The sequence below is a fragment of the Candidatus Zixiibacteriota bacterium genome (assembly GCA_035574315.1).
Lineage (GTDB): Bacteria > Desulfobacterota > Binatia > UBA9968 > UBA9968 > DATLYW01.
The window spans coordinates 57,672-115,011 of sequence record DATLYW010000033.1 but is presented as its reverse complement, the minus strand read 5'-3'; the positions used below and the strand labels follow the sequence as shown (position 1 = coordinate 115,011).

The following is a 57,340-nucleotide window of genomic DNA, read 5'->3' as shown; positions in this document are numbered from 1 at the left end:
GCCACGGCGAAAATTCTCTGCATCGGTTACGCGGTCGAGCCGCCTGCCGACTCGCCCGCCCGGATCCTGGACGGCGACGAGCGGGAAATCCTGCGCGAGTTCTGGCGCCTGGCGTTCGAAACCAACCTGTTCGTCGGCCACAACATCCTCGACTTCGACCTGCGCTTCATCTACCAGCGCTCCGTCATCCATCAGATCAAGCCCTCGCGCGACATCCCGTTCGCCCGCTACCGCAGCGCACCGGTGTTCGACACCATGCACGAGTGGAGCCGCTGGGGCCGCGAGCACGTGAGCCTCGACGTGCTCGCGCGCGCGCTCGACATCCCTTCGCCCAAGGAGGGGCTCGACGGCTCCAAGGTCTATCCTTATTTCCGTGCGGGCCGGCTTGCCGAGATTTGCGAGTACTGCAAGCGGGACGTCGAGTCGGTGCGGCAGGTCTATCGCCGCCTGACGTTCGCTTCCTAGGTCCCCTGAGGGCCGTGCGCGGCCGCTCGCACGCGGCCACGTTTGACTCCCGCCCGGCGAGCCTATACATTAACCCACGCTGAACTTAGGCAATCCCTTCTCTTGCCGAGTCGCAGAATCCGACAACCCTTGCAGGAGGCGTTATGGATCATCCAGCTACCGAATGGCAGGAGCCGAAGGACAACATGACCAAGGCCGGCTACGGCAAATTCCTCCGACCGAAGAGCCCGTACGACGTTTTCATGGAGGCCCAGGGAATCCCGATCTACCGCGACATCGGCGTGCGCCGCGTCCAGGACCTGCCGCGCAAGCCCTGGAAGCGGATGGGGGGGAGCGGCACCTTCATCCAGCTCTACGGGACGGAAGGGCTCTGGGGCTGCTACGTCGTGGAGGTCCCCGGGGCCGGCGCGCTGAACGTGGAGAAGCACCTCTACGAGGAGCAGTTCCTGGTCGTCGAGGGCCGGGGCACGACCGAAGTGTGGGTGGACGGCAACCCGAAAAAGCTCACCTTCGAGTGGCAGAAGGGCTCGATTTTCGCGATCCCGCTCAACGCCTATCACCGGATCGTCAACGCGACGTCGAGCCCCGCGCTCCTGCTCGCGGGAACCACCGCGCCGAACGTCATGAATCAGTTCGGCAACGAGGATTTCATCTTCAACTGTCCCTATCACTTCCAGGACCGCTTCAACCCGACGGACGACTACTTCAAGTACCGCGAAGAGATCAAGCCCGATCCCGTCCGCGGCCTGGCGATGCGCGAGACCAACATCATCCCGGACGTGATCAATTGCGAGCTGCCGCTCGACAACCGTCGCTCGCCGGGATACCGGCGCATCGAGCCGCACATGGCCGGGAACCATTTCTATTTCTGGATCGGCCAGCACGAAACCGGCCGCTACTCCAAGGCGCACGCGCACGGCTCCGCCGCGGTGCTGATCTGCCTGAAAGGCAAGGGCTACACCTACACCTGGCCGGCCTCGCTCGGTACGCGCCCGTGGGAAAGCGGCAAGGCCGATCAGGTCAGGCGCCAGGATTACGAGCCCGTAGGGATGGTGAGCGCCGCACCGATGAGCGGCAACTGGTTTCACGCCCATTTCGGCGCGAGCAAGGAGCCGCTGCGGCTGACCGCATGGTTCGGTCCGAACGCTCCCGGGCGCGAGCGGGGGGTGCCGGGGGAGAAGGCGATCGACTACGGCGCCATCGACATCAAGGACGGCGGCACGGCGATCCCCTACAACGAGGAGGATCCGTTCCTGCGCAAGGAGTTCGAGGAAACGCTCGCCCGCGAGGGAGCGAAGTCCCGGATGGAGCCCGAGCTCTACCAGAAATGAGGGAGTCGGCGCAGCGGATTTGAGACCCGTCGGTTTTTCCTGACGCGAGCGTACCCCATGGATCCTGCCGCATCGAAAGCCGCGTTCACCAACGCCAATCGCCACATCAGCGACGAGGAAGAGCTGAAGCTGACCAGCGTCGGGGTCGACATCGGGTCGTCGACCTCCCACCTGGTCTTCTCCCGCCTCGAGCTCAAGCTCGAGGGCACGCGCTATCGCATCACGCGGCGCGAGGTCCTCGCCGAATCGGAGATTCTGCTCACGCCTTACACGGACGACACCCGGATCGACGTGGCGGCGCTCGAGGCGTTCATCGAGGGGCAGTATGCCCGGGCGCGGGTCGCTCGCGACGAGGTCGATACCGGCGCGCTGATCCTCACCGGCGTCGCCGTGCGGCGGCGCAACGCGCGCGCCATCGCCGAGCTGTTCGCGGGCGAGGCGGGCAAGTTCGTGGCGGTGAGCGCCGGCGACGGGCTGGAGGCGACGATGGCGGCCCACGGCTCCGGCGCCGCCGCCTATTCGGCCAAGACCGGGGGCGTGGTGCTGAACATCGACATCGGCGGCGGGACGAGCAAGTTCGCCGTCTGCAACAACGGCCGGGTGCAGGAGGTTTCCGCCGCCGACATCGGGGCGCGCCTGCTCGCGTTCGACGCCGACGGCCGCCTTGCCCGGATCGAGGAGGCCGGGCGCAGGCACGCCGCCTGGGCCGGCATCGACGTGGCGCTCGGGCGCAAGCTCTCCGAGGCCGAGCTACGCAGGATCGTGGCCGGGATGGTCGACAAGCTGCTGGCCCTGATCCGGCCGGATGGGCTTTCGGCCGAGATCGAGTCGCTCCTCCGGCTGCCGCCCCTGAAATACCGCGGCGAGATCGACGCCGTGATGTTTTCCGGCGGCGTTTCGGAGTTCATCTACAACCGGACGCAGGCGAGCTTCGGCGATCTCGGACCGCTGCTGGCGGACGAGGTGCGCCGGCGCCTTCCCGACCTCGGGCTGCTGGTCATCGAGCCGGCAGCGCGGATCCGCGCTACGGTCATCGGCGCCTCCCAGTACACGATCCAGGTGAGCGGCAACACGATCTTCATCACCCCGGAGGACGCGGTGCCGGTGCGCAATATCCCGGTGGTGGCGCCCGAATTTTCCATCGACGAGGAGGAGATCGATCAGGCCGGGGTCGCGGGCGCCGTTCAGAATGCGCTGCGCCGCCTGGATCTGCTCGGCGGCCGCCAGCCCGTGGCGGTGGCGTTTCACTGGCAGGGCTCGGCGACCTACTGGCGCTTGCAGTCTTTCTCGAGGGGAATCGCCGAGGGCGTGCGCGCCATTCTCGACAAGGGGCACCCGCTGGTGCTGGTCAACGACGGCGACATCGGCGGGATCATCGGGCTTCACTTCCTCGAGGAGCTGCGCCTTCCGAACCCGATCATCTCGATCGACGGCGTCGCCCTGAACGACTTCGACTACATCGACATCGGCGCGCTGATCCCCTCCTCCGGCTCCGTGCCGGTCGTGATCAAGTCGCTCGTCTTCCCCGCCTCGCCGGATTAGGTCGCGGCGCGGTTCGAAGCGCTCCGCCGCCCGCCTACAGCCGGAAGAACTTTCTCGCGTTCTCGCCGAGGATCGCGGCCTTGTCGGCGCCTGTCATGTCCGGGCGCTCGACGGTCTCGTGGATCATCTGCTTCGCCGCGACGAGATCGACCTCGTGCGGATAGTCGGACGCATAGGCGAAGCACCCGGACCCGACCTGCTGGATCACGTAGGGGAGAATCCACTCGTTGCCCTCGCAGCCGATCAGGACCTGCCCGCTCGCCAGGTAGTCGTTCAGGCTTCGTTGCTTGCCGGTGCTCGTCGTGTAGACGTTCTCGTCGCGATCCATACGGTCCTTGAGCAGGAGAACCCAGGCGCATCCCCCCTCGAAGAAGCCCACCCGCAGATCGCGGTAGCGGTCGAACACGCCGTGGTAGACGAGCGAGACGAACTCCAGGGCCAGCGGAATCGGGTGACGCAGCGTGCGCGCCGCCCAGGCGTCGGTGAACGTGTCGGCGCCGAAGCCCAGGCTCGAGCCGCCGTGAATGCCGAGAACGCAGCCCAGCTCCGCGGCCTCGCGGTAGACGGGCCAGTAGTAGTCGTGGCCGAGGTGCAGCGGCAGCCCGCGCGAGGGCAACATCGCGCCGGGAAGCTTCAGCTCGAGCACCAGGCGGCGCAGCTCCTTCACCGCCGCCTGCACGTCCTGCATCGCGATCAACCCCATCGGGTGCAGCCGCGGGTCGACCCTGCGGTAACGCTCGGAAACGTAATCGTTGAAGGCCCGGCAGACGCGAACCGCGTAATCCGCCTGCTGGAAGAAGCCGACGGAAAGTCCTTCGGACGGAAACAGCACGGCCTGGGCGACGCCCGCCTTGTTGAGAAACTCCAGCCAGTCCTCGCCCGAGCCCCTGCGGTGCTCGCTGGCGTCCACCCGGGGCCGGCGGGGCTCTTCCACCTCCCCCGATCTCTGCACATTGCGCGGATAGTGGATGGCGTCAAGACCGGCGAACACGCCCTGGCGGTTGCGCGACGGGCGCAGCGCGATCTCGCGATCGATGGGATCCAGGAACGGCACCATCTCCGGAATCGACTCGATGATGTGGCCGTCGCAGTCGACCACCGTGAAGTTGCTCTTTTCCATGGCGGACCTCCGAACCTCGAACTCTCGCTTCTCTTAGCACGGATCTCGCGGCGCGCAAAAGGCCCGGGCGGCCGGGATGCTGCGCGGGCGCCGCCCGACCCGCCCGACAGGATCTGCTTGACATTCCCGAAGGTACCGAATAAAACCGCGGCAAGCCGGGCGGAATCGCCAATGAGCAAGTACCGGGCACGCCCCTGCCCCAACTGCAAGTACTATGTAGGCTTCACGGTCGCCAGATCGTTCTTCAGAGCGCAGCAGGCCGCGGTCACCGGCTTCTGCCTGAACTGCGGCTACAGGCTCCCCGTGCACACCGTAATTCGCGGAACGCGCCGGGTCGTATCGTCCTTTCGGAAGCGCTGGGTCAAGCTCGTCGAGTCCGAGCAAGGAGGCGCGCCGGGAGCGCCCGAGAGTCCGCCGCCGAGCCAGCCGGCCCGGCCGCCGTTCGATCCGGGCGCTTTCAGCCGCCATCTGCGAACCGTGGGTCAGCAGCTCGAGGAGCTCCGGCTCCGGGAGTTCAACCTGGAGTGCACCGAGAAGGCCTACCGTATCTGGGCGCCGGCACAAGCCGCGCTGCCGGAGCCTCTGTCCGGATGGCGCCGGCCCGGCGAGCGGCTGAGAAAATGGTGGGCCGCCCGGCTGCGGCGGCGGGAACCGCCTGCTCCCGACCACCCCGCGCCGCGCCTCCACTATTCACGGGCGGAGATCGAGCGGCTGGACGCCCTGGGCCGCAGCCGCCGGACCGCCGCGGGCAAGGCCGCCGACGGCCACAGCCTGTCGCAGCTCCTGCGCACGGTGGGCGCGCTCGTCAGCGAACGAAACCAGCGGTTGCTTGCCGTCTCGTGGCGCGACCTGGGGGTTTGCGTGGTGGTCGAAACCGCTCAGGGAAAGCGCGAGATCGACGTCTTCCGGCCCGACAATCTCTACGATCTCTGGGTGCGGATGTATCTCAGGCGCAATCAGCGGGCGCTCTCCGACGTCCCGCGCTGACGCGCCGAACGCTGAAGCAGAAAATCAGGGCAGGGCGGCCTTTGCCGCCGGCTCGGGTTCCGGCCGCGCGCCCGACAGCAGCAACTGCTCCGCGCCCGCCCGGCGATGGCAGGGAATCCGCACGGTGAAGGTCGAGCCCTCTCCCGGCTTGCTCGCCACATGAACCGTGCCGCCGAGCAGATCCACGAACTTCTTGACGATGTAGAGCCCGAGACCGACGCCGCCGTAGGACCGCGTATCCGAGCTGTCGCCCTGACGGAAACGCTCGAAGATCTTCGGACAGAGTTCCCTGGGAATGCCGATCCCCGTGTCAGCGACCTTGAACTCCATCGTTTTCTTGTTCGCGAGGTATCGCGCCGAGACGGTCACGGATCCCTGGTCGGTGAACTTGATGGCGTTGTTGATCAGGTTCTGCAGAACGTGCTTGAGCTTGCCGCGGTCGGTCGGGAGCGTCGGCAGGTCCGAACGGAAATCCCAAACCAGCTGGACGTCCTTGGCCAGGGGGTAGTCGTAGTACGTCTTGAGCTCGTAGAGGAATTCCCAGAGGTTGGTGTCGTGGATTTCCGCGCGCACCATCTCGGCTTCGATGCAGCTCACCTGCAAGACGCTGTTGATGGTCGCGTTGAGGTCCTTGGTCTGGCGCAGCATGGTTTGCAGCGCTTTTTCCTGGATCGGCGTGACCTCGCCCAGGATTCCTTCCAGCAGCATGTTGGTGTATCCGGAGATCACGTTCAACGGCGTCTTCAACTCGTGCGAGACGACGCCCAGGAACTCGTCCTTGACCCGATTGGCGTCGCGCAGCTCGTCCGCCTGCCGCCGGATCTGCTGCAGCCACCGCGCCCGTTGAACCGTCACGGCCGCCTGGCCGGCGAGCGTGAGGAGAAACCGGACCTCCTCGTCGGAAATCTCGACCGGTTGGCGCGCGAACAGACCGAAGCTGCCGAGCACTTCGCCGTCGGCGATCAACGGCAGCGCGATCATCGCCGCCAGTCCCTGCCGCCGCAGAAATTCGCCGTGCTCGGCGGAGAGATCTCGAATCACCTCGACCTTCCGGCTCGCCGCGGCCGCATCGAGCAACGACCATTCGCAGTCGGCCCCTTCCGGCCCGGGAGCGGCCAGCCCTCGGGCGGCTGCCGTCCACATCGCTTCGGTATCGTTATCCCGCAGCCGGACCGCTCCGGCGGCGTACGGCAAATAGGCCAGCGTCTTCTCCAGCAGCGCTTCGAGCGCCGTCCGCAGATCCAGGGTCGAAGTCATCGCGAGGTTGATTTCGTGCAATACCTCCAGCCGGTCCCGCTGGCGCCGGATCTCGCTCGCGGCGCGCCGTTCCCGTTCGGCCTGCTCTTCTTTTTCCCGCACGACGCGACGCAACCGTTCCACCTGGGCGAAGTAGCCGTAGAAAAGCGCGATCACGAGGGGAAAGGAAAGCCGGAGGTAAAAGCTCGGCTGGTCGGCGGCCTCCGTGCGAAAAGCGACGTAGGCGTAGAGCAGTGGCGCCAGGAGCGTGACCACGAGCAGGCCGCGGGTGTCGCTGCAAATGCAACTCAGGACCAGAGTGAAGAAACAGGCAACGTAGAAATCGGTCGTCGCCCCGCCGCTGAGCGCCACCGTGGCGGCCATGGCCGCCGTGTCGAACAGCAGCAGCGGGCCGTAGAAGTACGAGCACTCGAAGCGATCGTCCTCGACGAAGTAGAGCGCCGCGTTGGTCGCGAGGTAGAAGAACACGAGCGCGTAAGTCTGACTTTCCGTCAACCACGGCTGCGAGGGATAGAGCAGCAGATACGAGCACAGGATGACCAGCGGCCAGCGCAGCCGAATTACCGTGGTTTTATCGGCCGCTGCGAAGACGCGGTCCGGAGCCCCCGGGCCGAACAATAAAGAATCTCGAGGCTGGATCGCGGCGGCGGAATCCATGGGCGCTCATGGCGAATTGCATATTGCATGCCAGGGCCGCGGCGCCACGATTGTTCAAGGAATGCAAGCCTTTGAACGACAAAAATCCCCGCGACGGCGATGCCGGTACGGAAAGGGCGGCCAAAACGATCCGTTTCGGGACAAATTTGTCGCCGCCGCTGAAAGGGACCGGCCAGCGGGCCAGGAGCGGGCGCCTCCGTCAACGGCCGGCGGAGCGCTTCTTCGCCTGGGCGGTGCGCACGGCGCGCAGGATGTCGGCGTAGCCCGCGCAGCGGCAGAGATGGCCGGCGAGATACTCGCGGATCTCCTCGTCGGTCGGATCGGCGTATTCGTCGAGCAGCGCTTTGACCGCGAGCACGAAGCCCGGAGTGCAATACGCGCACTGCAACGCCCGCTCTTCGACGAACGCTTCCTGAACGGGATGGAGGCCGGATTCGCCGTCCAGCCCCTCGACGGTAAGGATCTCTTTTCCGTCCGCGCGCGCCGCCAGCAGGAAACAAGAGCTCACCGGTTTTCCGTCCATCAGCACCGTGCAGGTTCCGCAGGCTCCCACGCCGCACCCTTCGCGCACGCTCCAGAGCTTCAGGCGATCGCGCAGTACCTCGAGCAGCGTGTCGGCGTCGTCGACGGGCAGCGTTTCGAGCCGGCCGTTCACCCGCAACGCGATCTCACGCTTCACGGCGCGAGCCCTCCGGCGGCACCCTGCTTCGCGGCGAGCGCTCGCAGCACCTTCTCGGGGGTGATCGGCAGGTCGCGGATCCGCACGCCGATGGCGTCCTCGATCGCGTTCGCGATCGCGGCCGACACCGTGAGGGTTCCGGTTTCGCCCACCCCCTTGGCGCCGAACGGCCCGGTTTCGTGCGGCACCTCGACGATCACGGGCCGGAAGACCTCCGGCAGATCCCGGATCGACGCCACCTGATAATCGAGCAGCGATCCGTTGACGAGCTGGCCGTCCTGGAAAACCATTTCCTCGAACAGCGTGAGGCCGAGGTGGGTGATGGCCGAGCCGAGCAGCTGCTGCTCGCAGTGTCGCGGGTGGATCGCCGTTCCGGTGTCGCCGACGCTGTAGAATTGCAGCAGCCGCACCCGGCCCGTTTCGATGTCGACCTCCACTTCGGCCGACGTCGCCGACGGAAACCAGTACTCCGTGCACTTTTCCGACTGGCCGGTTTCCGGATCGGTCGGGATCGCTTCGGGCTGGCAGATCGCTTCCCCCGTGAGCGTGGTGCCGAGGCTGCCGAACTTAGCGAGGAACGCCTCGGGGATCGTCATTCCCCGAGCTTCGCTGCCGCGCACGAAGATCCGCCCGCCGGAAGCGACGAGATCCTCGGGATGGACCTCGAGCTTTCGCGCCACGACCTCGAACAGCTGGGCCTTGACCTTCGCCGCGGCCATACGCACCGCGTTGCCCATGTGGTAGGTCGAGCGGCTTCCAGCGGTGATGGTGTCGTAAGGCGTCACGTCGGTGTCGGGCTGAACGACGTGAACCTGATCGAACGACACGCCGAGCTCTTCCGCCACGATCTGGCCCATCATCGTCTCCGCCCCCTGCCCCATCTCGACCGTGCTGCTCAGCACGCTGACGCTGCCGTCCGCGTTCAGGATCACGATCGCGCCCGAGATCGAAGGCGTGAGCACCGCCTTCACGCCGGCGGCGACGCCCTTGCCGCGCCGTTTGGTTCCCGCCGGCGCGGGCCGCGGCGCCGACCAGTCGACCGCCCTGGCCGCCTCGCGGATCGCCTGCTTGATCCCGAAGGAGCGCACCGGCGTTCCCGTCGCGAACTCCTCGCCCTCCTCCAGCGCGTGCTGCAAGCGGAACTCCACCGGGTCCGCCCCGATCGCGCGCGCGATCGAGTCCATCTGAGAGTCGTAGGCCCAGATGACCTGCGGCACACCGAAGCCGCGAAACGCCCCTGCCGGCACGTGATTGGTGTAGACGCAGTAGGAATCGATCCAGACGTTGGGGATGCGGTACGGGCCGGCCGAGGTATACCCGGATTTGTGCACCACCCGCGGGCCGATCTCGGCGTAGGCGCCCGTGTCCCAGAAGACCTCGCACTTGCGCGCAGTGATCCTGCCGTTCTTGACCGCGGTCTTGACCCTTGCGATCACCCTGTGCTTGGTGATCGTGAGGAACTCCTCCTCGCGCGTGAGCGCGTAGCGCACCGGCCTCCGGGTCACCAGCGCGAACGCCGTCACCAGCGGCTCGAGCTTGGCGTAGAGCTTGGAACCGTAGCCGCCCCCCAGATAGGGGACGCGCACGCGGACGCGGTTCATGGGGATGCCGAAGGTTTGCGACAGCTCCGTGCGCACGTAGGACGGGGTCTGCGTGGCGCTCCACACATTGAGCCGCCTGGCCTCGTCGAGGTAAGCGAGCGTGACGTGCGGCTCCATCGGGACGTGCTGCGCCGGCGGCGAGGAATAGGTGTCCTCGAAGACGCGGTCGGCTTCGGCGAAGGCGCGCTCCACGTCGCCGCGCCGCAGCTTGAAGTGGTAGCAGATGTTGGATCGCTGCCCCTCCTTGACGTGGGCGAGATCGGCGAAGGCTTTGGCGGGCCGGTGGCGCTCGTGAACCAGCGGAGACTCGGGCTTGACCGCTTCGAGCACGTCCAGAACGGCGGGAAGGGGCTCGTACTCGACCTCGACGGCGCTCAGCGCGTCCTCCGCCGTGCGCCGATCGCACGCCGCCACCGCGACCACCGGATCGCCCGCGTAGCAGGCCTTGTCCACGGCCAGGATCGGCTGGTCGCGAAACGCCGGACCGAAATAGGGATCGACTCCCGGCATGCGCGCGATGTCGGCGCCGGTCAGCACCGCCGCCACGCCGCTGAGTCTCTCGGCCCGGGACCTGTCGATCGCGACGATGCGCGCGTGCGGGTAAGGGCTGCGCAGGACGGCGACGTGCAACATGCCGGGCATCTCGATGTTGCCGACGTGGAGCGCCTCCCCCCGGACCTTCTGACGCGCGTCCTTGCGATACACCGATTTGCCGACGACCGCGAATTCCGCCATCGGATCCTCTCTACAAATCGGCCGCCAGCTGTTCGAGCGCGCGTTTGACGAACAGCCGGGCCATTTGCCGTTTGTACCATTCGGAGCCGCGAAGATCGCCGAACGGCTCGATCTGGCCGTCGACCAGCTCGAGGACGCGCTCGACCACGGGCGGTTCGAGCGCCTCGCCGCGCGCGAACTCCAGCCCCCGCACCAGCAGCGGCGCCGGCGCCAGCCCGCCGAGCGCCAGGCGCAAGTCGCGGCAGCGCGCGCCGTCCGCGACCCGAAGCGCCGCGACGCCGAGGCACGGCCAGTCGTTGGCGGAAAGCGTGGTGTAGCGCAGATAGACGCTCCTGCTCCCCGCGGGCGGCCGGGGAACCTTGACCGAGGTCAGGATCTCCCCCGGCTCGAGCGCGGTCTCGTACGGACCTCTGAAAAAACCGTCCAGCGGAATGACGCGCTCGCCTTTCGGCCCGAACGCGGTCACCTCCGCTCCGAGCACCAGGAGCGCCGGAGGAGGGTCGAGGCGGCAGTCGGCGTGCGCCAGATTCCCCCCGACCGTCGCGGTCTGCCGCACCCGCACGTTGCCGATCGCGTGAAAGGCCTCGGCGAGCGCCCGGTACTCGCGGCGCACCGCCGGCGAAAGCTCCACCGCGCGATGTGTCGCCAGCGCGCCGATTCGCAGCCCGTCCGCTTCCGGCGCGATCCCGTCGAGCCCGGGTATCGACTGCAGATCGATCAGGTACGGGAAATGGGCGACCCGTTGTTTCATCAGGATGACCAGCGTGGTGCCTCCCGCGATCGGCCGCGCCCGATCGCCGTGCCGCGCCAGCAGCTCGGCGGCCTCCGCGAGCGACCGCGGCCTCAAGAGATCGAAGGAACGAATCGTCATGGCGGGACCGCTGACCTTTGTAGCCCCGACCTCTCCGTCAAGTCAAGCCGCCCGCGCCGCGAGGCCGCGCCTGTTGACAACCGTGCTCGACCTGGAGAAGAATCCGCCCGAGAGGAGGGCGCCCATGGTCACCAAGATCCGGCACGTGGCGATCCATACCGAAAACTACCCGCGCATGGCGACGTTCTACAGGACGGTTTTCGGGATGAAGAAGATCACCGAGGGCATGACCGACGAGCACGGCAATTACAACAAGGAGCGCGGCCACCTGAGCGACGGCGTGATCGGCCTCGCCCTGCTGCAACGCCAGCCCGGCTTCGGTGCGGGGCTGGATCACTTCGGCCTGGAAGTGGACGACGTGCAGGAGGTGCGCGAGCGGTTGAAGCGTCACTATCCCGAGATCGGCATCGCCCAGAGCCAGAGCCACGTTCCCTTCGCCGGACTGCGATCCCACGATCCCGACGGCAACCAGTTCGATCTGTCGCAGAAAGGAATGGCCAACGTTCGCGAAGGCTACCTGCAGGAAGGCTGGGAGCAGCCGCGCTGGATCAACCACATCGCCATCCGCAGCGCGCGCCCCGGCTATCTCGCCGAGTTCTACCAGAACGTTTTCGATCTGCGGCCCGTGGAGGCCCTGTCGGGCAACGGACACTACTACCTGACCGACGGCAAGGTCACGCTCGCCTTGCGGCCCTGGGACATGATTTCGTACCGCGGCCTCATGGCGGGACTGGACCACTTCGGATTCAAGGTGGAAAGCCTCGAAAGCGCGAAGAGGGACCTCGAAGCGCTCGCCGCGTCGGCGCCCGCCTCCGCGCCGCGCAAGATCGCCATCGGGCGCGACGGCGCCACGCGGCAGAAGAATCTGGAGGCCTGCAGCCTCTGCCGCCACGCGCTGGCCGATCCGGACGGCGTCCTGCTGGATCTCACCGATTGACGGCGCGCGCCCTCTCGGCGCGCCGCGCGTTGGGAGCGACGCGCAGCGCCGCCGGGAGGAGCGGCAGGAAAACCCTCACGGCGGTCACTGCCGCCCGGAACCTTTTCTCGCGCCCGGCGCTCCAGCGAATTCCGTAGCCCTCGCGCAGCGGCGCCGGCAGCAGTCCCGCGGTGATCAGCGAAAACAGAGGCCCCGCCGGCCGCAGCAGCAGCGGCCGGGGCGCCAGGATCTCGATTGCGAGCTCCCGGGCGGTGGGTCCGACGACGACGGGGCCGCCGAAAAGCATGCGGGCCATGTAATCCTCGAATGCGCCGAGCGACGGCGGCACGAGAGCGCGGGGAATCTCGAACAGCTCGGCGAGCCGGATCGTGCTGCGGTAGTAGCTGGCGCGTTCCGCCGCGGCGAGCGGGCGGATGAAGAGATCGTAGCCGGCGATCGCCGAGTCGACCAGGGTCGCGTGTACCCAGAGAAGCAGCTCCGGGTCGAGGGCGCGGTAGGGTCGCCCGCCGAAGGCCGGCTCGCCCTCGGGGACGACCCCTTCCACTCTCAAATGCGCTTTGCGCACCTGTTCCAGGGCCGCCCGGGCCTGTTCCGCCGGATCGAATACGATCGACCACATGAGCGCAAGGGTCCGCTGGAGCCGGGAAAGAGGGGCGTCGCGGAAATGGCTGTGCTGGGCCACGCCCGCGGCGACCATCGGGTGCGCGAGCTGCATCAGCAGCGCCCGCCCTCCGGCAAGGATCAGCCCGGCCTCGCGGTGCACGCGCCAGATCCAGGTGCCCGGGGAAAAAAAGCCCTCCGGCTGGCGGACTGAGCCCCCGTTCAGGCCGTTCGATCGCTTCGCTCCGTTCAAGCGGTCCCGCGCCTGCAGGCGCCGGGTGAGTTCGTGCCGGTCTCCGGTCCTCACTCTACCAATACTACGGCGTTCATTGCGGTTCCAAAAGTCCTCCGGACAAGCACCCGTCCGCGGCGAAAACCAGGGGGAAAGGCTGCAGGCCCGGGTTTCCGGCGCTCGCGCCTGCCCGATCGGCCAATGTCAGCTGCTCGGCCGAAACTGGCCGATGTTGCCGAAGCCCTACCATCGCGCCGACGGATGTCCGGATAAGCGGCAAGGTCGCGCTGTGGATTTACCGGCGCGATCGCCGTAAGCTTCGAAACATGGACGCCGTTGCCGATTGCGCGCGCCTGAATAACGTCATCCACACCGTCGGACACTCGACGCGCGCAGCGCAGCCGTTGATCGAGCTGCTCGCGCTCCACCGCGTTGCGCTCCTCGTCGACGTGCGCCGCTGGCCCGTTTCGCGCCGCCTGCCGCATTTCTGCCGCGAGACGCTCGCGGAGCTGCTCGGCCGGGCGGGAATCGATTACCGCTGGCGCGGGGACCTCGGCGGCTTCCGCAAGCCAGCGCCCGGCTCGCCGAACACGGGCTGGAAGACGGCGGCTTTTCGCGGTTACGCCGACTTCGCGCTGACGGAAGAATTCGCCGCCGGGGTCGAGGAGATCGCCGGGCTCGCCAAGGAGCGACCGACGGCGCTGATGTGCGCCGAAGCGCTGCCGTGGCGGTGCCACCGGCAGCTGCTCGCGGACGCGTTCGTGGTGCGGGGCTGGCGCGTGCGCCATATCCTCGACGACGGCTGCCGGGAGCATCGCCTGCCGCCGTTCGCGCGGCCCGAAGGAACCAGGATCTTCTATCCGGCCGCGGCCGCAACTCCGGGCGGCGAGCCTTTGACTTTGTGGCGCGAGGAAAAGTAGAATCGGCGATTCCCGATCAGGAGGAAATCATGGCGCCGCCCGTGGTGCTGGAAGTCTTCTCGGATTTTGTCTGACCGTGGTGCTATCTCGTCACCGGGCGTGTCGAGAAGCTCAGGGCCAGTTACGGACTGGCGGTCAAAACGACTCAGTTTCCGCTCCATCCGGAAACGCCCGAGGACGGCGCGCCGCGCGGCCCCGAGGCGGTCGCCAGAAACCTCCGGATGAAGGAGAGCATGGACCGAGAAGGGCTCCCGTACAACGCCGAACGAGACATGTCCTACAACAGCCGGCTGGCGCAGGAGCTCGCCAAATGGGCCGAGAGCCGGGGCAAAGGCCGGGAGGTCCACGACGCGATCTTTCGCGCTTACTTCGTGGACGCCAAGAACATCGGCAAGGCCGCCGTGCTCGGCGCCATCGCCGCCGAGGCCGGGCTGCCCGCCGACGAAGCCCTCGAAATTCTCGCCGCGCGCACCTTCAAGGGGGCTGTCGACCAGGATTGGCGCCGCTGCGCCGCCTTGGGCATCGACGCGGTTCCGACTTTCGTGGCCGGCCGCTACATGCTGGTCGGCGCGCACCCCTACGAGACGCTCGAACGGCTGGTTCGCCGGGCGATCGACGAAGCGGACACGGCCTCCCGGTAAACGAGCCGCCGGCGCTCAGCGGCCTCCAGCGCCTAACGTCGGGCGTCTTGCGTTCGCCGCTACTCCCCGCTTTGCCGCCCGGCACGGCTTGAACGGAGCGGAGCGGTTGAACGGCTTGAACGTTTTGAACGGGAGCGAAGCGTCTCTTACTAAAAGGAAATGCCCGCGAGGCGTTCCCTGAGATCGCGGTGCGCGCGGCGCGCTTCTTCGAGAACGCGCTCCTCGTCCAGCCCGAGCAGCACCCGATCCCTCATCAAGATCTCGCCGTTGACCACCGTCGTGACGACGTCGCTCGACCTGGCGCAGTGGACGAGCTGGCTGAAGACGTCGTTGACGGGCTCGATGTGGCAGGCGTCGATCCGGACCAGAATCAGGTCGGCGCGCTTGCCCGTTTCGATCGTCCCGCAAAGCCCGGCCAGCCCCAACGCCTTCGCTCCGCCGGCAGTCGCCATTTCCAGCACGGTATACGGATCGATGATCGCCGCGTCCCGGTGATGGACTTTCTGCAGCAGCGAGGCGACCTTCATGGTCTCGAACAGGTCCTGCGAGTGATTGCTTGCCGCGCCGTCCGTGCCCAGCGCGACGTTGACGCCCTGCTGCAGCATCTCCACGACCGGTGCGACACCGTCGCCCAGCATCATATTGCTCACCGGGTTGTGCGAGACCGACGTGCCGCTCTCTTTGAGCAGCGCGATCTCGCGGGCCTCGAGATGGACGCAGTGCGCGAATACCGAGCGGCGTCCCGGGATGCCGAACTCGCTCAGGAGCTCGACCACTCCCGATTTTCCGTGCTCCCGGCGGGCCAGCTCCACCACCGCGCGCGCCTCCGCGACGTGGGCGCTGATACCGATTCCTTTCTCGTCGGCAAAGCGCCGGATCTCCTTCAGCAGCGCCGCGGTGGCGTTCAGCGGCGGCGTGTTGGGACCGGTCATCCACGAAAACGTCGCCGACCGGGGACCGCGCGCCATCAGGGATTCGATGCGCGCGAAGGCTTCATCGGGCTTTTCCCGGACGCATTCGGGCACGATCTCGCCGGTATCCATGATCGTTCGCGCCAGGACGGCGCGCAGCTTCGCGGCCTCCATGGCTCGCGCGGTCTCCAAGGCGCAGTCGGGATGCGGATTGAGGAAGTTGTGCTCGCAAACCGTCGTGACTCCGCCGCGAATCGCCTCCACGCACCCGAGCAGCGTCCCGGCGTAGAAATGCTCCGGGCGCAGAACGCGCGCGGCCCCGTAAATCCGCTTGAGCCACGGCACAAGGGGCAGATCCTCCCACAACGCCCGCATGAGAACCTGGTAGAGGTGCGTGTGCGCGTTGATGAGCCCCGGAAGGAGCACGCAGCCGGCGCCGTCGATCACCATTTCGTCCGCTCGAGCCCGGCCGGGGGAGCCGGCGGCCACTTCGACGATCGTATCGCCCGTGACGCGGACGAAACCGCGCAGGGCGTGCCGCCGTTCGGTCATGGGAATGACTAGCGCGTTCGTGATCGTGAGGTCGGCCATGGCGAAGCTGTCGGGCTGCCGGAAGCAGGTCTGCGGCCCCGTCGTCCCCGAGCCTACGCCAGCGGATCGCCTGGCGTCAACAATACTCGCCGCGCGGGCGTTTTTCCCCGTGGATTCGAATCCAGATCGGAGCTGGCGCAGCCGCTCCGGCGGTCTCTCGTATCCCGTCGGCCGCACCTCGGAGCTCGAAAAAACCGTTCGCAGCTCGAGGTTCGAAGGAGCCGGGACCGCGGACCGCAGACGGGACCGGCACGAGCGCACACCCAGCGCCCTTTGGCGCCAGACGTTTGAACGGAGCGAAAGGGTCGAACGGTTTGATCTGGAGCGAAGCGACTATAAGCAGAAGGCCTTTTGAGGGGAGGGGGTGTCCCCGAGGAGGAGGGGACACCCTCGGCAACGGCGCAAAACCAGTCGAGGAGGTTTACCCGGCTTTGCGCCCACGGAACACGGTCGTGGAACGATCCTTGACTACCTCATTCGCGCCATCGCGAACTGCAGTTTCTTCAGCTCGCCCTCCAGATAGAGATCCTTTATCTGGTGGCGGTCCATGTGGGCCTCGAGAAGGTCGCTTGGAAAAATCTTGGTGTTGCAGCGAGGACACACGGCCGCGCGGTACGTTTCGTCCGCGAAACGGATATCCGAGTACTCTGGTGTTCCCTGGTTTTCCATGTTGTCCCTCTCTGTCCTGGCTTTGCAGCCGGTTTCACCCCGTCGCAATTGCCGTGCCAGCATTCCAGGGGAGGTAAGCCCGTGATTCTGCGCTTGATTTCGAGAAGGCCGCGCTCAGCCTCGAGATTTTTCGGTGCTTGACTTTGTCCGTAATTGACAAAAATGTCCTTTTCGGCGGGGCCCGTTTCGTCTTCGTGTCGAAGGTGACGGCGGATGCGCTTGACGAGGCGGGAAGCCCTGCACTAGTAAGATGGTTTCCGGTTCTCGTATTGAACCCGAACGAACGTGGAACCTTTGAAGTTCGCACCGGGTCCGAAGTTGGGTCGAGGCCCCAAGGAGGCGACTATGGCCGGACTTTCGATCGCAATCGTCGGAGTTCTGTTGCTTGCGCCCCTCTCGTCGTTCGCCCAGACGGTCCAGCAGGTCGCCGCCGCGAAGAAAGAGGGCGGCAAGGTGGTCCTGTACACGTCCATGGAGACTTTCACCGCAGACGCGATCAAGAAGGCCTTCGAGGCGAAGACCGGGCTGCAGATGGAATACTGGCGCGGCGGCTCGACCGAGGTCATGGACCGCGTCCTCGCCGAGCACCGCGTGGGGAAGCCCGTTTTCGACGTCGTGGCGACCACCGGAGACCACATGCACCTGATGGCGAAGGAGGGAGCCTTCGCCAGTTACGAGTCGCCTTCGCTGAAGGGGTTCGCCAGAGACGCCGTCGATCCCGTGCTCGGCGCGCGATACCGCAACGTGCTCTACGGGGTCATCTACAACAAGAACGGCATCAGGGCCTCCGAGGCTCCCAGAACCCTGACCGATGTGGTCAGGCCGGCATACCGCGGCAAGCTGGTGATGCCGCATCCCGTGAACCACACCCTCACGATTCAATGGCTCGCAAGCCTGGACAGGATCATGCCCAAGCCGCGCGCCGAGAAGTTCATCCGCGACCTCGCCGCGGCCAGGCCCGTGTTCGTCGAGTCGATCGTCCCCGCCGCCGATCGCGTCGGGACCGGGGAGACGCCGGTCGGGATCACCTTCGTGCGCTTCGTCCTGACTTACAACAGGCAGGGAGCAAACCTGGACTGGGTGCGCGACTACCGGCTTCTGGGAGACGGTCAGTACATTTGCCTGGGCGCCCGCGCGCCGCGGCCGAACGCCGGCAAGGCGTTCATCGATTTTTTCCTCGACGACGAGAGCATGAACATACAGGCGCAGACCGGCGAGTTCGTGAATCGCCGCGGCATCCATCCGCCGCTGCCGGACGCGGACAAGATCGAGTTCGTCCAGATGCATCGCTTCGGCAAAGAGGATTTCGAGGTGAAGAAAAAGGAGTACCGCAAGATCTTTCTACAGTAGGATCGCGCGGCGGCGCGCGCATCCGGGAGGCCACGCATGAACGGTTTTGTCATTGATGCCGACGGACACGTCATGGAACAGCATCAGGATCTCTTCGGCCACGTTCGGGGCCCGTTCGCCGAGATGAACTGGCACGCCACCTGGCCCCTGTTCGACGCCGACGGCTGGCAGCGCGGGCTCTCGCGCAAGGGCCGGCGCGAAGACCCCGACGCCGAAGGGTGGATTCGGTTCCAGGACGAGAACGGCATCGACTGCGCGGTGCTCTACCCTACCTCGGCCCTGGCGCTGGGGATGATCCAGCTGCCGGCCTGGGCCGCGGCTCTGGCCCAGGGATACAACGATTGGCTCCATCATCGTTTCACGAGCCAGACGCCCCGCCTGAAAGGCATGGCGTTGCTGGCGCCCCAGGATCCGCTGGCGGCCGCCGCCGAGTTGCGACGCGCCGTCAGGGAGCTCGGCTTCGTCGGCGGCCTGCTGCCCGCCGTGACCAACAACAAGCTCCCCCTCTACGGCTCGCCGGTCTTCCACCCGATCTACGACGAGGCACAGTCCCTCGACGTCCCTCTCGCCATCCACGGGGGCGTCAGCCAGAACCTCGGCCTCGACCGCGTCGCGAGCTTCCTCGAGGCGCACACGCTGGAGCACCCGGTGGCGCTGTTTATTCAGCTCACCAACATGATGTTCCAGGGAGTGTTCCAGGAATTCCCGCGCCTCAGAGTCGCCTACCTCGAAGCCGGCGCGGGATGGGTGCCGTTCATGATGGACAGGATGGAAGAGGACTACGAGAAGTTCGCCGCCCGGCTGGCGCCGCAGCTCACGTCCCCTCCCAGCCGCTTCTTCAAGTCCGGCAACATCTTCTTCACCATGGAGGTGGAGGAGCGCACCGCGCCCTACGTGCTCGACCTCGTCAGACCGGACGTCGTCATGTGGGCTTCCGACTTTCCGCACGAGCGCGAGCGCGACCAGTTCGGCGGGGACCTGCCCCACTTGATGAGGCGCACGGACCTGACCGACGAGGTCAAGAGAAAAATCCTCTTCGATAACCCGGCGCGATTCTACCGGCTTGGCGAGGGCGACGTGGCCGCTGCGCGCGCGGCGAAAAATCGCGGTTGAGCGCCGCCGTACCGGTCACGAGACGACGTACTCCGCGAGCGCCTCTCGCCAGTGGCGCAGCGGCGGCAACCCGAGCTCTTCGGAAAGCCGGCAGCGAAGCGGGGTGTAGCGGGGGCGCGGGGCGAGGCGCGCCATATCGGCTTCCTTCACCCCGCTTACGAGCCGTGCGATCTCGGGCGGACCGAGACCCACCAGCCGCGCCGCCTCGACCGCGAATTCGTAGTACGAGCAGACGCCCGCGTTGACGATGTGATAGGTCCCGTGGCGCCGGGCGGCGAGCACCGCTTCGAGTCTGGAGACCAGGTCCCTCACGTACGTGGTGCTCGACCAGAGATCCGCGATGGCCCGCACCGCTTGCCGCGCCCGCAGCTTCCTGTGGACGGAGCACAGGAAGACGCTCTTGCCGGGGCCGAAAACCCAGGAAGTGCGCACGATGTAACTTTGCCGGCACTCCCGCCGGACCGCCTCCTCGCCCTCCACCTTCGTCCTGCCATAGACGTTCACGGGGTCCGGAGGATCGTCGATCGTGTAGGGGGCGCGCCCGATCTCCGCGCCGTTGAACGCGTAGTTGGTGCCGAAGTGGACGATCTCCGCGCGGGCGGCTGCCGCCGCTTCGGCCAGCCAGCGCGGTCCGTCGACGTTGATCGACCGGGCCAAGGCAGGATCCCGCTCGCATTCGTCGACCTCGATGACCGCGGCATTCACGATCAACGCAGGGCGGACGGCGGCAACGGTTCGGTGCACGGCCTCTCGGTCGGTGATGTCGAGATCGGCGTGCCGGAGCGCCACCACCTCGTGCTTTGGCGCGAAGCGCTCCGCGACGTGCCGCCCGATCAATCCGGCGGCGCCGGTCACCAGAAGCCGCATGATAGGCGAATCTAGGACGACCGCCGGCGCGTATCAAGCGCGGAGGCGGCTGCGGAAGGACTACGAGCCGGGCGCCACGGCCCAGAGAACGCCGAGGGCGAGAATCCCGAGGATCGCGTAGAGGGCGAGAACGAGCGCGAGCGCGAAATCCTCCCAGTCCCGGCCGATGCGGTCCCGCACTTTTTCCATGGTTGAGCCAAAGACCTCGAATGCCTCAGTAGTAGGTCTCGCTTTGGCGCTGCTTGAGCTCTTCCAGCTCGGCCCGTTGCCGCTCGATTTCCCGTTGGTTCGCCTGAATCCGGCCGTCTTGCTCGGCGGCCTGGATCTCTCTTCCCTGGAGCTGGTCGCCGATCAACGCGCCCGCGCCCAGGCCGAGGGCTGCACCAATCGCCGCCCCGGCTCCCGGATGGCGGACCGCAGACCCGATGATCCCTCCCGCAGCAGCGCCGCCGAGCGCGCCGATTCCGGCTGCTTTCTCCCGCGTGGTCAGAGCACCTCCCGCGCATCCGGCGAGCAGGAAAATCGCGACTTCACAGGCGGCAAGAACCGCACCCGGGCGACCGGCTGCCAACGATCCGAGCTTCATGACGGACGACCCTCCGCCAGGCTTAGACGGCTCGGCAGGGGCTTTGTTTACCTGGCGGGGCACCGGCAGGGAAAAACGGCGCAGGGACTCCTGGAATCGGCAACCTAGCCCGGGCGTCCCGCCGCAGCCGTGGCGGTGGGCCGAAGGCCGGTCTCGCCTTCCGCAAGCTCCATCTCCACGCTGCCGACGAAAATCCTGCTCGTAAGCTTCACCGGAATCCGCCTCTCGTCCGCGGAGATCCAGATGGTGGCTTCGTTAAGCCTGCCGGCGTAGCCTTTCTTGGTCAGATTGGTGACCTTGGGCACGATCCTGAACGCTTCCACCGCTCGATTACCCACCGCAACCGGCTCCCTTCGCTCGACCGTGAGCTCGAGAAGGTAACGATAGCGGCCGCCGAACACGTGGAACAGCAGTCGGTCGCCGACTTTGAAATCCACGCTTCGCGCCAGGTAAACGGCGCTGATCGGATCCAGCGTGTTGGGCCCGTCGAACTCGTAGATGCGCGGCTTCTTGCCCTTCTGGCGGCGGTCGACCGACCATTTCTTAGCCACTGGATCGTAGCGCGCATCGGTGTCGATCACCCGCTGGTTTTCGCGCTGGTTGAAGACGTAACGAGACGGCGCCAGCGACCTCGCGTCGAAAACCGAGCTGATCGTGTCGCGCATTTTCCAGACCAGATCCAGGACCCTCGATGTCCGGGCATCGACCCGGACCGCGAAGAAAGGCTTGCCTTCGATCGAGAGTCTCCTCGTCTGGACCTCGGCGCTTCCGACCGGGATCCCGTTCCAGCTGGCGTGATAAACGGCTTTCTCCCCGTTTTGAAACGGGAAATAGCGCGGCGCGTACAGCGGCACCTGCACCGCCGCCGAGGTCTCGCCGGCGGCGAGCGCGGAGGGGAGGAATAAGCCGATCAAGAGGCAGAACGCCGTGACCCTCGCCATGAAAGCTTCTTCGAAAATACCAGAATCGCAAGGCCGCCGCTATCGCGACCCGGACCGCCGCTGCGGGGGGCAACGCGGCCGTTGCCGGCGCCGTCCGCTTCGGCTAACCTCCGTCTCATGTCGAAGGGAAGCGCCCTGCGAAAAGAGCGCCTTTTCTTTCGGATTTGCCTCCTGTTCTCGATCTCGATTGCGGCAGGCGGGCGAGCGAGCGCTTCCTCTCTCGCACTGCCGGCGCCGGAAGCGATCAGGGAATGCTTGCAGCTTCCGGGCGCCGCCGAGTGCCTGGATCTTCTCTATCGCGACGCGCTGAGGCGGCAGTCGACGGCGGACGCGCTGGGCGACCTCCGCCGGCTCGAAGCCGGGGACGCCGACCTGCGCCGCGACTGCCATCCGGTCGCGCACGCGATCGGACGCGAGACCTTCCTCCTGAAAGGCAATATTCACGACTCTTTCGCCGCCTGCGATCAGACCTGCCATTCGGGCTGCTATCACGGCGCGGTGGAAAGGTTCCTGCGGGGTGACGGGCTCTACGAGCAGGCGGGCAGACATCCTTCCCAGGCCGAGCTCAGGGAAAAAGCGGCTTCGGCGTGCGATCCGCAGGCGCCGCTGCGCCTGCGCTTTCAATGCCTTCACGGCCTCGGCCACGCGCTGCTCTTCTTTGCCCGCTATCGGCTCAACGCGGCGCTGGAGATTTGCGACGGGCTGCCGGACGACTGGAGCCGCGACTCCTGTTACGGCGGCGTCTTCATGGAAAACGTATCCGCCGCGGCCCCGGAGAAACGCGATCTCAGCGCGACCGATTATCACTATCCGTGCAACGCGATCGACGCGAAATACCGCCCGCAATGCTACCTGATGCAGACCTCGCGGATGATCGAGATGGGTGTCACGGGAGCGCGGCTGTTCGCCGAATGCGGGCGGGCGGGCGAGTTCCGGATTCAATGCGTCATGTCGATCGGCCGCGACGTTTCGAACGACGTCCGCCTCGGGCGGATCAAGCCCGCCGCGGAAAAATGCGAGCTTGCTTCCGAAGACCAGCGGCTGGCTTGCATGCGCGGCGTCGTCTACGCCCTCGTCGATCACTCCTGGGACGGCCGTTACGCGTTTCCTTTTTGCTCGGCCTTCGACCGCGGTGAAGACCGCGCCGCCTGCCTTCGCGAAGCCGCCGGCTATCTGAAAACCGTCTTCGAGAAATCCGCCCGAGAGATCCGCGAGGAATGCGCCGCCCACCTGAACCAGCCGCGGCTCTGTCCGGAAATCGGCCGAAGCGAGTTTCCGGTTCCGGTTCAAGGTTCGAAGCACCCGGGACCGCGAACCGTCGACCGGCGGGAGCATTCTACCGGCACCTTTCGGCGTCGGACGATTTGAACCGATTGAACCGCTTGAACGGCTTGAACGACCGCCGAAGGCGGTCTTCGGTTGCGCCCCTTGCGAGCCGCGCCGGTTAATGCGAGAGTACTGGACAATCCGGGTGTTTTGCCGGGCGATATGAGCCTTCCTTCCCTGTTGCTGGTCGACGACGAGGTCGGCGTTCGCGAATCGCTGAAGATGGTTTTCGGCAAGGCCTTCCGCCTGCTGGAAGCCGACTCCGTCGACCGCGCGATTCCTCAGGTGGAGAGCGAGAGACCGGAGGTCGTGCTGCTCGACGTGCTCATGCCGAAGGCCGACGGCCTCGAAGTGCTCCGGCAGATCAAGCGCATCCATCCGACCTGCGAGGTCATCGTGCTCACCGGTCTCAACTCCCGCCAGCTGGCGGGGAAGGCCATGGAGTGCGGCGCGTTCGACTTCGTCGGAAAACCCTTCGACGTGGTCGAGCTGCGCCGCAAGGTCGGAGAAGCGCTCGACAAGGCGGCGCACAACCGCTCCCGGCCGTAGCCGTTTGCCGCGCGGGCCGCAATGACAGGGGTTTTCCGCAGCCGGGTCTTCTTCCGCCGCTCGTTTTTCGCGCTCTTTCTCGTCGCCGCCCTTTCGGGCGCCTGCGGGAGGCTCAAGCAGTGGGCCTACGAGGGGCTGAGCCGCGATGAATGGCAGCAGCCCGATCGGGTCGTCGAGTCGCTGGCGCTCCGCCCCGGCGACAGGGTGGTCGACCTCGGCGCCGGCGGAGGTTACTTCACGTTTCGCCTCGCTCGCGCGGTCGGCCCGGCCGGCAAGCTCTACGCGGTCGACATCGATCCCGACATGATCGAGCTCGTCGCGGAGCAGGCGCAGCGCGAGGGGTTCGCCAACGTCCAGACGGTGCTGGCGGCCTCCGACGATCCACGGCTCCCGGACCGCGAGATCGACCTGGTTTTCGCCGCCAACACTTACCACCATATCGGGAACCGGGTCGCCTACTTTCGCAACCTGCGAAAGTACCTCGCGCCCGGCGGGCGCGTTGCGATCGTCGAGTTCGACGAGCGCTCCTGGTTCTCCGGCGTGGGAGGGCATCACACGCCCGCGGCCCTCATCCTCGACGAGATGAACCGGGCCGGCTACGAGCTGCGCGGGCGGTTCGATTTCCTCGACCGTCAGTCGTTTCAAATCTTCGCTCCGCGCGGCGACGCGGCCTCCCCGCACAAGGGGCCCGGCGGTCCTCCGTCCCTTGCTCCACCGGGCGAAAATAGGTAACGTACTCCCCGACGGGAGACCTCTTGTCCAAGACGTACGTCCTCAAAAGCACGAACCACAGCGCCCGGCGTCCGTCCGGCGTCGACTACCGCAAGGAGCTGAACGACGCGCAGTACCAGGCGGCCACGCTGGTGGAAGGACCGCTCCTGATCGTCGCCGGCGCAGGCACGGGCAAGACCCGGACGCTGGTCTACCGCGTCGCCCACCTGGTCGACGTCGGCGTCGACCCGCGCTCGATCCTGCTCTTGACCTTCACGCGGCGCGCCGCCGAGGAGATGCTTCGCCGCGCCAGCCTGCTGGTCGACAAGCGCTGCAGCGAGGTCGCCGGCGGTACGTTCCACTCCTTCGCCAACGTCGTGCTGCGCCAGCTCGGGCGACACGTCCAGCTGCCGCCGTCGTTCACGATCATGGATCGGTCGGACACCGAGGACGCGCTCCAGCTGCTGCGCACGGAAATGGGCTTGCACCAGAAGGAGCGCCGTTTTCCGCGCAAGCAGACCGTCGCCGAGATCTTCAGCACGGCGGTCAACAAGCAGACCTCGGTGCCGGACCTGGTCGAGCGCGACTACCCGCACCTGCTCGAGTCGCTCGACGATCTCGTGCGACTGCAGGAGCGCTACCGGGCCTACAAGGAGGCCAAGGCGCTGGTCGACTACGACGACCTGCTGATCAAGCTGCGCGACCTGCTGCGCCAGCGCGAGGATATCTGCTGCCGGCTCTCCGAGCGCTACCGCTTCCTCATGGTCGACGAGTACCAGGACACCAATCCGCTGCAAGCCGAGATCATCCGGCTGCTCGCGGCCACGCACGACAACGTCGCCGTGGTGGGCGACGATGCGCAGAGCATCTACTCGTTCCGCGGCGCGGACTTCCGCAACATCATGGACTTCCCCAAGGCTTTTCCGGGAACCCGCATCATCAAGCTGGAGGAGAACTACCGCAGCACGCAGCCGATTCTCGACCTCACGAACGAGATCATCCGGCGAGCCCGCGAGCGCTACGAGAAGCGGCTCTACACGCGCAAGCGGCACGGCGCCGTTCCGCTCCTGGTCCAGGCGGAAAGCGAGCAGATGCAGTCGCGCTTCGTCTGCCAGAAGATCCTGGAGCTGCGCGAGGAAGGGGTGCCGCTCTGGGACATTGCGGTGCTGTTCCGCTCGAGCTTCCACTCGTTCGACCTGGAGCTGGAGCTGGCGCGCCACAACATACCGTTCATCAAGCGCGGCGGCTTCCAGTTCATGGAGACCACCCACATCAAGGACCTGCTGGCGCACCTGCGCGTGCTGGCCAACCCGCGCGACTCCATCTCCTGGAACCGGGTCCTGCTGTTGCTCGAAGGCGTCGGCCCCCAGATGAGCCAGAAGATCGGCGAGAGGCTGATCGAGGAGCCGCAGCCGTTCGAGGCGCTGCGCTCCTTTCCCGCCAAGGACCGGGTCGCGCACGGCCTCAAGACCCTCGCCCAGGTGCTGCAGGCCGCGGCCTCGGCGGAGCGCCCGGCCGAGCAGACGCAATACCTCATGCAATACTACGCCCCGCTTCTCAAACGCACGCATCCGGACGACTACCCGAAGCGCCTGCGGGACCTCGAGCATTTCCAGGGCATCACGGAACGGTACCGGAGCCTGGAGCGACTGCTCTCGGACATGGCGCTGGAGCCGCCGACCGACAGCGTCGCCGGAACGCTGGCGGTGGACCCCGACGAAGGACCGCTGGTCCTGTCGACGATCCATTCCGCGAAGGGTCTGGAATGGCACTCGGTCTTCATCATCTGGGCACTGGAGGGGCGCTTCCCGTCCTTTTACAACATGAACAGCGAGGAGGAGCTGGAGGAAGAGCGGCGCCTGCTCTACGTCGCCGCCACCCGGGCCAAGGAAAACCTTTTCATCAGCTACCCGATCAAGATCTTCGACCGCGGCTTGAGGATGGTGCTGTCGCGTCCTTCCCAGTTCATCGAGGGAATTTCCGAGGATTTGCTCGAGCCCGTGACGGTGGTGGACGAGGAACGCAGCTGGGGGTGGGAGTAGACGAACCATGGTACACTTGCTGCTCAATGTCGTCGTCTTCGTGAGCGGCGGCGTCCTGATGGGACTGGAGATCGTCGGCAGCCGGGTGCTCGCCCCCTATTTCGGCAGCTCGATCTTCGTCTGGGGAAGCCTGATCTCGGTGGTGATGGCGGCGCTCAGCCTGGGGTACTACTGGGGCGGGTGGCTTTCGGCCCGCGAGCCGTCGTACGGCAAGCTGCTCGTGCTGCTCCTGATTCCCGGCGTTCTCATCTTTTTCCTGCCGTTCGTCTATCCCACGGTGAACGAGTGGATCGCCGGGATCGATTTCGGGACCCGGCTCAATCCGCTGATCGCCTGCAGCATCTATTTTCTGCTTCCAGGCGTGTTCCTGGGAACGATCTCGCCCTACGTCATCCGCCTCGCCGCCACCCGCCTGGCGACCGTCGGAAGCACCGCCGGAACCCTTTACGCGGTCTCGACCTGCGGCAGCATCTTCGGCACGCTGCTCACGGCTTTTTACCTCATCCCCGTGATGGGCGTGAGCAACATCATCCACTCGCTCGGGCTCACGCTGATCGCACTGTCCTTCGTGGTCGTGCCGCTGGTGCGGCTGCGGAGCCCGGCGCTCGGCCGCGCGGTCGCGGCGCTCTCCGTGATCGGGTCGGTGCTGGCTTCCTGGCCTTTACCGACATGGGCTCGCGTGCGCACGATCCTGGAAAAGGACACCTTTTATCATCGCATCCGCGTGGAGGAGGACGACGAGGCGCGCTACCTGTACTTCGACCGCACGTTGCAGAGCGCGATGAACCTCAACGACCCCACGGCGCTGAGGCTGACGTACTCCCGTTACACCTCGCTCGCCTTCGTCTTCCGGCCCGACGCCAGGAAGATGCTGCTGATCGGCCTCGGCGGCGGCTCGATCCCGAAAAAGGTCCAGAAGGAGTTTCCGGACCTGGAGATCGACGCGGTCGAGATCGACCCCGAGGTGATCCGGATCGCCAGGAGCCACTTCAACGTGCGCGAAGGAAAGAACCTGCGCATTCACGCGCAGGACGGCCGCCTGTTTCTCGCGCGGACGCAGAATCTGTACGACATCATCCTGATCGACGCCTACTACAGCGACGCGATGCCGTTTCACCTGGCGACCCGCGAATTCTTCGAGCTCGCGCAGAAAAAGCTGACGCCGAACGGAATCGTGGTCACCAACCTCATCAGCGCCGTCACCGGTCCGTCGGGCAGGATCGCGCGCGCCTTCGTCAAGACCCAGCGGCGCGTCTTCCCCCAGACCTACATCTTCGCCGCGCGGCGGCCCGACAACGTGAGTATCGAGACGGTTCAGAACGTGATCGTGGTCGCCACCAAGGACAAGCGCCGGCTCGACATCAGAGAGATTCTCCGCCGGGCGTCCGCGCTCGATCGCGGCCTTTTTCCGGACCGCATCAGCGACATCGGCGTGGCCTACTACGACGGCGCCCTGCCGGACCATGACGTTCCGGTGCTCACCGATGACTACGCGCCGACGGACAATCTGCTGCATCCTTAGCGCAGCCCTTCTTTCCTCCTGCGCCGCCGTCGGCCCCGAGCCGCGCCATCGCGTCGTCCGCGTCAAAGCGCTCGCGAGCCCCGGCCTGAGAGAGCGCAACCCGCGATGGCCGGAAGAGGTCCGCGGCCTCGTCGAGGCCGCTTCCGACTACTACGAGCGCGAATTCGGCATCCGGCTGATCACCGAAAGCGCCGCGGCGTGGCCGGGGGAACCCGTTGCTTCGACTCTGGAGCTCCTGTCCCGGCTGAAACGGGAGTTTTCTCCGAGGAAGTCCGCCGGCCGGTACGACATCGTGATCGCCTTCACCGCGGAAGCTGGCAGCCGCTACTTCAGATCGGGACGGCCACGCGTCGACCGGATCGGCAACTGCCGCGAGGGGCTCGGCCGGTACGTCGTCGCGCCCGTGACGGAACCCTTCCGCTACACCGGAATCCGGGACGAACCGAAATACGACGTCGCCGTTCTGATCCACGAGCTGGGCCATGTCTTCGGCGCCGAGCACGTCGACGACCCGAGCTCCGTCATGCACGAGCGCTTCGAATACCGCTCCGAGTTTGATATGAAGAACCGGAACGTGATCCTGAAAAACCGCGAGTGCCCCTTCGCCGACGAATAGCGGGCCGGTCCCGGCTCCCGGCGAAACGGCGCCCTGCTCCCCATGCTGTCGAACGTCCGCGTCGTCCTGGTTCACCCGCGAGGCTCCGGCAACGTCGGCTCGGTGGCGCGCGCGATGAAGAATACGGGCCTTACCGACCTCGCGATCGTCGGCAAAGCGCGCACCGGGACCTTCTGGGCCCGGGCCATGGCGGTGCACGCGCGAGACATCCTCGCGCGGGCGCGCGCCTATCCGACCCTGCGGGACGCGGTGGCCGACTGCTCGCTGGTGGTCGGGACCACCTGCCGTTCCGGCCTCTACCGCAGGCACAGCCGCACGGCGCGAGAGCTCGCGCCCGAGATCGCCGCCGCGGCGCGCGCGGGCAAGGTGGCGCTCGTGTTCGGCCCCGAAGACCATGGGCTCACGAACCGGGACCTCGAACCGTGCCAGCTCCTCTTGACGATCCCCGCGCATCCGGACTATGCATCGTTCAACGTCGCCCAGGCGGCGGCCATCTGCCTTTACGAGATCTACGTCGCCTTCCTGGGATCGCCGCCGGAGCCGGAGATCGACCGCGCTCCGGCGGAAAGCGTCGAGCGGCTCTTCGACCGGATGCGCTCGTCGCTCCTCAAGATCGGCTTTCTGGACTCCGAGAACCCGGAGCACATCCTGCTCGCCCTGCGGCGGATTCTCGGGCGGGCCGGCCTCGAGGACAAGGACGTGCGGATCCTTACCGGGCTGTTTCGCCAGATCGAGTGGTACGCGGGGCGGGGCTGGAAGGTCGTTGAGGAAAAGCAAAAGCGCGGGATCAAGATCCGCTGAGGAGCCTGCATGAACGTCAACCGTTTCGAGCGTGAAAAGACCGCCATCCTGTTTTTCGACATCTTGAACGGCTACTATCACCACGCCGGCGACGCCGCCAGGGCGCGCATGAAGCCGTGGATCGACAACGCCGTGCGCCTGATGAAGGCCGGGCGGCAGGCTTCCATCCCGATCTTTTTCGCCAGGGGCAATCACCGTCCCGACGGCGCGACCTCGGCCCTCCTGCTGACGGACACCGACAACGCCCTGCGGCCGTGGCCCGGCGGCGAGGTGAGCAAGCCCTCGATGCGCGTCTACGCGGGGAGCGAGAGCTCGGAGGTCATCCCCGAGCTGGAGCCTCAACCCGACGATTATTACATCCCGAAGTACCGGTGGAGCGCCTTTCACCAGACCTATCTGGACCTCGCGCTGCGCGCGCGCGGCATCGATACCGTGGTGATCTCCGGCGGCTCCACGGAGGTGGGCGTCGCCGCCACGGTTTACTCGGGGCGCGACCTGGACTACTACATGATCGTCGTAAGCGACGCCTGCGGAACGTCCCACGATCAGCGCGCGCACGATTTCCTGATGGAGCTCGTCTTTCCCCGGATGGCGCGCGTCCGCACGACCGACCAGGTCGTCGCGATGATCGAGAAAAGCCGGGCCTGAACCCCGCCGGCAGGCGGCAGACAACGGAGGTCGAACCCATGGCATCGAACGGCAATCCCCCTGTCGGCATCCGTCACAAGATCCGCCAGGTCGGGCGCATGGATCTCCCCGGAGGCGGGTCGATCGTCGTCGAGAACGGCTACGCCTACGTCGGCCACATCGAGCCGCCGCTGGGAACTTCCATCATCGACGTCCGCGACCCCAAGAACCCCCGGCTCGTCGCGCAGCTCGAGGTCCCCGAGGGCATCCACTCCCACAAGGTCCGGGTGAGCGGCGACGTGATGCTCGTCAACTACGAGCGCTACAAGACTCAGAAAGAGCCCCAGGGCGGGCTCAAGATCTTCGACATCTCCAACCGCGCCAGGCCGAGGGAGATCGCCTTCTTCGAGGCCGCGGCCAAAGGCGTGCACCGGTTCACTTTCGACGGCCGCTATGCCTACCTTTCCCCGCACATGGAGGGCTACGTCGGCAACATCGCGCTGATCTTGGACCTGAAGAACCCGGAAAGGCCGGAAGAGGTGGGCCGCTGGTGGATGCCCGGCCAGTGGACGGCCGGCGGCGAGACGCCGACCTGGCACGGCTGGGACCATCGCTGCCACCATCCGATCCGCCGCGGGGATCGGCTCTACATCAGCTACTGGCACGGCGGCTTCGCCATCGTCGACATCTCGGATATGTCCAGGCCGAGGACGCTGAGCATCTTCGACTGGAGCCCGCCGTATCCCTGCCCGACCCACACCACGCTCCCCCTGGCCGGCAGGATCATGGACCGCGACTTCATGATCGTCACCGACGAGGAGGTCGGCGAAAAGCTCATGCCCACGCCGAACGCGTTTCTCTGGGTCGTGGACATCACCGAGGAGACCCGGCCGATCCCCGTGGCCAACTACATGATTCCGTACGACGGCGAGTCGAAGCCGGGAAGCCGCTTCGGCGCCCACCAGCCGGCGGAGCAGGTTTACGACCACATCCACTACGTCACCTGGTTCGCGGGCGGGCTGCGAGCGCTCGATCTGTCCAACCCGTTCGCGCCCAGGGAGGTGGGCTACTACGTGCCGTTTCCCGGCCGGGGGCAAAAGGCGGTTCAGAGCAACGACGTGTTCCGCGCGCCCGACGGCCTCCTCTATCTCGTCGACCGCCTCGACGGTCTCGAGATCCTGGAGCCGGAGATCTAGCGCTCGAATCGCGGGAACGATTCGAGCGGTTCAAACCCGTCGAACGGCTACGGTTTGAACGGTTCGAACGGCTTGAGCGATCGTTTACGAACCCCGCGCCTTCTTGATCTCTTCGAGCTCTTCGAGGGTTTTCGGCCAGTCCGATCTGAGCAGCCGCGAGAGCGCGCGGTCCGCGAGCAGCTTCCCCTCGGTCTGGCAGGTCGCGCAGTAGTTCGTTTCGTTTTCCGCGTAGACGATCCGCTGCACGGGCGAGCCGCACACCGGGCAGGGCCGGCGGTATCTGCCGTGGACCGCCATCGCGGGATGAAAGGCGGTTACCTTTTCGGGAAAGCCTCCTGCCCGTTCGCGCCCCAGCCGCTCCGTCCACTCGCGCAGAGTCTCCTGCGCCGCGTGATGCAATCGCGCGATCTCCTCCCGTGTCATCCGCGCCGTGAGCCGCACCGGAGAGAGCCGCGCGCGGTGCAGGATCTCGTCGGAGTAGGCGTTGCCGATTCCGGAAAAGATCCGTGGATCCGTGAGCGCGCGCTTGAGGGTGTGGTTTTCCCGCGTGAGCGCGGCGGCGAACGCCTCGAGGTCCGCCTCCGGCACCTCGATCCCTCCCGGGTCGTGCTGCCGTAAAGCATCCTCGCCGCGCACGAGGTGGAGCGCAGCGCGCTTCTTGGCGCCCGCCTCCGTGAGCAGCAGCGTGCCGTTGGAAAAGTCGAACGCCGCCTGGCCGTACTTCCGGGGGATTGCGGCCTTCGGCGGCTTCCAGTGGAGCCGCCCGGCGACCATCAGATGAACGATCATGAAGAGCCCGCCTTCGAGCTCGAAGACGACGCGCTTCCCCAGCCGGCGAAGGGCGAGCAGTCGCTTCCCTTCGGCGGATTGAACAGGCGGATCGTACGACCTGAGGAGGAACGGGCTCGCGACGCGGACGCGCTGGAGCGTTCGGCCGAGCGCCCGCTCCGAGAGCGCCTCGATGTAAACCGCAACGTCCGGAAGCTCGGGCATCGGCCGAAGACCGGGTCGCCTCCCGCGGCGCTGGCGATCCTCCGTCAGGCGGACTGCCGCCCGAGCTGACCGCTTTCTCTCAGCGCGAGGAATTCTTTGGCCTGCATCGGGAAGAGCACGCCGAGCAGAATGTCCTCGTCGCTCTTGGCCAGCGGACCGAGATTCTCGACCGCCTTGTCCCAGTCAGCCGGATCGGCAAGCTCCCCCGCGCGCAGCGAGTAGTCGGGCTCCTTGTCCTTCATCACCTTGCGGATCAGCTCCCTGCTGACCGGCCCCGGCGGACGGCCGTATTTCCCCTTGACGTAGTCGGCGGTTTCTTTCGTGATGATCTTGTAGCGTTCGCCCGCGAGCACGTTCAGCACCGCCTGAACGCCGACGATCTGGCTCGTCGGCGTGAGCAGCGGCGGGTGGCCGAGATCCCGCTCGACGTTCGGCGTCTCCTTCAAGGCGGCCTCCATCAGGTCCATCCTCTTGGCCTCCTTGAGCTGCGCGACCATGTTGGAGATCATGCCGCCCGGGATCTTGTGGATGAAGACGTCGCCGCTGACGCCGGTGTAACCCGTCTCGTATTTCTCGTACTTCTCCTTGATCTGCCGGGTGATCCGGGCGGGTTCTTCCAAAAGCTTGAGGTCGATGCCCGGGTCGAACGGCGTCCCGCTGAGCGAGGCGATCATCGATTCGGTGGCGGGATGCGACGAGCCGAAGGAGAGCGGCGACAGCACGGTGTCGATCATGTCCACGCCGGCGAGGATCGCCATCCAGTGGCACATGCTCGAGGTGCCGCCCATGTCGTGACAGTGGAGCAGCACGGGCAGCTTGTCCCCGGCCCGCTCCTTGATGCCGCGGACGATCCGGTAGCTGTCGAACGGGGTCAGGATCCCGGTGGCGTCCTTGAGCGAAAGCCAGTCCGCGCCGATGTCGATCAGCTGCTCCGCGTACTCCATCCATTTCTCCAGCGTGTGCACGGGGCTCACCGTGTAGTTCACCTCCACGTGCGCCTCGCCGCCGAGCTCCTTCACCGCGCGCGTCGCCGACTCGATGTTGCGGAAGTCGTTGGTGGCCTCGAAGATGCGGAACACGTGGATCCCGTTGGCGATCGCCCGCTCGACGAATTTCCACACGATCCGGTCGGTGTATGGCCGGTAGGCGAGGATGTGCTGGCCGCGCAGCAGCATCTGCAGCCTGGTTTTCGGCATCACCGCCTTGATCCGTCTCAGCCGCTCCCACGGGTCTTCCTTGAGATAGCGCATGCAGACGTCGAAGGTCGCTCCTCCCCAGACCTCCACGGCGTAGAAGCCGCAGCCGTCGAGCGCGGCGCAGAGCGGAAGCAGGTCGTCGGTGGTGACGCGCGTGGCGAGCTTGCACTGCTGGCCGTCCCGCGGCGTGAGGTCGGTGATCTTCACCCGCCGGCTCCCCGGCGGCTCCTTCAGCAGGCTTCCAAGATCCTCGGCCAGGCGTTCCAGGATCGCGTCGGCGCTCATGAGCGGACTCCCTTCCAGGCAAGTTCCCTGCCTCGTTATAGGCCATTTTGCCCGCCGCATCAAAGCGTCGCGCCGCGCGGGGCGAACCTGCAACGAGGCGGGCGTCTTGCTTTTCCGCTTCGCATCCTTTAGAAGTTCGGCATTTGCCGCCGGCTCCCGCCCGTAGCTCTTCCGACGACAGCCACTGGCGTGCGGCACTGACCGCCGCCCTCTCCAATCTCATGCCCTCGATGGCGGTGGCGACGCTCGGCATCTCGCTGCCGGAGGTGAGGCGGGCGTTCTCGCTCACCGAGGTCGAGGCCGGGAGCCTGTTCGCCGTGATGATGCTCGTGGCGGCGGTGACCAGCGCCGCGGCCGGCCGCCTCGCCGACAGGATCGGCAGGAAAACGGTGCTCGTGAGCGGTTTGACTCTCCTGGCGCTCGGGTTCGGCGGCGCGGGCGCGAGCGGCGGGCGCCCCGAGTTTTTCCTCTCCCTCGCCGCCACCGGGATCGGCTACGGCTTCACCCCGCCCTCGCTCTACGCGATCATGTCCGATCTGCTGCCGCGGCGGCGCGGCCTTGCCGCAAGCCTCGTTTCCGTGGCGTACGGCGTCGGCGGCGCGCTCGGGGCCGTGCTTTCGAGCCGGCTGATCGCCGCCCGCGACTGGCGTGCCGCCTTCGCCGCCGTCGCGGGGATCGCCGCAGCGGACATGCTGCTGCAGCTGAGCACCGTCCGCGATCGACGCCGCTCCACGGCGGCGGCGCGCAAGGTCCCGTTCCGGGACGCCGCCGCGGCGCCCGTCCTGCTTCTCGCCTTCGCCGAATTCGTCGGCGGATCGGTGTTCTGGAGCTCGGCTGCCTGGACTCCGACGCTGCTGCGCGAGGCGAAATCGCTTACGCTGGAGGAAACCGGCTGGGTCATGGGGCTGCTGAGCGTTGCGAACATGCTCGGCTCCTTCGCCCTGGGCGCGCTATCGGACCGCTTCGGGCGCAAGCCGGTCATCGTCCTGAGCGCGCTCCCCGCCGCGGCCGCCGCGTTCGTCGTTTTCTACTGGCTCCAGTCGGCGCCCGCAATTGCGGCGGGGATCTTCATCTTCGGCACGCTCAAGGCGTCGGTGCCCGCTCTCGTGGTGGCGCTCGCCCAGGAAACCGCGCCCCCCGGCGCCGCCGGCACCGCCAGCGGGATCATCATGGCCTTGCACTACGCCGCGGGCGTGCTGGCCCCTTTGGCCGCCGCCCGCCTGATCGCCGCGGCCGGAGACATCGTCGTCGCGATGGTCCTTGCAGCCTCGATCCCGTTGCTGCTGTACGGCGCCCTGATCGGGGCCGTTCGGGAGCCCGCGCTCGACGGGGGAGTCACAGGCGACCGATGAGCAGTTGGCGCCGCTTCGGGCTCCGCCTGGCGGCGTTCAGCGCCTAATGTCCGTCGCTCCATCAAGCGGGCTTCCTGGTTCCCGGTTTCTGTCCGTGCCGGTCTCCCCTGCCTGGTCCGCGATCGTCCGACATTGAACTTGAACCGCCGCGAAGCGGCGGAGCGATCGAACGGCTTGAACGGTTTGAACGGGAGCGAAGCGACTCTCAGCCCAGCCATCCGAGAACCGCCGCCAGCGCCGTTCCCGCCATCATTCCCGCCACCGGGCTTTGCGTGCGGTGCGCGACAAGAGCCGCCGCGGCCAGCGCCGCCACGCGCCGCGGCGCGGCGTTACTCTCGAACCGTCCGCCGGTCATGAAGAGCGTCATTGCGACGATGCTGCAGATGAGGGCGTAGGAAAGGCAGCGAAGCCAGCGGTCCCAGCCCTCGGGAAACCTCCGCCCGACCAGGAGAACCTGCGGCACGACGCGGAGCGCGTAGGCCATGAGGCCCATGATCAGGATGACGCCCGTGCGATCCATCGCTCCAGACTCCATCCCGCCGTGGCGACCGCTGCGGCCGACAGGAGCCATCCCCAGTCCGCGCTCGCCGCTCCCGCGGGCACGGCGAGCACCAGACTCGCAAGGCAGATCTGCCGGGCCGTGCGGTCGCGCGCCTCGACCGCCAGCAAGCCCGTAAAGTAGCCCGGCAGGATGAATTTGAGCGCCTCCTCGAAACCCGGCGGCACGCTCAGCGCAAAGCCGTACCCCGCCGCCGTGCCGGCCACCCAGACGAGAAAGCTGCTTGCCCCAACCCCGAGAAAAAAGCATAGGTTGCGCTGTCCCGCGCCGGGCGGCGATGGCGCCGCCGAGGCCTCTTTCTGGAACTGCAGGTAAGGAACGATGAAGCTGCTCGCGCTGACGAAATGCGAGGCGAGAAGCAGCTTCAGGCGGGGCGTGCCGCCGAAATAAGGAGCGAGGCCGGCGCTCATCGGCAGGAAGCGCAGGTTCATGAGAAAGCCGGTGATCAGGACCTGCAGCGCCGGCCTTCCCTCGCTGAGCGGCCCCAGAACCGCGAACTGCGCCGGACCGGAGTAAACCCACGCCGACATGAACACCACCTCGGCGAGCGGGAGGCGGTGGGTCTGCGCGGCGATTCCCCAGGCGATCGAAGACGGAACGAACGCGATCCAGATCGGGACCGCGGCCCTCATTCCCTGGCCAAACCGGCGACCGGAAAAGAGCATCGGCCTTCCTTAGCGAACGCTGGACGAAAGTTCAAACGAAATCCCCGCAAGCGTCAACGGGCAGAAGAGCTCCGTTTCGCGTAGAGCGCTCGCTTGACGCCCGGCCGGCGGTTGCCATATGAAGCGTGGCGGAGGGAACGGACTTGAAGATCACCGGTCTCGAGATCCTGCAATTGCGCAATATCCCGGTCACCCCGCCGCTGTTCGAGCAACCGCTCCGTGTCGCCGCGCGCCTGCTCCGAATCAAGACCGACGAGGGCATCACCGGCACCAGCCAGATCGGCGGCTTCATGCATTCCGCGACCATGGCGTTTCTCCGCGACGATCTGGCGCCTTTCCTCGAGGGCCGGGACCCGCTGGAGACGGAGCGGCTGATGCACGAGATGCTGTGGAAATTCAACAGCCGCGCTCACGGCGGCGTCTGGAGCTTCGCGGCAAGCGCCGTCGACGTCGCGCTGTGGGACATCAAGGGAAAGTTCTACAAGACGCCGGTGTGGCGCCTGCTCGGAGGCGCGCAAAAGTCGCTCCCGGCTTACGTCACCTTCGGTCTCCGCGCTTACGACCCCGACGCGCTCATCGAAGCGGCGCGATACTGGGTCGCGGCGGGGCAGACGCGGCTCAAGATCCAGGTCGGGCGGCTCGACGCCCGCGGACGGACGGATCCGAGCGGCGCCGGATCGTCGCATCGCGAGGAGAGCCCCGCGGAAGACGAACGAAGGGTCCGCGCCGTTCGGGAAGCCGTGGGGGAGAAAGTCGAGCTGATGGTCGACGCGAACTGCCTGATGAAGTACGACACGGCGCTCAGATGGTGCAAGCGGCTCGAGCCGTACGACTTGATGTGGTTCGAAGAGCCGATCGTGAGGAACGATCGGGCTTTACTGGCGGAGCTGCGCCGGCGAACCCGCATCCCGATCGCCGCCGGTCAATGGGACGGCTTCTACACGCTCTGCGATCTCGTCAGAGCCGGAGCCGTGGACTTCTTGAACATCCATGTCCTTTCGGTCGGCGGCTTCACGATGGGGATGAAGGCGGCGGGCGTGGCGCAGGCGTTCAGCCTTCCGGTCGGGAACGGGGATCAGTTCGACCTGCATCTGCACGCCGCCGTGCCCAACGGGTGGCGCGCGGAGTTCCACGTGAGCAACTGGCTCCTGTGGAAGACGCTTTACAAAGAAGTCCCGGAGCCGGTTCAGGGCTGGGTGACCTTGAGCGAACGGCCGGGACTGGGCCTGGAGCTCAACGACGACGCCGTCCGCGAATACGGCGGATGACCGCTTCTGCGCGGCCCGATTTTTCCCGGAAGCGTACCGGATTATTTGCCGAGGATCTTTCTCGCCCGCTCCAGGACTTCGGGAGGCGCGTCGAAGATGTCCCGGACCAGCTGCTCCAGTTCCTCCCCCGAGGTCGGTTCGACGTCCAGTCGCGCTTTCTTCGCCTCGGCGCGAAGCTCGGGGTCGTTCAGCACTTTTTGATATGCCTCCCTCAGGATCCTGATCCTGTCCGCGGGCGTGCCCGGCGTCACCATCATCGGCCGGCCGAAATCGCCCGCCGCCAGCACGATCTGCGCCGCCCGGCGGCTCGCCGTCGAGACCTTGTGCTGATCGAAAATCTCTTGAAGCGTCGGCACGTCGGCCGCGCGGGAATCCCGCGTGCGCGCCGTCTGGATGAGATGCCGGTCGAACCCCTTCTTGTGCCAGGAATCGAACGGCTCGCGCCCGAAATGAGCCGAGGTGCTGTGGGCCCGGCAGACCACCTCCCCCTTCTCCACTGCCAGATCGATCTCGCTTCCTCCCGGGTAGCCCTGCACGGTGTTGAACCTCGCCCCGACGGATTCCTCCAGGACCTTGGAGAGGATGTAGTCGCTGCTCGCGGTCCCGGTCGACCCGCATTTGGGCGGCTCCTTGGCCTTGATGATGTCCGCGATCGTCTTGTACGGCGCGTCGGCCCGCATGTAGAAGATCACCGATTCCACCGCAGGCGAGCCGATCCAGTGGAACTTGCGCAGGTCGAACTGCACCTCTTTGCGCCCGACCAGCTGGTCGACGTAGAGGCTGTTCAGGGGCATCACCGCGGTCAACCCGTCGGGGCGGGCGACGTTGAAGACATGGTTGGCGGCGATCACCGAGCCGGCCCCGGGCATGTTCTGAGCGATCACCTCGGGCTGGCCGGGAATGTACCTGCCCAGGTGTCGAGCCAAGAGACGGCCCCAGCGGTCGTAGAACCCTCCCGACGTCGATCCGATCACGATGCGAAGCGTCTTTCCTCTGTAAAACGGCTCCGTCTGCCCTGCGGCTCGGGGGTTGTGGGTAAGAAAAGCGCCGAGGAAGCAGAGGATCCACGCAACTCTTACGGCCGCCTTGTTCATGACCGTCTCCTTTGGGTTTCGGCCCGCGGCTCGGCCGGACGTCGAGCCGCCGGTCTTCTGCGAAAGACGATTCTTGTCTTCACACGCTGATTCCGGCCGGGACAAGCTGCCCCCTATCAGACTGCCGTTGCGGCTGTCAATCGCGAGCCGCGCGCGGATCGATCGGATTGAAATCGGCCGCGCCTTGTGCGAACCTGAATTTTCCCATGGCGAAGCAGGCAGGAACCCTTCTGCGCGACTTGCCGTCGATCGATCGCCTCGTCAGCCATCCGAAGTGCCAGGCGCTGCTGCGCCGCTACAACCGCGACTACCTGATCCGGACGTGCCGCCGAGTGCTCGACGAAATCCGGGGCGAGCTCCGGCAAGGCGGCAGCCTTCCGCCCGGCGCCTTGAGCGAGCCCGCCGTCCTCGAGCGCGTCGAGCGGGAAGTCGAGATCGAAAGCCGCCCCGGCTTGGCCCGGGTGGTCAACGCCACCGGAACGATCCTGCATACCAATCTCGGGCGCGCCCTCCTGTGCGACGCGGCCATCGATGCCGTCGTCTCGGTCGCAGGCCGGCCCGTCAACCTGGAATACGATCTCGCCGAGGGCCGGCGCGGGCGGCGCGAGCAGATCGTCGAGAAGCTCCTGGTGCAGCTGACCGGCGCCGAGGCCGCGACCGTGGTCAACAACAACGCCGCGGCGGTGCTCCTGGGGCTGAACACGCTCGCCGACGGCAGAGAGGTGATCGTCTCCCGCGGCGAGCTGATAGAGATCGGCGGCTCCTTTCGGATCCCCGAGATCATGGCGAAGAGCGGCGCGGTCCTGAGGGAAGTCGGCAGCACCAACCGCACCCACCCCGAGGACTACGAGAAGGCGATCGGGGAAAAGACCGCGCTGTTGCTGAAAGTCCATACGAGCAACTACCGGATCGTCGGCTTTTCCTCGGAGGTGACGCTCCCCGAGCTCGTCGCGATCGGCCGCAGGCACAATCTTCCCGTGATGGAGGATCTCGGCAGCGGCGCGCTGTTCGATCTCGGCCGCTACGGTCTGCCGAAAGAGCCGGTGGTCGCCGACAGCCTCGCGGCCGGCGCCGATCTGGTCACGTTCAGCGGCGACAAGATCCTCGGCGGACCTCAGGCGGGCTTGATGGTCGGAAAGAAGGACCTGATCGCCCGGATCAACAAGAACCATTTGCAGCGAGCGCTCCGCTGCGGGAAGCTCACCCTGGCCGCTCTCGAGGCGACGCTCCGCCGCTACGTCCAATCGCCGGAGATCGTCCGGGAGATCCCGACGCTCCGGGCCTTTGTCCGGCCTGTGGAGGAAATTCGCGCGGTGGCCGAGCAGGCCCTGCCGCGACTGCAGGCGGCGCTCGGGGCGGAATACCGCTTCACGCTGCGCGACTCGACCTCCCAGATCGGCAGCGGGGCCCTGCCGACCGAGGAGCTCCCGACCGTGGTGATCGCCATCGAGCATCCGAGCGAGAGCGCGGAGCGGATCGCGCGTCGGTTTCGCGCCGCGGATCCGCCGATCATCGGAAGGATCAAGGATGGCTGTTTTCTGCTCGATCCGAGAGCGATCCTCGAACCCTCGGATCTGGTCCCGAACTTCCCCGGCGGCGCCTGATTCCTTCGTCTTGCCGCGCCGGCCGGGGACCGCGGACCGGCGACCGGCATGGGCGTTCGATCGGCGTCTCCCGGCGCCGGGCGGCCGGAGCGGAGCAAGCGGTTGAACCGCTTGAACGGTTTGAACTGGAGCGAAGCGACTTTTATCTTTTGAACCGCCGAACATGCCCTACATTATCGGCACCGCGGGACACATCGATCACGGCAAAACCAGCCTCATCAAGGCGTTGACGGGCCAGGATACCGATCGGCTCAAGGAAGAAAAAGAGCGCGGCATCTCGATCGATCTGGGGTTCGCCCACCTGACGCTGCCCGACGGCACCGAAGCAGGCGTCGTCGACGTGCCAGGCCACGAGCGCTTCATCCGCAACATGCTGGCCGGCGCTCACGGAATGGACCTGGTGCTCTTCACCGTCGCCGCCGACGACGGCGTGATGCCGCAAACCGAGGAGCACCTGGACATCGTCCACCTTCTCGGCGTCAAGATGGCGATCTTCGTCATCACCAAGGCCGATCTCGTGCCGCCGGCGCGCATCGCCGAGGTCGAGGAAGAGATCGGCATCCTGACGCTTGGCACCGCGCTCGAGGGAGCGCCCGTCGTCGCCGTCTCGACGGTTACCGGGCAGGGGCTCGAGGAATTGAAAACCAGGATTGCCGAGACGCTCAGATCGTGCGATCGGCCGGCGCCGCGCGGCTATTTCCGGCTTCCCGTCGATCGTGCCTTCATCCTCCAGGGCCACGGCGTGATCGTCACCGGGACCGCCCTGAGCGGCGAGATCGGGACCGGGGACCGCGTGCGCTGCCTGCCGGGCGATCAGATCTTTCGCGTCCGCAGCCTTCAGGTCCACGGCCGGCCGGTCGAAAAAGCGGGCTGGGGCCAGCGTGTCGCGCTCAACCTCACCGGCCCGGACCGCGCCGAGGTCGAGCGGGGCCACGTGATCTGCCACGAGAGCATCACCCGGACGTCGGAACGCTTCGACGCCTTTCTCGAGGTCCGGCCGGCGGCCGCCAAGGGCATCAAGAACCATCAGCGCATCCGCGTGCACCTCGGCACCGCGGAACGGCTCGGCAGGATCGTGCTGCTCGGCGGGGAGGAGCGCGTCGAGCCGAAGCAGTCGGCCTTCTGCCAGATCGTGCTCGCCGAGCCGCTGCTGGCGCTCCGCGGCGACCATTTCATCCTCCGCGACGAAACCGCACAGCGGACGCTCGCCGGAGGCACGGTGCTCCATCCCTGGGCCGAGCGGCACAAACGGGGCGAGACCGGACTCGAGGAGAGGCTGGACACGCTGCGTCGGGGCGACCAGGACGCGCTGACGCAGGCGTTGCTCGACGAAAGCAAGGAGTTCGCGCTCCCGGTCGAAGCGATCCAGCAGTTCCTCAACCTCACGGCCGAGGAGCTGGGAGACTCGATCCAGAAGACCGCGGGGCTGCGCTCGTTCAACGCCGAGGGCGAACGCGTCTATACGACGCAGGCGAAATGGGAGCGGCTGCGCCAGGCGCTGCTCGACGCGCTCGGCGCGTTCCATGCGAGCCACCCGCTCGTTCCGGGCATGGACATGGAGGAGCTTCGGGGCAAGCTGCTCTATCGGCTGTCGCCGAAGATTTTTCGCGCGGTCGTGGACACCCTGCTGGCCGAGAAAACGATCGCCAAGGAGGAAAACCTGCTGCGCCTGTCCACGCACCGCGTCCAGCTCGGCGGAGCCGAGAAAGCGCTGATGGAAAGGATCAAGAGGCTTCTCGCCGAGCAGCCCGGGACGCCGCCCGAGCTGAAGGAAATCGAGAAGCATCTCGGCGTCGGCCGGGCGAAGCTCGCCGAAGTGATGCGCCTGCTGGAGCGCGACGGCTCCGTGGTTCGGGTCGCCTCGGAGCTCTATTTCACCGGCGCTTACGTTGACAGGGTGCGGGACCTTCTATATAGGTTCCTATCGGACAAGGGCGAGATCACCGCCGCCGCTTTCCGCGACCTGCTGGGTTCCAGTCGCAAATACACGATCGCCCTGCTAGAGTATTTCGACCGGGTCGGTACGACGGTGCGGATCGGCGATATTCGGCGCTTGAAATCTCCGCCGTCGGGAAAGCCCGACGCGGTCCGTTGAAAGAGTTGGAGATCCCTATGCGATTGGGAAGATCCAGGACCGTGCGACTGACGCAAGAGGTCAAGGCCGCGGGTTGAGCCGCCAAGCTCGGCCCCGCCGACCTCGTGCAAGTTTTGCACAGCCTGCCCAAGTTCAATAACAGCGACATGCTGGTCGGAACGGAAACTTCCGACGACGCGGGGGTGTATCGCTTACGTCCCGACCTGGCCATCGTCAACACCGTCGACTTTTTCACGCCGATCGTGGACGACCCGTACGTCTTCGGCCAGATCGCCGCCACGAACGCGTTGAGCGACGTGTACGCCATGGGCGGCGACCCGAAGACCACGATGAACATCGTCTGCTTCCCGAAAGGCAAGCTGGACCTGTCGATTCTCGGGGAGATCCTCAAGGGCGGCGCGGACAAGGTCAAGGAGAGCGGGGCGGTGGTGGTCGGCGGCCACAGCGTCATCGACGACGAGATCAAGTACGGGATGGCGGTGACCGGCACCATCCATCCCGAGCGCATCTTCCGCAATGTCGGAGTCCAGGAAGGCGACGTGCTGATTCTCACCAAGAGCCTGGGCACCGGCATCATCACCACGGCTCTCAAGAAAGGCAAGGCGTCGAAGGAAAGCGTTGACGAGGCGGTAGAATCCATGACCACGCTCAATGCGACCGCCTCGGCGGTGATGCGGAAGTTTCAGGTGCACGCCTGCTCGGACGTGACCGGCTACGGCATTCTCGGCCATGCCCTGGAGATGGCGAGCGGCAGCGGCGTCACGCTCGTGATCGAGTCGGGGAAGCTGCCACTGATGCGTAGCGCCGCCCGGCTCGCGGAGAAGGGCTACATCACCGGCGGCTGCAAACGCAACCGCGAGTACCTCCAGGACAAGATCACCATCGACCGCTCGATCCGCGAGGGGCTGGTCCAGGTGGCGCTCGACCCGCAGACCTCCGGCGGACTGCTGATCGCCATCGCCAAGCGCCACGCCGCCCGGCTGATCGATGAGCTGCACGCCGCCGGCGTGAAGATCGCGACCGAGGTCGGCTACGCCACCTCGCTCCAGAAAGCCTGGGTGCGCCTGGTCTAGCCCCGGGGACAGGGCGCCGGGGAGCCCGAAGCGTTACGCGGGCGGGGCGTAGAGCTGCAGCAGATTGCCGTCCGGATCGAAGAAGTAGAAACCGCTTCCCGTCGGCCGGTCGACCGACGGAATGCGATGGACTTTCACGCCCCACTCCGCCATCTTTCGTTTCGCCAGCTCGAAGTCTTCGCGGTCGACGATGAAAGCGTGGTGCGTCGCCCCGTCCTCGGCGAGCGCGTCCCGGCGCACGGGCTTCGGGCGTTGAAAGAGAACCACCATGTCGTCACCGGACCGGAGATCGGCACGCTGGAGCCCGTCCCCCATGTCGTCGCGGTTGAGCTTCGCCACCCGCATCCCGAGAACTTCGGTGTAGAACTTGACGGCGTGCGCGACGTCGTTCACCGGAATGCCGATATGATGGACGCCCCTGGTCTTGATCATCGCGGTCCTCCTCGGCGGGCCCGCAAAAGCCGGCGCGAGCACGTCCCGCCAGCCGCACGAGCGCGCTGCGTTCCGGGCGAAGCTGCAACTACCCTCGCCGCCGCGACCTGACCGGCCTTTTCCCGAGCTCGTCTTCCACCCACGTCTTTGCCGCCATCATCGAGGGAAATCCCAGCGTGGTGACGCCGAGCAGGACAACGTGCGAGAGTTCGGCCCGCGTTGCGCCCGCCTCCAGAGCCCGCCGCGTGTGCGAATGGACGGCCCCTTCCATGCCCGCGCCGATCGCCATCGCGAGCTTGATCAGCTCGGTGCTTTTCCTGTCGAGAGGTCCTGCTCTGGACGACAGGGCGCCCAGCTGATCGTAGGCTTTCCAGATCTCCGGGTGCGCGCGCTTGAAGGTTTCGTAAGGCCGCGGAAGTTTCATGGTCAAAGGCTCCTCTCGTGATTTCTTGCGCTCTGCGAGACCGCCCCCTTCTATCACAGGAAAGTTGGCGCCGCCAATCCGCCGGCGCCTCCGGAAGCAAGCCATCGCCACGCGCTCGCTCCGGAGTGCAGCCGCTGCGGCTGCAAAGTGATCGGCTACCGTCGAGGCGGACGGTGTTTTCTACTGCTGCGCGCGCTGCGCCGCTCGACCGGGCATCCGCGAGCTGAGCGGCCGGGTGTAACGGTTCAACCCCTCACCATCGTCGCGACAGCGCCCGCAGCGCGGCACGCGCGACTTCGTGATCGGCGATCCCGTACGGTTGAGCCGCGACGGGCGGCGGCCCGTCACCGCGCTCGGCCGCTTTCAGCCCGGACGCCGCCCCGGCGACTTTGGACTGCGGCAACTCTTCGTGGTCCTTGCGTAGCAGAGCGAGGAATTCGCGGGCATGCGGCGACAGCGGTCTCTGCCTGTGGTAGACGATGAAGCTCTTGCCGATCAGGTTCAGTCCCGGCAGGTGAACTCTCCTGAACACCCCTTCCCTGATATCCGGCTCCACCGTGCTCTTGTACAGGATACCCAGCCCGAGCCTCCTTTTCACCGCCATCTTCACCGCTTCGGGCGACTCGCACCGGATGCCGATCTCACAGTTCAAGCCGGCCCTTCTGAGGCCCGCCAGGATCTGTTCGCTCGTCTCTTTTCCTCCTTTTCCCTCCCGCACGACGAGGGGCACACGGGCAAAATCCTTCAGGCTCGGCCGTCTTTTCCTCGCCAGCGGATGCCTGCTCGAAACGAAGGCGACGAACGGTTCTTCGAGGTAGGGCTCCGCCGCCAGCGACCTGGAGGAGGGAGGCTTGTTGACGACCGCCACGTCCACTTCCGCGTTTTCCACCTGCTTCTCGATGATGGTGCGATTGTTGGTCCTGAGGCTCACCTGGACGTGAGGCCGACGTTTCTTGAAGGCCGTGAGCCTTGAAAGCAAAAGCGCCAGCGAAGGGCTCTGACTGGCGCCGACCGTGAGCGACTCGGGCCTGCTTTGAGGTCCCGCGGCCAGAAGCCGTTCTTTGAGCCTCTCGTGCTGCCGCAAGGCGGCCCTCGCATAGTTGAGAAAGACCCGTCCGGCGGGCGTCAACTCCACGCCCCGGCCCCCCTTCTTGTAGAAATTCGCCCGGTAGCTCTCTTCCAGGCGCTTGAGCTGCTTGGTAACGGCAGGCTGGCTGATATGGAGCTCCTCCGCCGCCCGGCTGATGTTCCGGTGTCTCGCTACGGTCGTGAAAACCAGGAGATGGTCCAGGTCTACCACCGTTCTCCGTCCTTCCCCCGCGGCGGGAGGTTTCCGCGGCCCGAATATAGGCCGGCGCCGACCGGAAAACAACAGATGGGAGCCGGCCGGTTATAACGCAAGCGCTATAACAGCCATGAAAAAATACCATTAGACAGCCTTCCCCGCCCGCAGTAGATTATCCTGCGCCCGGGCATCCCCGCCCGCGGCTTGCTCGCCATGATCCCGACGCGCGAAGTGTACTGGAACGTCGGCAGGGCCTGGCCGATGTACGTTCTGCTGATTGCAGCGTTGCTCATCTGCGCGTGGGGCATTCGCCGCCGCTTCCGCCTCTGGCGACGGGGCAGACCCGAGGCGCGCTTCGATGCCGCCGGCGAGCGGCTGCAAGGATTGCTTCTCTACGGCTTCGGTCACGCGGCGCTCTTGCGCCGCCGCTATGCCGGCGTCTTCCACGCGCTTCTCTTCTTCGGGTTTTTCGTCCTGTTCATCGGCACCGTGGTCGTCATGGTCCACGAAGATCTGGGCTGGCGCATCATGCAGGGCCGTTTTTATCTCTACTTCCAGTCGCTCACCCTCGATTTGTTCGGAGCGCTGGCGATCGCCGGGTGCCTGATGGCCGTCTGCCGCCGTTACGTGGCGCGGCCCGCAAGTCTCGGCAGCACGTGGCAGGACGCCGTCATCCTGAGCGGGATCGTGCTGATCCTGCTGACCGGCTTTGCGGTCGAAGGCTTGCGCATCGTCGTGACGGGTGACCCCTGGGGAGACTGGTCTCCGGTCGGTCTGGCCACGGGCAGATTGCTCGCGGCTCTGCTGCCGGCCGGGGCGCTTCGCCCGCTGCACGGCTTCCTCTGGTGGTTCCATCTCGTGGCGGTGCTCGCGTTCATCGCGTGGCTTCCCTACTCGAAGCTGTTTCACGTCTTCGCTGCCGCGGCCAACATCTATCTGCGGTCGCTGGAGCCCAAAGGCGCCCGCCTCAAGACGATCGACATGGAGGCGCCGAGCTACGGCGTAAGCCGGCTGGATCAGTTCACCTGGAAGGACCTCCTCGATCTCGACGCCTGCACCGAATGCGGCCGCTGCCAGGACGCCTGCCCGGCCTATGCCACCGGCAAGCCGCTCTCGCCCAAGGCTATTGTCCTGGACCTGCGGCGCCACCTGCATGCGCCGGACTCCCGGCCGCCCGAAGAAGGAAACCCGACCCCTCTGGTCGGAGGCGCCGTCCGGGAGGAGACGCTGTGGTCCTGCACGACCTGTATGGCGTGCATGGAGCAGTGTCCGGTGTTCGTCGAGCACGTACCCAAGATCATCGACATGCGGCGCTATCTGGTCATGGAAGAAGGGCGGTTGCCGGGACCGATGGAGCAGGCGCTGCGCAGCCTGGAGTCGCGCGGCCACCCGTACGCGGGGCTTTCCGCATCCCGCCTGGAATGGTGCGAGGGGCTGGATCTGCGAGTCCTCTCGGAGGGCGATCGGGCCGAAACCCTCTACTGGGTCGGCTGCTCCGCGGCGATGAACGTGCGGCAGCAAAAGACTGCACGCGCCCTCGCCCGCCTGCTCCGCAGGGCCGGCGTCGATTTTGCGGTTCTCGGGGAGCGGGAGTCTTGCTCGGGCGATCCCGCCCGGCGCATCGGCAACGAATACCTGTTCCGGACCCTGGCCCAGCGGAACATCGAGATCCTCAAGTCCCACGGCGTCAAGCGGATCGTTACCGCCTGCCCGCATTGCTTCAACGCGCTGAAAAACGACTATCCGCGGCTCGGCGGCTCCTTCGAGGTCCGCCACCACAGCGAGATGCTGGCGGAGCTCCTCCGAGAGGGAAGGCTGCGCGCCCCGCAGAAGAGCGATGCGAAAGTCACCTACCACGACCCGTGTTATCTCGGCCGCTACAACGACATCTACGACGAGCCCCGCGCGGTGATCGAGACGATGTCCGCTTCGGGAATCGCCGAGATGGAGCAGCGGCGCGAGAGGAGTTTCTGCTGCGGCGCAGGGGGAGGCTTGATGTGGGCCGACGAAACCGGCGCACGGATCAACAACGAGCGGGCCGGTCAGGCCCTTCAGACCGGGGCCGGTATCGTCGGCGTGGCCTGCCCTTTCTGTATGACGATGCTCGAAGACGGGATCAAGGCCGCCGGGAACGCTCGCGACGTCAAGGTCGCCGACATCGCCGAGCTCCTGGAGGCGGCAAACCAGGCTTGACGGTCGGCAACAAAACGAGGGAGGAGAAGAGTCATGGCCGCGTTCGATTGCGATGTGATTGTCGTCGGACTGGGGAACGCCGCGCAGGCGGCGGCCGCGTCCGCTCACGAAGCGGGAGCCAGGGTGATCGTGCTGGAAAAAGCTCCAGAAAAAAAACGGGGGGGCAACACCTGGTTCAGCCACGGCGCCCAGTTCCGCCATTACCACAACGGGATTCCCGACGTAAAACCCCTGCTGCCGCACGTGCCGGAGAGCGAATGGGCGACCATCGACCTTCCTCCCTACACGAAAGATGATTTTTATTCCGACATCATGCGCGTCACGCGCGGCCGGGCGGTGCCGGAGCTCGCCGCGCTCCTGGTGAACGAGTCGTATCCCACGGTCAAGTGGATGCGGGAAACCGGCATCCAGTGGGAGATCCTGTACAGCGCCGCCAAGCCGGAGGGAGGGCGAAAGCGGTGGCACCACGGGAGCAGCTTCATTCATTCCAAGGACGGAGGCGCCGGGCTGGTGGATATGTGGTACCGGATCCTCCAGAGCAAGGGGATCGAGGTCCGCTACGAGCACGCGGCGGTCCGCCTCGTGACGGACGACAAGAACGCGGTCCGCGGCGTGGTGGCTCAAACTCCCGAAGGTCTCGTAGAGTTCCGCTGCAAGGGGGTGGTCCTCGCGTGCGGCGGTTTTCAGGCGAATCCCGCCCTGCGCGCCCAGTACCTGGGAAGCGGCTGGGATCTGGCGAAGCTGCGAGGAACGCGATACGACACCGGCGACGGCATCCAGATGGCGCTCGCCATCGGCGCCCAGCCTTTCGGCCACTGGAGCGGGAGCCACGCGACGCCGATCGACGCCGACGCCGGCGACTACGAGGGGGGCTTTCTCGATCCGGTCAACCGTCGCTATCGGACGCATCGCTACGGCTGGACCCTCGGCATCATGGTCAACAGCGAAGGGCGGCGCTTCGTCGACGAGGGAGAGGACTTCCACGCCTTCACCTACGCCAAGACGGGCGCGGAAATCCTCAAGCAGCCGGGCGGGATCGCGTACCAGATCTTCGACGAGAAGGTCAAGGAGCCTCTGGCGCGCCAGCTCTACGACGGCGCCACGCCGGTCATCGCCGACTCCATCCCGGAGCTCGCCGAGAAGCTCGAGATCGATCCGAACACGCTCGTCCAGACCGTCGAGGAATTCAACCGGGCCGTCATGGAGGACCGACCGTTCGACGAGGTGATCCGCGACGGGAAGGGAACTCGCGGCATCTATCCGCCCAAGAGCAACTGGGCGCAAAAGATCGACACACCGCCGTTCGTGGCCTATGCCGCCACGTGTGGCCTTACGTTCACCTTCGGCGGCTTGAAGATCGACACGCGCTGCCAGGTGCTGAACCGCCTCGACCGGCCCATCCCGGGTCTCTACGCGGCCGGCGAGCTGACCGCCGGCTTCTTCTACTACAATTACCCGAGCGGCGGCGGTCTCATGCGGGGAGCCGTGACCGGGCGCATCGCCGGGAGAAACGCGGCGGGCGACTGACCGTCCAGGAGTCGGAAAGTGAAGATCGTCGTCTGTTGCAAGGCGGTGCCCGGAGTGGTCACCGGGGTCGCGATCGAGCCCGGCGGAAAAGCACTGCGTTACGAGGGGCAGTTCCTGGCGATGAACGAGTGCGATGAATCCGCGCTCGAGGAAGCGCTCGCCCTCAAGCGAGCGCACGGCGGCGAGGTCACCGCCCTCACGATGGGGCCGATCACGGCTCTCGATGTCCAGTACGTGGCGCTCGCCAAGGGCGCCGACCGGGCCGTGCGCGTCGACGCCGTCGCTCACGACCCGCGGGGTACCGCCCGGGTTCTGGCCGCCGCGCTCGGGAAGCTCGACTATGACCTGATTCTTACCGGAGCCCAGTCGCGCGACACACTTGCCGGACAGGTCGGTATCGCCATCGCCCATCGGCTCGGCATCCCGTTCGCGTACGCCGTCGTGGACGTCGAGGTTACTGCCGGCGCCGTCCGGGTCCGCAAGGAGCTGGGCGGAGGCCGCTACGCGCGCGCGGAGCTTCCCCTCCCGGCGCTTCTCTGCGTGCAGACCGGCATTCAGCCGCTCACCTACGTTCCGCCCGCGAGGATGATGCGGGCGCGACAGCAGCCGGTCCGCTCGCTCTCCCTCGCCGACCTCGGCGTGGAGCCGGACGAGCTCGTGCCGCGTGGCTACCGCTTCGTGGAGGTTTTCCAGCCCCGGCGCACCTCTCGGGTCGAGCTGCTCGACGGAACCCCGGAAACGGTCGCGGCGGCGCTGCTGGCCAGGATCAAGGAGGCTTTGTGAGCGCGGGGCGCGATATCCTCGTCGTCGCGGAACACCGCGGCGGCCGGGCGGAAACGATCACTTATCAGATGCTCGCCAAAGGGCGATCGCTCGCCGACGGGCTCGGCGCGCGCCTTTCGCTTCTCGTCGCGGGGTGCGGGACGGGCCCGGTCGCCGAAGGGCTCAGTGACAAAGGCGCGGACGGAATCCTCGTGGTCGACGATCCGGCGTTGAAAGATGCGGGAGCCGAGCTCCACGCCCACGTGGTCTGCGAGGTCGCCGCGCGAACGCGCCCATGCCTGATCCTGATCGGCTACTCTCTGGCCGGCATGGAGCTGGCTCCCGCCGTGGCGGCCCGGCTCGGATCGACGGCGATGACGAACTGCATCGATCTGCAGCCGCGAGGCGGCTTCGTGACGGTCACCCGCCCGCTGTTCGACGGCACCTTCCACGCCGAGATCGCCCTGGAGGAAGGCGAGCTCTTCGTGGTGGCGCTCCAGAAAGCGCCGACGCCCCCGGTGCCGCCCCGCGCGCGCGTCGCGGAGATCGAGCGAGTCGAGATCGCCCTCGACGGCGTTCCCCGCGGCGGCAGGACGCTGGAAATCGTGGAGGAGCCGGCGGCCGAGGTGGACATTTCCCGCGCCGAGGTGATCGTTTCCGTGGGCCGGGGACTGGGTGGCAGGGAAAAAATCCCCATCATCGAAGAGCTCGCGGAGGCTCTGGGAGGAGTCATGGCCTGCTCCCGGCCTGTCGTCGACGTCGGCTGGCTCCCGCGTGACCGGCAGGTGGGCGCCTCCGGGAAAAGCGTGGCTCCGAAGGTCTACATCGCTTGCGGCATCTCGGGAGCGAGCCAGCATCTTTCGGGGATGATCGAGTCGGGGCGGATCATCGCCATCAACAAGGACGCGAACGCGCCCATCTTCCAGGTGGCTCACTACGGTGTCGTCGGCGATCTTCACGAGATCGTGCCTGCTCTCACGAAAGAAGCGAAGAAGGAGGCAAAGCGATGAAACGCACGCGAGGGAGGATCGGGTCGCTGGCTCTGGCGTTCTCCGTCTCCGGCGTTTTTTTCCTGGGGCGCGGCGAGCCGGGAGCGGCGGAGTCGGGCCTGACCCAGAGCTACTACGCGTCGAGCATCACCAGCGAGAGCGTCGCTGCGCTGTGGGTGGCGAAGGACAGGGACCTTTTCCGCAAATACGGCCTGGAGAGCCGGTTCATCCTGATGCCGCGCTCGGCGGTCACGGTGGCCGCCCTGCTCGCCCGGGAAATCGACGTGGCGATCATCGGTCCCGGCCACCTCCTCAACGCCGCTTCCGGTGCGGCCGACGTGGTGGGAATCGCCAACCTGGTTCAGCGCCTCAACTACAGGTTCGTCGGCCGGCCCGAGGTCCGCAAACCGGAGGACCTGCACGGCAAGCGTGTGGCGATCAGCGGCCCCGGATCCGTATCGCACGTGGTGGCCCTGCTGTCCCTTCGCAAGCTCGGCATCGACCCCAACCGCGCGAGAATCTCGTTCATCACCATCCCTGGAACCGAGATCAATCGCCGGGCGGCGCTCGAAACCAGGCAGGTGGACGCTTCGCCTCTGAACGGCTCGGTCGGGGACATGTACGCGGCCAAGGGCTACACGATGCTTCTCAACCTGAAGGGCTCCGGCCTGATCCTGTCGCAGACGGCGCTCGCGACGACCCGCCGAACCATCGCGACCAGGCGCCCGGTCGTGGAGGCCTATCTCAAGGGGCTCATCGAGGCGATCGCCTTCGTGCTCGATCCCGCGAACAAACCGGCTGTCCTCAAGATCATCGCGGCGAACCTGCGCCTCGACAGCGCCGCCGCCGCGGAGGAAGCGTATGCCGCGGTCGTGGAATCCTACGACCGCGTGCCTTACCCCAACGTGGACGGGATCAAGATCCTTCACGAGGTTCTCGCCTCGCTCAACCCCAAGCTCCAGACCGTCCGGCCGGAGTCGGTCCTGGATGCGAGCCTGGTGGCCGATCTCGAAAGGTCGGGATTCGTCGGCAGCGTCTCCAGGGGGCGGTAGGTCCGTGCAAGGGATCGAGTCGCAACATGCATGCGCTATCCGGCATCCAAGAAAGGAGGGGGCGGTGAAGCTTTTCCACAGGTTTTTTTTCCTCCTGCTGATGTCCGGCGCCGGAGTCCTCGCAGGCGCCGGAGCCACGCTCGCTCAGGAAGGTACGGCCGGCGAACGCCTCCGTCCCGTGCTGTCTCTGGCGGGACGCGAAAGAGAAAAGGCGCTGGTCGAAGGAGCGAAGAAAGAGGGGCAGCTCAATCTGTATTTCGTTCTCGCCGTCAGCGAGGGGCAGCCATTGGTGTCGGAGTTCCAGAAACAGTATCCATTTATAAAGGTCAACTACCTGAGGGCGGGGCGCGATGCGATCATGGTGAGGATCTTCACGGAGCTCCGAGCCAAGGCGCTGAAGGCCGATCTCATCGAGATATCGCCCGACGAGGCGTACGAGTTGCTGAACGCCGGCATCGTCGATCGCTATCTCTCTCCCTACGCCGCGGAGGTGAAAAAAGGCTACTACGACCCCAAGGGATACTGGACGTCCCTGACCTACAGCACCATGGCGCTGGGTTACAACACGAATCTGGTGAGCGCGCAGCAGGTCCCCAGGGGCTACGAGGATCTGTTGAATCCGAAGTGGAAAGGAAAGCTCATCCTGGATGTGGCGGCGACCGACTGGTTCGGGATGCTTGCCGAAGCCTGGGGAGAATCAAGAGCCGTCGAGTACGGCCGGAAGCTGGCAAAACAGGAGATTCATTTTCGCCGCGGCCACCGCCTTCAACTCCAGCTTTTGGCTGCCGGCGAGGTGGAGATCGCTCCAAAGGTTTACGGCGAGACCGGTTACGGCATGAAGGCGGCGGGGGCGCCTCTCGGCTTTGTGCTGCTGAAACCGCACATCATCAAACCGTATCCGATGATGTTGGCGAAAGCAGCCCCCAATCCTTTTTCAGCCGCCCTCTTTTACGACTGGGCCCTGTCCGAAAAAGGGCAGGCAGCGTTGCAGAAGTACGCGAGAGTATCGATTCTCGCGAACGCCAGACCCAAGTATCCGGAGCTGGCGGTCGAGAATCCCTCGGTAATGACCCCGGAAGCCTTCGGCCCCAAATACAAGCACTACATCAAGCTGTTCCGCGAGATCTTCGACGTCAAGATAGCCCACTAGGGTTCGTGTCAGGACTGCGGAAGGAGGCTGTGAAGAAAATGCTGCCCGCCGAAGCTCGAAGATGCACGGACGTGGGTTCCCGGAAGGAGTCGGAAAATCGGTTCGAGCGATGCGCGGAGGGAGGCGGTCGTGACGACCCTCGTTGAACACATCGCCGACTGGGTGGCGGATCTCGAGTACGAGGATCTGCCGCCTGCGGTCGCGACCAAGGCCAGGCACGTCCTGCTCGACACGCTCGGCTGCGCGCTCGGCGCGCTCGATGCAAAACCGGTGCGGCTGGCGCGGCGGGTGGCCCGGGAGCAGGGCGGGAATCCTCAGGCGACGCCCGTCGGAAGCTCATGGAAGACGTCGAGCGAGCAGGCGGCTTTCATCGACGGCCTGGCGCTGCGCTATCTCGACCTCAACGACTACACTGCGGCCGGCAGCCACCCGAGCATCAACGTTGCGCCGGCGCTCGCGGCCGCCGAGGCGCGGGGTCTCGGCGGCAAGGAGCTGCTCCTCGGATTGACTCTCGGCTACGAGCTTCAGCTCCGCCTGCGCGAGGCGACGGAGCGGGGCACGCAAAAGGGCTGGGACCATTCCACCGGAGTTCACTACTCGTCGGCCGCCGTCGCGGCGAAGCTTTTCGGCCTCCCGCCGCCCGGGATCGCGCACGCGCTGGCGATTGCCGGCGCCCATGCGAGCACGCTCGCGGAGGTGCGAAAGGGCAGGCTCTCCATGTGGAAGGCGGCGGCGGAAGCGATGGCGGCGCGAAACGGGACCTTTGCGGCGATCCTGGCGCGCGCCGGGTTCACGGGACCCTTGACGATCCTGGAAGGCGGCTCGGGATACGGCGCGGTCGTAACCGGTGCCCTCGACGCAGAGGTGCTGCGGCGGAAACCTCAGGATTATGCGATCCTCAAGAGCTGCGTCAAAGCCTGGCCCTGCGTCTTCGTCGCGCAGGCGCCGATCGCCGCCGCGCTGGCGATTCGAAGCCGGGAGAAGATCGACCCGGCCGAGATCGAGCGGATCGCGGTCTACCTCGGCAAGTTCGCCTACGAGCAGCAGAAGAGCTTTCTGCCGGCGGGACTCGCAACACGCGAGACCGCGGACCACAGCGTGCCCTATTGCGTTGCGCGGGCGCTTCTGGACGGCGAGGTGCGCGTGGATCATTTCGACGAAAAGGGCTTCACGGACCCACGCGCGCTGGCCCTCTTCGACAGGGTCTCGCTGGAGCTCGCGCCCGAGCTGCCGGACAGGATGGGAACGCGCGTGGAGGTTTCCCTGCGCAACGGCCGGCGGTTCGCCGAAGCGGTGCCCTGCCCTCCCGGCCATACCGACAATCCGATGAGCGAGGCCGACCTGCTGAAGAAGTTTTTCGGACTGGCGGAAGCGGTCCTCGGGAAGGAGCGGGCTGAAAAGGCCGCCGACGCGGTGCTCCATGTAGAAAAGCTCTCGAACCTGAGCGGGTTGCTCGAAAATCTCCGTTCGGCCGCGGACGAAAACGGCTGAAGGCCGCACGCGCCCGCGACCGGTGCGGCTTGCCGGGGGCGACGGATGAGCCCGAGCCCGGCGGAACCAAAAGGGGGAACGAACGATGAAGATCATGGTTGTCATGGGGCAGTATCCGCCCGAGGAGGCCGAGCGGCGGCGCCAGGCCGTGCTCAGATGCGCCTCGCCGGGCACGGAGATCGGCTTTAGCGTCGTCGACGCGACCTTCTTTCGCCGCTCCAACTCCGAGGCAAACGCCCTCGCGACGGCGCCGCTGGTGGCCGAGGCGGCCCGGAAGGCCGAAGCCGATGGATACGACGCGGTCGTCCCGTTCGGCACGCTCGATGTCGGCGTGGAGCTTTCGCGAAACCTCGTGGCGATCCCGGTGGTCGGCGCGGGCCAGTCGGTGCTCCATCTCGGCGCGCAGCTCAGCGACCGGCTGGGGGTGATCTCGTACGAGGAAAAAAGCATTCCCTTCATGCGCAAGCACATGAAGACGTGGGGGGTCGATCAGTACGTGGTCGCGATCCGGGCGATCAACGTGCCGCTCGCGGAAAGCACGAAACTGCGCGACGAGATCCGCAAGCGGTTCGTTGCCGCAGGCCGCGATCTCGTGGAGCGCGACGGCGCCGAGATCATCGTCGCCATGGGAGTGACGATGGTTCCGGTGCACTACTCCGCCGCGGAGATGGCGGCGGAGATCGGCGTCCCCGTGCTCGACGCGCTCGCCGCCAGCATCCATACCGCCGAGATGATGGTGCGCATGGGCGTCGCGCACAGCGTCAAGACCTATCCGCGCGTGCAAGCCTAGGAGACCGCCCGATGGAGAGCCCGGAGGCCGGGATCGTCTATCGCGACGTCGAGCCGTTGCTTCGGCCGCGATCGATCACGATCGTCGGCGCGTCCGGTCGGCCGGGCTCCTGGTCCGAGCGCATCTACCGCAATCTGCGCCGGTACGGCTTTCCCGGAGAAATCCATCTCGTCAACCCCCGCCATCGCGCGCTTTACGGCGAACCGTGCCACCCGTCGGTTCGGGAGGTTCCGGGCGTCGTCGATCAGCTCGTCGTCATCGTGCCCTCTCGCCACGTCCCCGCAATCATTGAAGAGGGCGGTTCCCGGGGCTGCCGATCGGCCGTCATCTTCAGCGGCGGATTCTCCGAAACCGGAGAGCGCAGCGGCATCGAGCTGGAGCAAGCTCTGCTCGAGGTCGCCGAGCGCCATGGCGTGCGCCTTTGCGGCCCGAATTGTCTCGGCAATATTTCGACGCGCGAGCGCGTGCTCACCTACGCGGAACAGGCGGTGGAGGACTATTCCCCGGGCGGTCTCGCCCTGGTCTCGCAAAGCAGCGGCCTCATGGGCGGCGTTGCACGCCACGCGGCGATGCGCGGTCTCGGGCTGAGCTACTCTATCGCCTCCGGTAGCGAAGCCAACACGGACGCCGCGGACTACCTCGACTTTCTGGTCGAAGACGAACATACCCGCGTGATCGTGCTCGTTTTGGAAGCGATTCGCCGGCCCGACGCCTTCGCCGCCGCCTGTAGAAAGGCGCTGGAGCGCAAAAAGCCGATCCTGGTGCTCAAGATCGGAAAATCCCGAAGGGGGCGCGATGCGATACTCACGCACACGGGCGCCCTGGCGGGATCGCACGATGCTTTTGTCGCGTTTTGCCGCAAGCACGGGCTGCTCGAGGTCCACGACCTCGAAGAGTGCGTGGATGCGGCCGAGCTGTTCCTGCGCTGTCCGCTGCCGAAAGCCCCCGGAGTCGCGGCGATAGCCCTGTCGGGCGGGGCGCGAAGCTACCTTTACGACCTCGGCGAAGAGCTCGACCTGGATTTTCCCGAGCCGGGCCCGGCGGCGCGAAAAGAGCTGGAAAAGCTCCTGGGGGTGGGCTCGGGGATCGGCAATCCCGTCGACCTCGGAGCCAGCGGAGCTTCGGACCCGGAGCAGCAGCTTCGCTGCGTCGAGCTGCTGGGTTCAGATCCTGCCGTCGGGCTGATCGCTTTCCAGGGCGAGCTGCCGCAAGGAGCGGAAACCTCGCCGCGAACCCTGGGTCTTCAGAAGATTGCGGCGCAGGTCTCCCGTTTGGGCAAACCGATCGTTTTCTTCTCGCGTTCCTGCTATCCGCTTTCGCCCGCGGCCGGCGAGCTCGGCGCCAGGTCCGGGGCGTCTTTTCTCCAGGGTATCCGCGCCTCCTTCCGCGCGATCAGTCACCTGATCGCCTATCACCGCGCGCTGGAGTCCCGTGCGGGCACTCGATGCGCCGCGCGGGAACCGGCGCAAACGTCCGTCTCCGCCGCCAGCACGCAGCTGTTTCTCTCCGACCTGGAGTCCTTCGCCCTGCTGGAGCGCGCTGGAATCGCGGTCGCCCGATACGAGATCTGCGACGGCAGGGAGGCCGCCCTGCGCGCCGCCGAGCGGATCGGCTACCCCGTCGCGTTGAAAGCGTCGCTTCCGGGGCTGGCGCACAAGAGTCGAACCGGCGCGGTGCGGCTCGGCATCGACGGCCCGCAGGAGGTTGCGGAAAGCTTCGATCTCATCCGCGACGCGACGTCGAAGCTCGCGCCGGCGCCGGCCCTCGTGCTGGTCCAGGAGATGGTCCGGGGAAAAGCCGAGCTTTATGTCGGCGGGCGGCGGGACCGGGAGTTCGGCCCGCTCGTCCTTTTCGGCTTCGGCGGTGTCTTCGTCGAAGACATTGCGCGCGTTTGCACGCGCCTCGCCCCGATCGACGCCTCCGAGGCGGAAGCGATGATCCGCGAAAGCGGCGTCGAGCGCGCCTTGCAGCGCCTGGGCCTCGCGGAACCCGCAACGCTTCGAGCCGTCGCCGACGCCATTGTCGGGATGTCGAGGCTCATCGCTTTGTCTGCCGATCTGGACACCGT

51 protein-coding genes and 1 pseudogene (2 of these 52 only partly in view) are annotated in these 57,340 nt (G+C 66.4%); 32 read left to right on the top strand and 20 right to left on the bottom strand.

Going from position 1 to position 57,340, the window contains the following annotated elements:
- The 3 genes from VNN77_11735 to VNN77_11725 all read left to right on the top strand — a co-directional run.
- Positions 1-465 carry the 3' portion of a ribonuclease H-like domain-containing protein gene (locus VNN77_11735; protein ID HXG52062.1) on the top strand. Its footprint begins 126 nt before the window's first position, so the window shows 465 of its 591 coding nt (coding positions 127-591); its start codon lies off the left edge, out of view; the stop codon is at positions 463-465.
- 143 nt (positions 466-608) lie between these two features.
- Positions 609-1,796 (top strand): cupin domain-containing protein, encoded by a 1,188-nt coding sequence (locus tag VNN77_11730; protein ID HXG52061.1) that lies wholly within the window; start codon positions 609-611, stop codon positions 1,794-1,796.
- A 57-nt stretch (positions 1,797-1,853) separates the two neighbouring features.
- Positions 1,854-3,338 (top strand): ethanolamine ammonia-lyase reactivating factor EutA, encoded by a 1,485-nt coding sequence (locus VNN77_11725; GenBank protein ID HXG52060.1) that lies wholly within the window; start codon positions 1,854-1,856, stop codon positions 3,336-3,338.
- A 34-nt stretch (positions 3,339-3,372) separates the two neighbouring features.
- Here the strand turns inward: VNN77_11725 and VNN77_11720 are convergent, their stop codons facing one another.
- Positions 3,373-4,458, bottom strand: coding sequence for an amidohydrolase family protein (locus tag VNN77_11720; protein HXG52059.1), 1,086 nt, complete (start codon positions 4,456-4,458; stop codon positions 3,373-3,375).
- Positions 4,459-4,629: 171 nt separating this feature from the next.
- On the opposite strand from VNN77_11720, the gene VNN77_11715 reads away from it, so the two are divergent.
- Complete coding sequence (locus tag VNN77_11715) at positions 4,630-5,445, top strand: hypothetical protein (protein HXG52058.1); 816 nt, start codon at positions 4,630-4,632, stop codon at positions 5,443-5,445.
- 24 nt (positions 5,446-5,469) lie between these two features.
- Here the strand turns inward: VNN77_11715 and VNN77_11710 are convergent, their stop codons facing one another.
- The 4 genes from VNN77_11710 to VNN77_11695 form a co-directional block, all read right to left on the bottom strand.
- A complete protein-coding gene (locus VNN77_11710) occupies positions 5,470-7,359 on the bottom strand; it encodes an ATP-binding protein (protein ID HXG52057.1) in 1,890 nt (629 codons plus the stop codon).
- A 199-nt stretch (positions 7,360-7,558) separates the two neighbouring features.
- Positions 7,559-8,038, bottom strand: coding sequence for a (2Fe-2S)-binding protein (locus tag VNN77_11705; protein ID HXG52056.1), 480 nt, complete (start codon positions 8,036-8,038; stop codon positions 7,559-7,561).
- Positions 8,035-10,374, bottom strand: coding sequence for a xanthine dehydrogenase family protein molybdopterin-binding subunit (locus VNN77_11700; protein ID HXG52055.1), 2,340 nt, complete (start codon positions 10,372-10,374; stop codon positions 8,035-8,037). The genes VNN77_11705 and VNN77_11700 overlap by 4 nt, the downstream gene beginning before the upstream one ends.
- Positions 10,375-10,384: 10 nt before the next feature.
- Positions 10,385-11,245 carry a xanthine dehydrogenase family protein subunit M gene (locus VNN77_11695; protein HXG52054.1) on the bottom strand — a complete coding sequence of 287 codons (861 nt, stop codon included), beginning with the start codon at positions 11,243-11,245 and terminating at the stop codon, positions 10,385-10,387.
- Between the two features lie 124 nt (positions 11,246-11,369).
- Between VNN77_11695 and VNN77_11690 the strand changes: the two genes are divergently transcribed.
- Positions 11,370-12,182 (top strand): VOC family protein, encoded by an 813-nt coding sequence (locus tag VNN77_11690; GenBank protein ID HXG52053.1) that lies wholly within the window; start codon positions 11,370-11,372, stop codon positions 12,180-12,182.
- On the opposite strand, the gene VNN77_11685 is transcribed toward VNN77_11690, so the two are convergent.
- On the bottom strand, positions 12,172-13,035 hold the full coding sequence (locus VNN77_11685) for an oxygenase MpaB family protein (GenBank protein ID HXG52052.1): 864 nt from the start codon (positions 13,033-13,035) through the stop codon (positions 12,172-12,174). The two genes, VNN77_11690 and VNN77_11685, sit on opposite strands and share 11 nt — an antisense overlap.
- A gap of 305 nt (positions 13,036-13,340) precedes the next feature.
- On the opposite strand from VNN77_11685, the gene VNN77_11680 reads away from it, so the two are divergent.
- Positions 13,341-13,934, top strand: a complete 594-nt coding sequence (locus VNN77_11680) for a DUF488 domain-containing protein (GenBank protein ID HXG52051.1) — start codon at positions 13,341-13,343, stop codon at positions 13,932-13,934.
- Positions 13,935-13,963: 29 nt separating this feature from the next.
- Complete coding sequence (locus VNN77_11675) at positions 13,964-14,575, top strand: DsbA family oxidoreductase (protein HXG52050.1); 612 nt, start codon at positions 13,964-13,966, stop codon at positions 14,573-14,575.
- A 149-nt stretch (positions 14,576-14,724) separates the two neighbouring features.
- Here the strand turns inward: VNN77_11675 and VNN77_11670 are convergent, their stop codons facing one another.
- Positions 14,725-16,077, bottom strand: coding sequence for an amidohydrolase (locus tag VNN77_11670; GenBank protein HXG52049.1), 1,353 nt, complete (start codon positions 16,075-16,077; stop codon positions 14,725-14,727).
- A 468-nt stretch (positions 16,078-16,545) separates the two neighbouring features.
- Positions 16,546-16,746 (bottom strand): hypothetical protein, encoded by a 201-nt coding sequence (locus tag VNN77_11665; protein ID HXG52048.1) that lies wholly within the window; start codon positions 16,744-16,746, stop codon positions 16,546-16,548.
- A gap of 345 nt (positions 16,747-17,091) precedes the next feature.
- Between VNN77_11665 and VNN77_11660 the strand changes: the two genes are divergently transcribed.
- Positions 17,092-18,096: an extracellular solute-binding protein gene (locus VNN77_11660; protein ID HXG52047.1), complete on the top strand. Its 1,005-nt coding sequence runs from the start codon at positions 17,092-17,094 to the stop codon at positions 18,094-18,096.
- 36 nt (positions 18,097-18,132) lie between these two features.
- Complete coding sequence (locus VNN77_11655; protein HXG52046.1) at positions 18,133-19,209, top strand: amidohydrolase family protein; 1,077 nt, start codon at positions 18,133-18,135, stop codon at positions 19,207-19,209.
- A gap of 15 nt (positions 19,210-19,224) precedes the next feature.
- On the opposite strand, the gene rfbD is transcribed toward VNN77_11655, so the two are convergent.
- The 4 genes from rfbD to VNN77_11635 form a co-directional block, all read right to left on the bottom strand.
- Positions 19,225-20,076, bottom strand: a complete 852-nt coding sequence (gene rfbD, locus VNN77_11650; GenBank protein HXG52045.1) for a dTDP-4-dehydrorhamnose reductase — start codon at positions 20,074-20,076, stop codon at positions 19,225-19,227.
- A 60-nt stretch (positions 20,077-20,136) separates the two neighbouring features.
- Positions 20,137-20,265, bottom strand: coding sequence for a hypothetical protein (locus VNN77_11645; GenBank protein ID HXG52044.1), 129 nt, complete (start codon positions 20,263-20,265; stop codon positions 20,137-20,139).
- Positions 20,266-20,290: 25 nt separating this feature from the next.
- The gene (locus VNN77_11640) at positions 20,291-20,662 is read right to left on the bottom strand and encodes a glycine zipper domain-containing protein (GenBank protein ID HXG52043.1); all 372 of its coding nucleotides are present in this window, start codon (positions 20,660-20,662) and stop codon (positions 20,291-20,293) included.
- 104 nt (positions 20,663-20,766) lie between these two features.
- Positions 20,767-21,603, bottom strand: coding sequence for a DUF3108 domain-containing protein (locus VNN77_11635; protein ID HXG52042.1), 837 nt, complete (start codon positions 21,601-21,603; stop codon positions 20,767-20,769).
- A 255-nt stretch (positions 21,604-21,858) separates the two neighbouring features.
- Between VNN77_11635 and VNN77_11630 the strand changes: the two genes are divergently transcribed.
- From VNN77_11630 to VNN77_11590, 9 genes are all read left to right on the top strand, one after another.
- Positions 21,859-22,971 carry a hypothetical protein gene (locus tag VNN77_11630; protein HXG52041.1) on the top strand — a complete coding sequence of 371 codons (1,113 nt, stop codon included), beginning with the start codon at positions 21,859-21,861 and terminating at the stop codon, positions 22,969-22,971.
- A gap of 120 nt (positions 22,972-23,091) precedes the next feature.
- Positions 23,092-23,478 (top strand): response regulator, encoded by a 387-nt coding sequence (locus VNN77_11625; GenBank protein ID HXG52040.1) that lies wholly within the window; start codon positions 23,092-23,094, stop codon positions 23,476-23,478.
- Between the two features lie 21 nt (positions 23,479-23,499).
- A complete protein-coding gene (locus tag VNN77_11620; GenBank protein ID HXG52039.1) occupies positions 23,500-24,210 on the top strand; it encodes a class I SAM-dependent methyltransferase in 711 nt (236 codons plus the stop codon).
- A gap of 23 nt (positions 24,211-24,233) precedes the next feature.
- Positions 24,234-26,231 carry an ATP-dependent helicase gene (locus VNN77_11615; GenBank protein ID HXG52038.1) on the top strand — a complete coding sequence of 666 codons (1,998 nt, stop codon included), beginning with the start codon at positions 24,234-24,236 and terminating at the stop codon, positions 26,229-26,231.
- 7 nt (positions 26,232-26,238) lie between these two features.
- On the top strand, positions 26,239-27,753 hold the full coding sequence (locus VNN77_11610) for a fused MFS/spermidine synthase (GenBank protein HXG52037.1): 1,515 nt from the start codon (positions 26,239-26,241) through the stop codon (positions 27,751-27,753).
- Positions 27,716-28,369: a M12 family metallo-peptidase gene (locus tag VNN77_11605; protein ID HXG52036.1), complete on the top strand. Its 654-nt coding sequence runs from the start codon at positions 27,716-27,718 to the stop codon at positions 28,367-28,369. The genes VNN77_11610 and VNN77_11605 overlap by 38 nt, the downstream gene beginning before the upstream one ends.
- Positions 28,370-28,411: 42 nt before the next feature.
- A complete protein-coding gene (locus VNN77_11600; protein ID HXG52035.1) occupies positions 28,412-29,170 on the top strand; it encodes an RNA methyltransferase in 759 nt (252 codons plus the stop codon).
- Positions 29,171-29,179: 9 nt separating this feature from the next.
- On the top strand, positions 29,180-29,818 hold the full coding sequence (locus VNN77_11595) for a cysteine hydrolase (protein HXG52034.1): 639 nt from the start codon (positions 29,180-29,182) through the stop codon (positions 29,816-29,818).
- 38 nt (positions 29,819-29,856) lie between these two features.
- Positions 29,857-30,993 (top strand): hypothetical protein, encoded by a 1,137-nt coding sequence (locus tag VNN77_11590; GenBank protein HXG52033.1) that lies wholly within the window; start codon positions 29,857-29,859, stop codon positions 30,991-30,993.
- Between the two features lie 84 nt (positions 30,994-31,077).
- On the opposite strand, the gene VNN77_11585 is transcribed toward VNN77_11590, so the two are convergent.
- Entirely contained in the window at positions 31,078-31,986 is a 909-nt protein-coding gene (locus tag VNN77_11585; protein ID HXG52032.1) for a DNA-formamidopyrimidine glycosylase family protein, read from the bottom strand.
- Between the two features lie 44 nt (positions 31,987-32,030).
- Positions 32,031-33,467 carry a pyruvate carboxylase subunit B gene (locus VNN77_11580; GenBank protein ID HXG52031.1) on the bottom strand — a complete coding sequence of 479 codons (1,437 nt, stop codon included), beginning with the start codon at positions 33,465-33,467 and terminating at the stop codon, positions 32,031-32,033.
- Positions 33,468-33,610: 143 nt separating this feature from the next.
- On the opposite strand from VNN77_11580, the gene VNN77_11575 reads away from it, so the two are divergent.
- Entirely contained in the window at positions 33,611-34,819 is a 1,209-nt protein-coding gene (locus VNN77_11575; GenBank protein ID HXG52030.1) for an MFS transporter, read from the top strand.
- A 205-nt stretch (positions 34,820-35,024) separates the two neighbouring features.
- Here the strand turns inward: VNN77_11575 and VNN77_11570 are convergent, their stop codons facing one another.
- Complete coding sequence (locus VNN77_11570) at positions 35,025-35,339, bottom strand: AzlD domain-containing protein (GenBank protein HXG52029.1); 315 nt, start codon at positions 35,337-35,339, stop codon at positions 35,025-35,027.
- A complete protein-coding gene (locus VNN77_11565) occupies positions 35,315-36,043 on the bottom strand; it encodes an AzlC family ABC transporter permease (GenBank protein ID HXG52028.1) in 729 nt (242 codons plus the stop codon). The genes VNN77_11570 and VNN77_11565 overlap by 25 nt, the downstream gene beginning before the upstream one ends.
- A gap of 143 nt (positions 36,044-36,186) precedes the next feature.
- Between VNN77_11565 and VNN77_11560 the strand changes: the two genes are divergently transcribed.
- Positions 36,187-37,311 (top strand): mandelate racemase/muconate lactonizing enzyme family protein, encoded by a 1,125-nt coding sequence (locus VNN77_11560; GenBank protein HXG52027.1) that lies wholly within the window; start codon positions 36,187-36,189, stop codon positions 37,309-37,311.
- Between the two features lie 41 nt (positions 37,312-37,352).
- On the opposite strand, the gene VNN77_11555 is transcribed toward VNN77_11560, so the two are convergent.
- Entirely contained in the window at positions 37,353-38,405 is a 1,053-nt protein-coding gene (locus VNN77_11555; protein HXG52026.1) for a tripartite tricarboxylate transporter substrate-binding protein, read from the bottom strand.
- A gap of 206 nt (positions 38,406-38,611) precedes the next feature.
- Here VNN77_11555 and selA point away from each other — a divergent pair, with 206 nt between their 5' ends.
- From selA to selD, 3 genes and pseudogenes are all read left to right on the top strand, one after another.
- Positions 38,612-40,009, top strand: a complete 1,398-nt coding sequence (gene selA, locus VNN77_11550) for an L-seryl-tRNA(Sec) selenium transferase (protein ID HXG52025.1) — start codon at positions 38,612-38,614, stop codon at positions 40,007-40,009.
- Between the two features lie 163 nt (positions 40,010-40,172).
- Positions 40,173-42,104, top strand: a complete 1,932-nt coding sequence (gene selB / locus VNN77_11545; protein ID HXG52024.1) for a selenocysteine-specific translation elongation factor — start codon at positions 40,173-40,175, stop codon at positions 42,102-42,104.
- Between the two features lie 89 nt (positions 42,105-42,193).
- Positions 42,194-43,177: pseudogene (gene selD / locus VNN77_11540) on the top strand (selenide, water dikinase SelD).
- A gap of 33 nt (positions 43,178-43,210) precedes the next feature.
- On the opposite strand, the gene VNN77_11535 reads toward selD, so the two are convergent.
- The 3 genes from VNN77_11535 to VNN77_11525 all read right to left on the bottom strand — a co-directional run bounded on the left by VNN77_11535 (position 43,211) and on the right by VNN77_11525 (position 45,333).
- Complete coding sequence (locus VNN77_11535; protein ID HXG52023.1) at positions 43,211-43,609, bottom strand: VOC family protein; 399 nt, start codon at positions 43,607-43,609, stop codon at positions 43,211-43,213.
- Positions 43,610-43,697: 88 nt separating this feature from the next.
- Positions 43,698-44,033, bottom strand: coding sequence for a carboxymuconolactone decarboxylase family protein (locus VNN77_11530; protein HXG52022.1), 336 nt, complete (start codon positions 44,031-44,033; stop codon positions 43,698-43,700).
- A gap of 253 nt (positions 44,034-44,286) precedes the next feature.
- A complete protein-coding gene (locus VNN77_11525; GenBank protein ID HXG52021.1) occupies positions 44,287-45,333 on the bottom strand; it encodes a LysR family transcriptional regulator in 1,047 nt (348 codons plus the stop codon).
- A gap of 198 nt (positions 45,334-45,531) precedes the next feature.
- Here VNN77_11525 and VNN77_11520 point away from each other — a divergent pair, with 198 nt between their 5' ends.
- The 9 genes from VNN77_11520 to VNN77_11480 all read left to right on the top strand — a co-directional run.
- The gene (locus VNN77_11520) at positions 45,532-47,511 is read left to right on the top strand and encodes a heterodisulfide reductase-related iron-sulfur binding cluster (GenBank protein ID HXG52020.1); all 1,980 of its coding nucleotides are present in this window, start codon (positions 45,532-45,534) and stop codon (positions 47,509-47,511) included.
- A gap of 33 nt (positions 47,512-47,544) precedes the next feature.
- A complete protein-coding gene (gene tcuA / locus VNN77_11515) occupies positions 47,545-49,038 on the top strand; it encodes an FAD-dependent tricarballylate dehydrogenase TcuA (GenBank protein HXG52019.1) in 1,494 nt (497 codons plus the stop codon).
- Between the two features lie 18 nt (positions 49,039-49,056).
- Positions 49,057-49,821, top strand: coding sequence for an electron transfer flavoprotein subunit beta/FixA family protein (locus VNN77_11510; GenBank protein ID HXG52018.1), 765 nt, complete (start codon positions 49,057-49,059; stop codon positions 49,819-49,821).
- On the top strand, positions 49,818-50,810 hold the full coding sequence (locus tag VNN77_11505) for an electron transfer flavoprotein subunit alpha/FixB family protein (GenBank protein HXG52017.1): 993 nt from the start codon (positions 49,818-49,820) through the stop codon (positions 50,808-50,810). Before VNN77_11510 ends, VNN77_11505 begins: the two co-directional genes overlap by 4 nt.
- Positions 50,807-51,841, top strand: a complete 1,035-nt coding sequence (locus tag VNN77_11500; GenBank protein HXG52016.1) for an ABC transporter substrate-binding protein — start codon at positions 50,807-50,809, stop codon at positions 51,839-51,841. The genes VNN77_11505 and VNN77_11500 overlap by 4 nt, the downstream gene beginning before the upstream one ends.
- A gap of 64 nt (positions 51,842-51,905) precedes the next feature.
- Positions 51,906-52,991 carry an extracellular solute-binding protein gene (locus VNN77_11495; GenBank protein ID HXG52015.1) on the top strand — a complete coding sequence of 362 codons (1,086 nt, stop codon included), beginning with the start codon at positions 51,906-51,908 and terminating at the stop codon, positions 52,989-52,991.
- A 129-nt stretch (positions 52,992-53,120) separates the two neighbouring features.
- On the top strand, positions 53,121-54,482 hold the full coding sequence (locus VNN77_11490) for an MmgE/PrpD family protein (protein ID HXG52014.1): 1,362 nt from the start codon (positions 53,121-53,123) through the stop codon (positions 54,480-54,482).
- Between the two features lie 85 nt (positions 54,483-54,567).
- Positions 54,568-55,272 (top strand): aspartate/glutamate racemase family protein, encoded by a 705-nt coding sequence (locus VNN77_11485; GenBank protein ID HXG52013.1) that lies wholly within the window; start codon positions 54,568-54,570, stop codon positions 55,270-55,272.
- Positions 55,273-55,283: 11 nt separating this feature from the next.
- Positions 55,284-57,340, top strand: the 5' portion of a protein-coding gene (locus VNN77_11480) for an acetate--CoA ligase family protein (GenBank protein HXG52012.1). Its footprint extends 94 nt past the window's final position; 2,057 of the gene's 2,151 nt are visible here — the first part of the coding sequence; its start codon is at positions 55,284-55,286; its stop codon lies beyond the right edge, outside the window.

Excerpts from the sequence above, each read along its gene's own strand:
- VNN77_11565 (HXG52028.1), bottom strand. The coding sequence starts at position 36,043 with ATGCTCTTTTCCGGTCGCCGGTTTGGCCAGGGAATGAGGGCCGCGGTC.
- VNN77_11710 (HXG52057.1), bottom strand. The coding sequence starts at position 7,359 with ATGGATTCCGCCGCCGCGATCCAGCCTCGAGATTCTTTATTGTTCGGC.
- VNN77_11485 (HXG52013.1), top strand. The coding sequence starts at position 54,568 with ATGAAGATCATGGTTGTCATGGGGCAGTATCCGCCCGAGGAGGCCGAG.
- rfbD (HXG52045.1), bottom strand. The coding sequence starts at position 20,076 with ATGCGGCTTCTGGTGACCGGCGCCGCCGGATTGATCGGGCGGCACGTC.
- VNN77_11600 (HXG52035.1), top strand. The coding sequence starts at position 28,412 with ATGCTGTCGAACGTCCGCGTCGTCCTGGTTCACCCGCGAGGCTCCGGC.
- VNN77_11530 (HXG52022.1), bottom strand. The coding sequence starts at position 44,033 with ATGAAACTTCCGCGGCCTTACGAAACCTTCAAGCGCGCGCACCCGGAG.
- VNN77_11625 (HXG52040.1), top strand. The coding sequence starts at position 23,092 with ATGAGCCTTCCTTCCCTGTTGCTGGTCGACGACGAGGTCGGCGTTCGC.
- VNN77_11680 (HXG52051.1), top strand. The coding sequence starts at position 13,341 with ATGGACGCCGTTGCCGATTGCGCGCGCCTGAATAACGTCATCCACACC.
- VNN77_11620 (HXG52039.1), top strand. The coding sequence starts at position 23,500 with ATGACAGGGGTTTTCCGCAGCCGGGTCTTCTTCCGCCGCTCGTTTTTC.
- VNN77_11605 (HXG52036.1), top strand. The coding sequence starts at position 27,716 with ATGACTACGCGCCGACGGACAATCTGCTGCATCCTTAGCGCAGCCCTT.
- VNN77_11585 (HXG52032.1), bottom strand. The coding sequence starts at position 31,986 with ATGCCCGAGCTTCCGGACGTTGCGGTTTACATCGAGGCGCTCTCGGAG.
- VNN77_11690 (HXG52053.1), top strand. The coding sequence starts at position 11,370 with ATGGTCACCAAGATCCGGCACGTGGCGATCCATACCGAAAACTACCCG.
- VNN77_11635 (HXG52042.1), bottom strand. The coding sequence starts at position 21,603 with ATGGCGAGGGTCACGGCGTTCTGCCTCTTGATCGGCTTATTCCTCCCC.
- VNN77_11640 (HXG52043.1), bottom strand. The coding sequence starts at position 20,662 with ATGAAGCTCGGATCGTTGGCAGCCGGTCGCCCGGGTGCGGTTCTTGCC.
- selB (HXG52024.1), top strand. The coding sequence starts at position 40,173 with ATGCCCTACATTATCGGCACCGCGGGACACATCGATCACGGCAAAACC.
- VNN77_11725 (HXG52060.1), top strand. The coding sequence starts at position 1,854 with ATGGATCCTGCCGCATCGAAAGCCGCGTTCACCAACGCCAATCGCCAC.
- VNN77_11580 (HXG52031.1), bottom strand. The coding sequence starts at position 33,467 with ATGAGCGCCGACGCGATCCTGGAACGCCTGGCCGAGGATCTTGGAAGC.
- VNN77_11665 (HXG52048.1), bottom strand. The coding sequence starts at position 16,746 with ATGGAAAACCAGGGAACACCAGAGTACTCGGATATCCGTTTCGCGGAC.
- VNN77_11715 (HXG52058.1), top strand. The coding sequence starts at position 4,630 with ATGAGCAAGTACCGGGCACGCCCCTGCCCCAACTGCAAGTACTATGTA.
- VNN77_11520 (HXG52020.1), top strand. The coding sequence starts at position 45,532 with ATGATCCCGACGCGCGAAGTGTACTGGAACGTCGGCAGGGCCTGGCCG.
- VNN77_11645 (HXG52044.1), bottom strand. The coding sequence starts at position 20,265 with ATGGAAAAAGTGCGGGACCGCATCGGCCGGGACTGGGAGGATTTCGCG.
- VNN77_11535 (HXG52023.1), bottom strand. The coding sequence starts at position 43,609 with ATGATCAAGACCAGGGGCGTCCATCATATCGGCATTCCGGTGAACGAC.
- VNN77_11610 (HXG52037.1), top strand. The coding sequence starts at position 26,239 with ATGGTACACTTGCTGCTCAATGTCGTCGTCTTCGTGAGCGGCGGCGTC.
- VNN77_11555 (HXG52026.1), bottom strand. The coding sequence starts at position 38,405 with ATGAACAAGGCGGCCGTAAGAGTTGCGTGGATCCTCTGCTTCCTCGGC.
- VNN77_11720 (HXG52059.1), bottom strand. The coding sequence starts at position 4,458 with ATGGAAAAGAGCAACTTCACGGTGGTCGACTGCGACGGCCACATCATC.
- VNN77_11595 (HXG52034.1), top strand. The coding sequence starts at position 29,180 with ATGAACGTCAACCGTTTCGAGCGTGAAAAGACCGCCATCCTGTTTTTC.
- VNN77_11655 (HXG52046.1), top strand. The coding sequence starts at position 18,133 with ATGAACGGTTTTGTCATTGATGCCGACGGACACGTCATGGAACAGCAT.
- VNN77_11670 (HXG52049.1), bottom strand. The coding sequence starts at position 16,077 with ATGGCCGACCTCACGATCACGAACGCGCTAGTCATTCCCATGACCGAA.
- VNN77_11700 (HXG52055.1), bottom strand. The coding sequence starts at position 10,374 with ATGGCGGAATTCGCGGTCGTCGGCAAATCGGTGTATCGCAAGGACGCG.
- VNN77_11660 (HXG52047.1), top strand. The coding sequence starts at position 17,092 with ATGGCCGGACTTTCGATCGCAATCGTCGGAGTTCTGTTGCTTGCGCCC.
- selA (HXG52025.1), top strand. The coding sequence starts at position 38,612 with ATGGCGAAGCAGGCAGGAACCCTTCTGCGCGACTTGCCGTCGATCGAT.
- VNN77_11570 (HXG52029.1), bottom strand. The coding sequence starts at position 35,339 with ATGGATCGCACGGGCGTCATCCTGATCATGGGCCTCATGGCCTACGCG.
- VNN77_11500 (HXG52016.1), top strand. The coding sequence starts at position 50,807 with ATGAAACGCACGCGAGGGAGGATCGGGTCGCTGGCTCTGGCGTTCTCC.
- VNN77_11590 (HXG52033.1), top strand. The coding sequence starts at position 29,857 with ATGGCATCGAACGGCAATCCCCCTGTCGGCATCCGTCACAAGATCCGC.
- VNN77_11730 (HXG52061.1), top strand. The coding sequence starts at position 609 with ATGGATCATCCAGCTACCGAATGGCAGGAGCCGAAGGACAACATGACC.
- tcuA (HXG52019.1), top strand. The coding sequence starts at position 47,545 with ATGGCCGCGTTCGATTGCGATGTGATTGTCGTCGGACTGGGGAACGCC.
- VNN77_11695 (HXG52054.1), bottom strand. The coding sequence starts at position 11,245 with ATGACGATTCGTTCCTTCGATCTCTTGAGGCCGCGGTCGCTCGCGGAG.